Here is a 55,968-nt window from a genome sequence, read left to right on the forward strand (position 1 = left end):
ATCAACCGGCTCAAACGCCACCGTGCCGTGGCCACCCGGTACGACAAGCTGGCCGTGCGCTACGAAGCCACCGTCTATGTCGCCGCGATCAACGAATGGCTCTGATCGACTTCGATACAGGCCCTAGAGGCGGCGGTTGGCCAGGACGGGGATGGCGGCTCGGGTGGTTTCCACTGACTCCGCGTCGATCTCGACCACGACCAAGCCTGGTTCCGCTGTCAGCTGTGCCGTGATCTCGCCGCGGGGGTTCGCGGCGGTGCTGTAGCCGATGCCGAGTGGTGCTGTGCCGGTGATCGGGCCCGGGTCGGCCTGGGCCGCGGTGAGCAGCCAGGAGGTCGAGTCCAGTGCACGGGCCCGCACCAGCAGCTCCCACTGCTCGCGTTTTCCCGGTCCCGCTCCCCACGACGCGCCCAGGAGCACCGCTGTCGCGCCCTTGTCCGCCAAGGCACGGAACAGCTCGGGGAAGCGGATGTCGTAGCAGGTGGCCACGCCGAACGTCACGTCGTCCACGGTGAAGGTCACGACCGCCGAGCCCGGGGCGACCGTGCGGGACTCGGCGAAGCCGAAGGCGTCGAACAGGTGGATCTTGTCGTAGCCGAGGTGGTGGTCGCGGCCGGTGATCAGCGTGGTGTTGGCCACGCGGCCGTCCGGGGCCGGAGTGAACATGCCGGCCGAGACGACCACGTCGGCCGACCGGGCGATCTCGGCGACCGCGGTTGCCCAGGGGCCGTCCAGGGGCTCGGCCAGCGGGGCCAGCGGGACCGCGAAGTTGGCCATCGTGGCCTCGGGGAAGACGACGACGGTGGCGCCCCGTGCGGCTGCCTCGGCCACGCCGGTCCGGATGAGGGACAGGTTCGCCGCGGGGTCCGGGGTGGAATTGATCTGGCACAGCGCAACGCGCACGGTCGCTCCCTCGATGTCGACTAGTGTCGATCCTCGTGCCGATACTGCCGCGCCGTCTCGCGATGTCCTCCGCCGCGGTGTTCACCATTGTGCTCGCGCTCGCCAGCTGCACCGCCGACGCCACCCCGCCCGCCTCGGGCGACCCGGCGGGGACGTCGCTGGTCATCGGGGTCGCCGACGAACCCGCCTCGCTCGACCCGGTGCTGGGGTACGCGCCGCTGGGGGCCGCGCAGATCTTCGACGGGCTCGTCGAGCACCAGGCCGCGGGGACGTTGCGCCCGGTGCTGGCCACCGCGCTCCCGCAGCCCTCGTCCGACGGTCGGTCGTGGACGGTCGACCTGCGCGACGACGTCTCCTTCACCGACGGCAGCGCCCTCGACGCCGCCGCGGTCGTGGCCACCTACCGCCGGGTGCTGGAGCCGGGAGCGCCGTTGCGCGACCGGTTCTGGATGCTCGGCGCGGTGACCGCCGTCGACCAGGACACCGTGCGGTTCGACCTCAAGCAGGCGTGCGCCTATTTCCCCGACCTGCTCGTCCTCGGCATCCGCGCCGGAACCCCGGACGCCCCGGTCGGCACCGGGCCGTACAAGGTCGCCGACTGGCAGCGCGGCAAGCGGCTCGTGCTCACCGCGAACAAGGCCTATTTCGGCACCCGCCCCGCCATCACCACGGTGACCGTCGAGTTTCTCCCCGACGACGAGGTGCGCGCCCAGCGGATGCGCGACGGCAAGCTCGACGGCGTGGGGCTGCCCGCCAGGCTGGCGGCCCCGTTCGCCGCGATCGACGGCCTCACCGTGGTCGAGCACAGCAGCGCCGACCTGCGCGCGGTCACCTTCAGCGACCGGGGACCCACCGCCGACCCCGCCGTGCGGCTCGCGCTGAACCTCGCCGTCGACCGCCAGGCCGTGATCGGTTCGGCACTCGCGGGTGAGGGCACCCCGGTGTCGCTGCCGATGCCGCCCGCCCTGGCCGAGTTCACCGAGCCCGGCGCGCGGATCGACTACGACCTCGTCCGAGCCCAGTTCCTCCTGGACGCCGCGGGCTGGGTCCTCGGTTCGGACGGTGTGCGGGCCAAGGGGCCGACGCGGGCGTCGTTCACCATCGGCTACCCGGTGGCCGACGTCGTCTCGCGGGACTTGGTGGCCGCCTTCGCCGCGGCCGCGAAGCGGATCGGGATAGCGGTCACCGCACGCCCGACTGCCCTGACCGAGCCCCTGGTCGACCCCCGGCTGATCGCCTTCGGCGACCCGTTCGACCCCGACCCGGCGCTCTACCCGGTGCTGCACCCGGCAGGCGGCGACCTGGCCAAGGCGCTCGACGCCGAGCGCGCCACCACCGACCCGGCCCAGCGCGCGGTCGCGTTCCGCGCCCTGCAGCGGGCCTACCAGGCGGCGCCCACGATGGCGGTGCTGGTCGCGCCCCGGCACAGCTACGTCATGCGGCAGAACTGGAACGGCTACCAGCCCGTGGTCGACGCCACGGGGACCGACCACACCTGGGGAGCATGGTGGAACCTGTCGAGCTGGACACCCCGTTGACCGCGGCCATCGACCTCGACCGGGTGCGCGCGGACACCCCAGGCTGCCTGGACCGGGTCTTCCTGGACAGCGCGGGCTCGTCGCTGCCGCCGCGCCCGGTGCTCGACGAGGTGGTGGGGCACCTGCGTCGGGAGGCTGAGATCGGTGGCTACCTGGCTGCCGCCGAGCGTGCTGAGGACCTCGAGGACGGCTACCGCGTTTTAGCCGAATTGCTCGGCTGCGCGCCAAGCGAAATTGCCTTCACCGATAGCGCTACCCGCTCCTGGTTGGCGGCGCTCGACGCTGTCCCACTCGGTCCGGGAGACCGCGTGCTCACTACCGAAGCCGAGTACGGCGGCAACGCTATCCCGCTGCTGCGCCTGGCCGCCCAGGTCGGCGCCTCCGTCGAGCCGGTGCCGTCAGGCCCGGACGGGCTCTTGGACGTGGTCGCGCTGCGCGAGCGGCTCGACGAGCGGGTCAAGCTCGTCTCGCTCGTGCACGTGCCGACCAACGGCGGCCTGGTCAACCCGGTCGCCGAGGCCGCCAAGGCGGCGCACGAGGTGGGCGCGCTGGTGCTGCTCGACGCGTGCCAGTCGATCGGCCAGCTCCCGGTCTCGCTCACCGACCTGGGCGTGGACATCATCACCGGCACCGGCCGCAAGTGGCTGCGTGGTCCGCGCGGCACCGGCGTGCTGGCCGTCCGCCGCGACGTCCTGGGCCGCCTGCGGCCTCGACTGGTCGACCTGCGCGGCGGTGTCTGGACCGGCCCCGCCGAGTTCGAGCTGCGCCCCGACGCGCGGGTGTTCGAGCTGTGGGAGAGCAGCGTCGCCGACCGGCTGGGCCTCATCGGCGCCGCCCGCTACGCCCTGGCGCTGGGACTGCCCGCGATCGAGGCGGCGGTGGCCGACCGCGCCGGGCGGCTGCGCGCCGGGCTTGCCGAAGTGCCCGGCGTCGAGGTGCGCGACCTGGGCGACCGCCCGTGCGGGCTGGTGAGCTTCACCGTCGAGGACACCGAGGCCGAGGCGGTCAAGGCCGCGCTGGCGGACAAGGACATCTCCGTCACCGTCAGCCGCAGACCCTCAACCCGCTACGACATGACCCGGCGCGGGCTGGTCGAGCTGGTCCGGGCGTCGCCGCACTACTTCGTCACCCCCGAGCAGATCGACACGGCGGTGGCCGCGGTGGCGGCCCTGTGACCTGTGGTACCGGCTGAGCCCACGCACATGCGCAGCGCATATTCTTGGCGGGTCCACTCGTTCCTGGAAAGGACCCCATGCTGACGCGCACCGATCTGCGTTCCGCCGTCCCATCGCCCGCTGAGCTGCGCGCCGCGCTGCCGCGGGCCGAGGTCGACGTGGACGCGGTGCTGCATCGGGTGCGCCCGATCGTCGAGGACGTGCGCGCCCGAGGCGTCGAGGCGGTCCTGGACTACACGGAGCAGTTCGACCAGGTCCGGCCCGCGTCCGTGCGGGTGCCCGCCGCCGAGCTGTCGCGCGCGCTCGACGAGCTCGACCCGGCTGTGCGGGCCGCGCTGGAGGAGTCGATCCGGCGGGCCCGGGTCGTGCACGCCGAGCAGCGGCGCACCGACGTGACCACCCAGGTCGTGCCCGGCGGCACGGTCACCGAGCGCTGGGTGCCGGTCGCCCGGGTCGGGCTCTACGCGCCGGGCGGCCTCGCGGTCTACCCGTCGAGCGTGGTCATGAACGTGGTGCCCGCCCAGGCCGCGGGCGTCGAGTCGCTGGTGGTGTGCTCGCCGCCGCAGGCCGAGTTCGGCGGCAGGCCGCACCCGGCGATCCTGGCCGCCGCCGCGCTGCTGAACGTCGACGAGGTCTGGGCCGTGGGCGGCGCGCAGGCCGTCGCGCTGCTGGCCTTCGGCGGCACCGACACCGACGGCGCGGCGCTCGACCCGGTGGACATGGTCACCGGGCCGGGCAACATCTACCTCACCGCGGCCAAGCGGCTGCTGCGCGGGCTGATCGGCATCGACTCCGAGGCGGGCCCGACCGAGATCGCGATCCTGGCCGACGCGGGCGCCGACCCGGTGCACGTGGCCGCCGACCTGATCAGCCAGGCCGAGCACGACCCGCTGGCGGCCAGCGTGCTGGTCACCGACTCGGTCGAGTTGGCCGACGCGGTCGACGCCGAGCTGGCGCTGCAGGTGAAGGCGACCAAGCACAGCGAGCGGGTCGCGACGGCGTTGGGCGGCAGGCAGTCCGGCACCGTCCTGGTGTCCACTGTGGACGATGGGCTCAAGGTCGTGGACGCCTACGCCGCCGAGCACCTGGAGATCCAGACCGCGAACGCCCGCGAGGTCGCCGCCCGGGTCCGCAACGCGGGCGCGGTGTTCGTCGGCGCGTACTCGCCGGTGTCGCTGGGCGACTACTGCGCGGGCTCCAACCACGTGCTGCCCACCGGCGGCTGCGCGCGGCACTCCTCGGGGCTGTCGGTGCAGACGTTCCTGCGCGGGATCCACGTCGTGGACTACAGCGAGGACGCGTTGCGCGAGGTCGCCGGGCACGTCGTCGCGCTGGCCGACGCCGAGGACCTGCCCGCGCACGGCCAGGCCGTCACCGCGCGCTTCCGGGGCGAGTCGTGAGCCCCCTCGGCGCGGGAGTGTCCCTTTCGGACCTCCCGCTGCGCGCGGACCTGCGTGGTCGTTCCCCTTACGGCGCGCCACAGCTGGACGTGCCCTACCAGCTCAACACCAACGAGAACCCGTACCCGCCGCCGCCGGAGCTGGTCGCCGACATCACCGCGGCCGTCGCCGAGATCGCCGCGACGCTGCACCGCTACCCGGACCGGGACGCGGTGGCGCTGCGCACCGACCTGGCCGCGTACCTGTCCGCGGCGACCGGCACCGCGCTGACGACCGAGAACCTGTGGGCCGCCAACGGTTCCAACGAGATCCTGCAGCAGGTCCTGCAGGCGTTCGGCGGTCCGGGGCGCAGCGCGCTGGGCTTCGAGCCGTCGTACTCGATGCACCCGATCATCGCCGCGGGCACCCGCACCGAGTGGGCGCCGACACCCCGGCGCGCGGACTTCTCCCTCGACGTCGACGCGGCCGTGCCGCTGATCGCCGAGCGGGCACCCGACGTGGTCTTCGTGACCAGCCCGAACAACCCGACGGGCCAGTCGATCCCGCTCGACGACCTGCGCGCGCTGGTCGCCGCCGCGCCGGGGATCGTGGTCGTGGACGAGGCGTACGCGGAGTTCTCCCCGCAGGAGAGCGCCGTGCACCTGATCGAGGAGTTCCCGACCCGGGTGGTGGTCAGCCGCACGATGAGCAAGGCGTTCGCCTTCGCGGGCGGGCGGCTCGGCTACCTCGCCGCCGCGCCCGCCGTGGTCGACGCGCTGTTGTTGGTGCGCCTGCCGTACCACCTGTCCGCGCTGACCCAGGCCGTCGCGCGGGCCGCCCTCCGGCACGCCGAGCGGACGCTGGCCTCGGTGCACGCGCTCTCGGCCGAGCGCGACCGCGTGGCGCGGGCGCTCGACGGGCTGGGCGCCGCCGTCGTGCCCAGCGACGCCAACTTCATCCTCTTCGGACACTTCGCCGACCCGAAGGCCGCCTGGCAGTCCTATTTGGACGCCGGGGTGCTGGTCCGCGATGTCGGCATCCCCGGGCACCTGCGGGTCACCGTCGGCACCCCGACCGAGAACGACGCGTTCTTGGCCGCCAGTAAGGAGATCGTGCAGTGAGCAACCGCGTCGGACGCGTGGAGCGGGCCACCAGGGAGTCCTCCGTGCTCGTCGAGATCGACCTCGACGGCTCGGGCAAGGTCGAGATCGCCACCGGGGTGCCGTTCTACGACCACATGCTCACCGCCTTCGGCGTGCACGGGTCGTTCGACCTCGTCGTGCGCGCCACCGGTGACATCGAGATCGACGCCCACCACACGGTCGAGGACGTGGCGATCGTGCTCGGCCAGGCGCTGCGCGCGGCGCTGGGGGAGAAGAAGGGCATCCGCCGCTTCGGCGACGCCTGGATCCCGATGGACGAGACCCTGGCGCACGCGGCGGTCGACGTCTCCGGGCGGCCGTACTGCGTGCACACCGGTGAGCCCGAGGTGATGGTCGGCTTCACCGTCGGCGGCAACTACCCGACAGTGCTCAACCGGCACGTCTTCGAGTCGATCGCCTTCCACGCCCAGATCGCGCTGCACCTGCGGGTGATCCACGGCCGCGACCCGCACCACATCACCGAGGCCGAGTACAAGGCCTTCGCCCGCGCCCTGCGCGCCGCCGCCGAGCCCGACCCCCGCGTCGGCGGCGTCCCGTCCACGAAGGGTGTGCTGTAGTGGGCAAGGACGTCGCGGTCATCGGTCTGATCGCGCTGGCGGGCATCCTCATCGGCGGCGTGTACACGACCTGGAAGACCGCGAAGGTGATGGCGGGCATCCTGCTCGTCCTGGCGCTGCTCGCCGCGGGCGGTGCGATCGCCTGGTACGTGTCCGGGTGAGCCGGGTCGCGGTCTGGGTGCGTGAGCCGCTGCCGGAGGTCCAGGACCGGCTGCGCCTGCTCGGTGCCCGGCCGCGGCTGCTGGTGCCCACGCCCAACGGGACGTTCGTGCTCGGTCCGGCGCCGCCGACGGGCGCACGGTCGACGACACCCGGGCGGTGCTCGGTGGCGTCGGTCTGGAGTGGACACCCGGGGGCGTTCGCCTGTCCGGCACGGATTACCTGGGTGTCGACGGGCCCGCGGACGAGCTGTTCGAGCGGGCCGGGTCGCCCGCCGAGGCCGAGGCGCTGCGGCGGATCGCCGCGGGGATGGCCGACGCGCACGTCCCGGTGTTCCCGAGGCCCCGCTGGGAGTCGCTGGTGGGCGAGGCCCGACGGGGGCGGCGGAGGAACCCGCCCGGTGGGTTCGGCTTGATCGTGCTCGCGCCACTGCTGACACTGTTGGTCGGCGCGGTGGCGATCCTGCTCGTCCCCGGCGTGCTGCGCCAGCCGCTGTCCTGGGTCGCGCTGGTGGCGTTCCTGGGGTGCGGGTGGGGTCTCGTCGAGGGGGTTCAGGTGATCCGCAGGCGGTCGCTCGAATCGCCGGTGCACGACCTGATGGGCGTGCTGGAGCACTGAACCGCCGCGCTGGTGCCGGAGTTCAGCTGATGCCGCCCTCGGTGCTCGCCTTCAACCGCGGCGCGCCGGGGCCGAAGCTGGACATCCGGTCGTCGTCGTTGACCAGGCCGCAGGACTTGAGTGACAGGCAGCCGCAGCCGATGCAGGACGTGAGGTTGTCTCGCAACCGTTGCAGCGAGTCGATTCGAGCCTCGAGCTCGCCACGCCAGGCCTTGGAAAGCCGCGCCCAGTCGACCTTGGTGGGGGTGCGCCGCTCGGGCAGGGTCTCCAGCGCGTCGTGGATCTCCTCCAGGGTGAGGCCGACGCGCTGGGCCGTGCGGATGAACGCGAGTCTGCGCAGCACCGCGCGGGGGTAGCGGCGCTGGTTGCCCGCCGTGCGCTCCGAGGCGATCAGGCCGCGCTCCTCGTAGAAGCGCAGCGCCGTGTGCGGGACCCCGCTGCGGTCGGCGACCTCGCCGATGGTCAGCGTCTCGGGCAGTTTGGACACCCCGCCGAGCCTACCGGGGACCTCAAGGTAGATCGAGGTACCGAGCGGGTACGTGCGCGCAGAGCCAAACGCCGTTGGCGCTGACGTGGAACACGTGGCCGTCGGCGACCATCTCGGCCGCGGCCACGGTCAGCACCACCGGCTTGCCGTGGCGGGCGCCGACGTTGACCGCGGTCTCCACGGTGGCGGAGAGGTGCACGTGCTGCCGCCGCATCGGCAGCAGGCCCTCGGCGCGGATCGCGGGCAGCACCGCGGCGACGGTGCCGTGGTAGAGCACCCGCGGTGGCACCGCCGGTGGTAGGCCCAGGTCGACCGGCACGCTGTGGCCCTGGCTGGCCCGGATCCGGGTGCCGGTCGCGTCGAAGGCGAACCGGGTCTTGTTGTTCTCCGCGACCACCCGGTCGAGGGCCGGGCGGGTGATGCGCAGGGCGGCGAGCAGGTCGTCGACGGCCACCCAGCCCGCCGGGTCGAGCGTCAGGCCCGCGCTGCCGGGATCGTGCCGAAGGACCTTGGAGAGCCTCTTGGAGAGGCGAATGATGTTCTTGTCTTCCATTTCACCGCTATCCCACCACACCACCGCGCCACCGCGCACCGGGTTTCCTTGACCTCCACCGAACTCCAGGTTGCACGCTGGCGGCATGACTGACACCGCGTACGCCGACCTGGCGCCGCTGCTGCGCCGGATGTCCGGTGATGAGAAGCACGACTGGTCCGCCCTGTCCACCCTCGACGTGCTGTGGGTGCTCTACGACCGGGTGCTGCGGGTCCCGCCCGACCGGCTCGACGACCCCGACCGCGACCGGTTCCTGCTGTCCAAGGGCCACGGCCCGATGGCCTTCTACGCCGTGCTCGCCGCCAAGGGGTTCCTTGATCCCTCCACTTTGGACACCTGGGCCGAGTTCGGGTCGCCGCTGGGCCGGCACCCGGACCGGGTGCTGGTGCCCGGCGCGGAGATCGGTTCCGGGTCGCTGGGGCACGGCCTGGCCATCGGCGTCGGGCAGGCGTTCGGCGTCCGCTCGCGCGGGGCCGGGGTGGTCGTGCTGGTGGGCGACGGCGAGCTCGACGAGGGCAGCAACCATGAGGCGATCGCGGTGGCGGGCCGGTTCGGCCTGGACAACCTCACCGCGGTGGTCGTGGACAACCACAACGCCGACCACGGTTGGCCGGGCGGCATCGAGACCCGCTTCACCGTGGAGAACTGGGCGAGCGCGGTGGTCCCCGGGCGCGACCACGACGCGCTGCACGCGGCGTTCACGTCGTCGCATCCCGGCAGACCGCTCGTGGTGGTCGCCGACATCGACGCGGAGCTGGAGGGGGACCGATGACCACCGTCAGCACGCCGACGATGCGGGAGGCATTCGTGCACACCATGGTCGAGGCGATCGAGGCCGACGAGCGGGTGGCGCTGGTGCTGGCGACCATCTCCTCGTCGCTGTTCGCCGCCCAGCACGCCGCCTACCCCGATCGGGTGATCAACGTCGGTATCCGCGAGCAGGCGATGATCGGCGTGGCGAGCGGGCTGGCGCTGACCGGGCACCGGGTGGTCGCGCACTCCTACGCGCCGTTCCTCGTCGAGCGGCCCTACGAGCAGGTGAAGCTCGACCTCGGCCACCAGGACGTGGGCGCCGTGCTGGTGAGCGTCGGCGCGTCCCACGACGACCCGCGGATGGGCCGCACCCACCAGGCACCCGCGGACGTGGCGCTGTTCGACACGCTGCCCGGCTGGTCGGTGCACGTGCCGGGACACCCCGGCGAGGTCGGGCCGCTGCTGCGGGCGGCGCTCGCCGGGACGGGGCGGGAGTACGTGCGGCTCACGACACGGTCGAACGCCGCCCCGATGCCGGTGACCGCGGGGTTCGCCCCGGTGCGGCACGGGAGCCTCGGGGTGGTGGTCGCCGTGGGCCCCGTGCTGGACGCGGTGCTGGCGGCGACGGAGGGACTTGACGTGACGGTGCTCTACGCCGCCACGGTCCGGCCGTTCGACCGGGTGGGTCTGCGGGCCGCGGTGGGGTCGTCGGCGCCGAGCGTGGTGCTGGTCGAGCCCTACCTGCGGGGGACGTCGGCGGGTGAAGTCGCCGAAACGCTCGTGGACGTGCCGCACCGCCAGTTGTCGATCGGGGTGCGGCGGGACGCCGAGATCCGCGCGTACGGCAGCACGGCCCAGCACGACGAGGTGCACGGCCTCGACGCGGCTGGGATCGGGCGGGCTGTTCGGACGTTCCTGCTCAGCTGACGAGCAGGTCCGAGCGTGCGGGCCGGTGGTGGCCGCGTGACGGTTCGGTGAGCGCGAGCGCTTCCCGGGCCGTGCGCGGGCCGTCGTACGGGTCGGCGGGCGGGATGACCAACGCCGCCGCGACACCGATCCAGATCAGCGCCAGCGGCGCGGGCCACAGCACCCACTCGCTGATCGCCAGGTACCCGTTCACCGCGGCCGCCGCGACCAGGACTGCCGCCAAGAGCCAGCGCACCGGTCTCCGGTCCAGGGTTCGAGTAGTCAAGGTTCGCCCTCCGTCAAGGTCCCCCGACCCAGCACTCGCGCGGTAAGTACCCGATCGAGTGACAGCCCAATCCCTCGACAGTGTCACGTTTAGGTCACGGCGGCCGCCGACTACGCTTGGCCCGTGACACGAGTCGTCGTCTTGGACTACGGATCCGGGAACCTGCGCTCGGCTGAGCGCGCGCTGCGGCGGGTGGGCGCCGAGGTCGAGGTGACCGGGGACTTCGCCACCGCGGTGGAGTGCGACGCCCTCGTCGTGCCCGGCGTCGGTGCCTACGCCGCCTGCATGGCGGGCCTGCGCGAGGTGCGCGGCGACCGGATCATCGGGCGGCGCCTGGCCGGTGGCCGCCCGGTGCTGGGGATCTGCGTGGGCATGCAGATCCTGTTCGACCGGGGCATCGAGCACGGTGTCGAGTCCGAGGGCTGCGCGCAGTGGCCCGGCGTGGTCGACCGGCTTGAGGCCGACGTGGTGCCGCACATGGGCTGGAACACCGTGCGCGCGCCGGAGGAGTCGGTGCTGTTCGCGGGCATGGCGCCGGACACCCGGTTCTACTTCGTGCACTCCTACGCCGCCCGAAAGTGGGAGCTGCACCCCGAGCCGCCGATGATCCCGCCGCTGGTGACCTGGGCGACGCACGGTGACGACTTCGTGGCCGCCGCCGAGAACGGTCCGCTCTCGGCCACCCAGTTCCACCCGGAGAAGTCCGGTGACGCCGGGGCGCAGCTGCTCGAGAACTGGCTCAAGGACGTCACCCGATGACCGACCCCGAGATCCAGGGGGTGGCGGGCACACCCGCCAAGCGCAAGCCCACGCCCCGCAAGACGGGATCCCGGACGACGAGCGCTCGAAAACCAACGACCCGGCGCAAGAAAGCCACGTCGACCACGCTCGGCGCCGCCGTCGGCGCGGCCATCGCGGGCGTGCTGTCCGGGCTGCTCGGCTCGGTGCCGTGGTGGCTGTGGGTCGTGCTGCTGGCGGTCGGCCTCGGCGTCGGATACCTGGTGCACCGCCGCGCGGAGGCCAAACCCTAGGCTGTGCGGGTGAGCTTCTACCTGCTTCCCGCCGTCGACGTCGCCTACGGCCAAGCCGTCCGCCTGACCCAGGGGGAGGCGGGCACCGAGACGACCTACGGCTCGCCGCTCGAGGCCGCGCTGGCCTGGCAGACCGACGGCGCCGAGTGGGTGCACCTGGTCGACCTCGACGCCGCGTTCGGCCGGGGCGACAACCGCGAGCTGGTGGCCGAGGTCGTCGGCAGGCTCGACGTCGCGGTCGAGCTCTCCGGCGGCATCCGCGACGACGAGTCGCTGGCCGCCGCGCTGGCCACCGGCTGCACCCGGGTCAACCTGGGCACCGCCGCCCTGGAGAACCCCGAGTGGTGCGCCACGGCGATCGCCCGGTACGGCGACCAGGTCGCGGTCGGCCTGGACGTGCGGATCACCGACGGCGACCACCGGGTGGCCACCCGGGGCTGGACCAAGGACGGCGGCGACCTCTGGGAGGTGCTCGCCCGGCTCGATCGGGACGGTTGCTCCCGCTACGTGGTCACTGACGTGAGCAAGGACGGCACCCTGCAGGGCCCGAACACCGACCTGCTGCGCGCGGTGTGCGAGCGCACCGAGGCGCCGGTGGTCGCGTCCGGTGGGGTGTCCAGTGTGGACGACCTGCGCGCGCTCGCGGCCCTCGCGCCGCTGGGCGTCGAGGGCGCGATCGTCGGCAAGGCGCTCTACGCCGGGAACTTCACGCTGCCGGAGGCCCTTGCCGCGGTGTGATCGCGATGCCGATCGTGCCGTCGGCGCCCCGGCGCAGCTTGCTCCCGGCGATGGTGAGCCAGCCGAGCACCCCGTACTTGCGCTGGATGATCTTGCGCGCGCGCTCGGAGCCCGCCGCGTCCAGCAACCGCGCGCTACCCGGCACCGACGGCCCGGACGGCCGCCCGCGCAGGTCGCACGGCGCGAGCTCCACCCGGTCGCTGTTGCGGATCCGCTTGACCTTCCCGGAGCCGCGGACGGTCCACACCAGCAGTTCCGCGCCGTCGGTGGCCGCCCACACCGGGGTGGGCACGGCGGTGCCGTCGCGCTTGAAGGTCGTGACCAACACGTACTTGCCCTGGCCCAGGCGGGTGACCTCGTCCATGCCCGCAGGCTACCGCGCGGTCGGGGGTTGAACCTCACGTAGCGGGAGGTCTTACGGTTGATCACGTGACTGACGGGGGAGCGCGATGGAGTGTCGGGGCGCTGGCGAAGGCGTCCGGGCTGACGGTCCGGGCACTGCACCACTACGACGAGCTCGGCCTGCTGCGGCCCAGCGCCCGGACCGAGTCCGGGCACCGGCGCTACACCGAGGCCGACCTGCGCCGGCTCTACCAGATCCGGTTGCTGCGCGAGCTGGGCATCCCGCTCGACGACATCGCCGAGCTGCTCACCGACCCGACGGCGGTCCGCGATGTGCTGGCGCGCAGGCTGGAGCAGATCGAGGACGAGCAGTGGCGGCTCTCGCTGCTGGGCAGCCAGGTCCGCAACCTGATGGAACAGGTGGACGGGTCGTGGCGGCCGGACTCCGGTGAGCTGCTGGCCCAGATCGGCCGCGCGAGCGTCTTCCACGACGGTCTGAGCCGGGAGCAGCGCACGGCCTTGGCGGAGCAGTCGGACCGGATCGGCCCGGATGCCCGCCGCTGGCTGGACGCCGAGTGGCCCCTGGTGCTGACCAGGCTGGCCGAACACTGCCGGGCGGGCACACCGCCGGAGGATCCCGAGGTGCAGGCGACCGCGCGCAGGCTGGTCGACGTCGTCGCCATGTTCACCGGCGGCGACCAAGAGCTGGTCACCTCGGTGGCGGGCTTCTTCCGCGAACACGGCCACGGCATGTTGCGGGACGCGCGGGTGGGCCAGCCGGACCTCGGACTCGGCGACGAACTGTGGGACTACGTGAGCCAGGTGTACGGGAACCTGGCCGGAAACTGAGATGGGGGAACACATGTTGCGCAAAGCTCTTGCCATGGCCGCCGCGCTGACGATCGCGGGCGGTGGCATCGCCTCGGCTGATCCGCTGGTACCCACGCTGCCGGAACTCTCCGGGCCGCACGCGGTCGGAGTGGTCGACCTGCACCTGGTCGACAGGTCCAGGCCTGATCCGTGGAACCCGGCGTTGCCCGTCAGGGACGTGGTGGTGTCGGTGTTCTACCCGGCCGCGAAGGTGCGGGGTTACCCGCTCGCGCCGGAGATGTCGGAGCGGGCGGCTACCAGGTTCGCGTCTTTGGACATCGGTATCCTGCACCCGCAGTTCCCGCACGAGGCGCAGCAAGGGGTGTCCTGGAAGGACATCCGGACGCACGCGCACGTGGGCGCGCCCGGTTTGCCCGGACGACGGCCGGTTCTGTTGTACAGCCCGGGTTTGGTCGACCCGAGGACGATCGGGGCGTCGCTGGCCGAGGACCTGGCCAGCCGGGGGTACGTGGTGGTGACCATCGACCACCCGGGCGAGACCAGCGAGGTCGACATCCCTGGTGGGGAGGTGCGCGACTTCGGCCTGAACGGCATCCCGAGCCTCGATCCCGCGCTGTACCGCCGGGTGATGGCCACCCGGCTGGCGGACACCAGGTTCGTGCTGGACTCGTTGCGGGACTTGCCGTTGCCGCGCGGGGTGGCACTGGATCCGCGGCGGATCGGGATGTACGGCCAGGGGTCGGGCGGGTCGACAGCGGCGGAGGCGATGTTCGAGGACCGGCGGATCGACGCGGCGGTGAACCTGGAGGGGTTCCTGGACTACCACCCGGAAACCGTTGGGGGAGAAGGGGAGTTGCTGCCCGTGGCGGCGTGCGGGGTGGATCGGCCGTTGTTGCTGTGGGGGAGCTCGGGGTTCCAGAACGCGCGCTACGACCGGGCTTGGTCGGCGGTGCAGGCGCGGTCGAGGTCGGTGCGGCGGCAGGTGATGGCTGACGCCGGGCACTGGGTGTTCACCGACTTCGGGTCGGTGGTACCGCAGGTGCAGGCGGCCGGGTTGATCTCGGCGGAGGGGCGGGTGTCGCTGGTGGGGGCGGTGTCGCCTGGGCGGTCGGTGCGGGAGGTGCGGGACGGGGTGGCTGGGTTCTTCGATCGGCACTTGCGGTCTTGATGTGCTGGCGCCGGCGGCATGGGGGGTGTGCCGTCGGCGCTTGCTTGCGTGGTGCTTGGTGTTCTGGGGCGGTCCGTTGCAGCCCGGTGCTCACTAGCGTTGTTGTGCTCGATCGGGTGGAGTGGCTTTGTTTGGGGCCCCTAAGAAAAGAGGCGCCGGGGTGAAGCGGGTGGGGAAGGGATCACCCACGCCTGGGTCAGGCTAGCGCCTCTTTTCTCCCCAAACAAAGCCACTCCACCCAATCGAGCAGGTGTGCTGTGCGCGAGCGGTTCCAGCTGGGTGGAGGAGGAGGGCGGAAGAAGGGCGGGAGGACGGTTGCTTGTCGGCCTCCTGCTTGCCTTCTGCCTCCTGCCATTGGAGCCTGAGAGGGGCAGCGCCTAGGTGCTGCCCCTCTCCTTTGTGGACTAGCCTTCGATGGTCTTCAGGACCTCGGCGAGGCGGTCCATGGAGTCGCGGATGCCGTGTTCCATGCCGTTGGCGATGTGCTGGTCCCTGGCCTCGACGGACAGGCCGACTGAGACGCTGTGGACGGTGGTCCTGCCGTTGTGCTCGGTGAAGTCGATCTTCTCCAGGGCGACGTCGCCGGGCATGCCCTCGAACTCGAAGGTCTGGATGATCCCGTCGGCGAGTGACGGCGTGCCGTGGAAGACGCCTCGGAACGTGTACTCGCCGCCTTCGGGGTCGGTGTGGATGTAGCGGTAGCCGCCCGCGTGGTGCAGGGTCCAGTTGTCGACCTTCATGGTCAGCCTGCGGGGGCCGAGCCACTGCGCGACCAGGTCCGGGTCGGTGTAGGCGCGGAAGACCAGGGCGGCGGGGGCGTCGAACTCGCGGGTGATCTCGACGCTGTGCGAGCCGGGCCGGGCGGTGATGACGGTGTCGCTCATGGGTTCTCCTCGGTGTCCTTGTTCTCGGTGTCGTTGTCTTCGGTGTTGTCTTGTTCGGTCTGCTGCAGCTGGCTGAGCAGGTCGTCGAGCCGGTTGTGGCTCTCGGTCCAGTACTCGCGGTAGCTCGCCAGCCATTCGGTCGCGTCGAGCAAGGGTTGTGCCTCCAGGTGGCTGAGGCGGGCGGTCGCCTGGCGGCTGCGCGAGATGAGCCCGGCCTGCTCGAGCACCTTGAGGTGCCGCGAGACCGCCGGTTGCGACATCGCGAACGGTGCCGCGAGCTCGGCCACGTTGGCGTCGCCGGTGCGCAACCGCAGCAGGATCGCCCGCCGGGTCGGGTCGGCGAGGGCCCCGAACACGGCGCTCAGCTGGTCTGTCATCCATAACCGTTTCGTTCTAGAAGGGATGTGTTAAGGATGCATCGGGGTGGCGGATCCGTCAAGGGGGGCTTCGGATCGAGTTCCGATGAAGTTCACGCGATCAGTGGGTGTGACACTTACCTTGCCGGTGTATCACTGACAGGCGTGACTCCCACCACCCCGTTCGACCGCCGCGTCTTCCTCAAGTCCTCCGCCGTCGCCGGTGGCGCGCTGCTGGTCCCCGCCGCGCTCGCGGGCACCGCCAACGCCGCCGCCGTGCCGCAGTTCGCCCACGGTGTCGCCTCCGGTGACCCGCTGCCCGACGGTGTCCTGCTCTGGACCCGCGTCACCCCCACCCCCGAATCCGCCCCCGGCTCCGGTGTCGGCCCCGCCGTCGAGGTTCGCTGGGAGGTGGCCACCGACTCCGCGTTCGCCTCGGTCGTGCGGTCCGGCGCCGTCCAGACCGGGCCCGACCGCGACCACACCGTCAAGGTCGCCGTCGCGGGGCTGAGCCCGGCGACCACCTACTTCTACCGCTTCACCCTCGACGGTGTGCGCTCCTCGACCGGCCGCACCCGCACCGCGCCCTCGGTGAACGCCGACGTCAGCAAGCTGCGCCTGGGCCTGGTCTCCTGCTCCAACTGGCAGGCGGGCTACTTCTCGGCCTACCGGCACCTCGCCGCGCGCACCGACCTCGACGGCGTGCTGCACGTGGGTGACTACCTCTACGAGTACCAGGTGGGCGGTTTCGGTGCGCGGGGCGTCACCATCCGCCCGCACCAGCCCGCCACCGAGGTGCTCACCCTTGCCGACTACCGGCGCAGGCACGCCCAGTACAAGACCGACCCCGACCTGACCGCGCTGCACGCCGCACAGCCCTGGTTCATCACCTGGGACGATCATGAGTACGCCAACGACACCTGGTCCGGCGGTGCCGACAACCACCAGCCGAACGAGGGCGACTGGAACGCGCGCAAGGCCGCCGCCCGGCAGGCGTACTTCGAGTGGATGCCGGTCCGCCAGGGGCCCGGTGGGGAGATCTACCGCCGGTTCCGCTGGGGTAGGCTGGCTGAACTGTCCCTTTTGGACCTGCGCAGCTACCGCTCCAAGCAGACCACCCCGTCCAGCGGCGACCCGGCCGACCCGAGCCGGACGATCACCGGCGACGCGCAGATGGACTGGCTCAAGGGCGGCCTGGCGGGCACCGACGCGAAGTGGAAGCTGGTCGGCAACTCGGTGATGATCACGCCGATCTCGCTGGGCAACGTCGAGTCGCGCTTCCTGGAGTCGCTGGGCTCCCTGCTCGGCCTGCCGATCGGCAGCGTCGCCGCCAACGCCGACGCCTGGGACGGCTACACCGCCGACCGCCAGGAACTGCTCGGCCACCTCAAGGACAACCGGGTCAAGAACACGGTCTTCCTGACCGGCGACATCCACTCCTCCTGGGGCGCCGACATCCCGCTGGACCGTTCGAGCTACTGGTGGAACGGCAACTCGGTGGCCACCGAGTTCGTCACCACCTCGGTCACCAGCGACAACATCGACGACCTGCTCAAGGTCGACCCGCGCACGCTGTCCGTGGCCGCCGAGACCGCGCTGTACGCGGGGAACTGGCACCTCAAGTACATCGAGCTGGACTCGCACGGCTACTCGGTGGTCGACGTCAACCCCCAGCGCGTCCAGACCGACTGGTACTACGTGGCCGACCGCCTCAGCCCGACCTCCGGGGTCAAGTACGCCAAGTCCCTGGCCACCGCCGACGGCACGCAGAAGGTCAAGTCCGCGACCGGCCCGGTCGCCTGAGCCCTTCCGCGGGTGGGCGGCCTCAGCCCACCCGCGGAAGCCCGGCCCAGACCTGCTCGGCGAGCCCGGTGGCCCGGTCGCACACCTGCGCCATCACACCACCCTTGACAGCCAGGGTGAGCCTCACGTTCTCCCGCGCCCCACCGGCCCCGAACGGGATGTGGGTCGTGTTCAAGACGCAGTGCACCTCACTGCCACCCGGCAACTCCAGCCGCCCGGTAGGCCGACCAGCGACCGGCCGCTGCGGCGCACCGAACGGGGCAGACGAGCCGACGCCAAAGCTGATCCGCAGGGTCGTGGTGGCGTCCGTCCACTCGCACATGTGCTCGGCGGGCCAGTTCCGGTACTTCGGGAACGAGTCCGCGACCGTCCGGGGGAGCGCGCCGCAAGCGTTCGCGGTCGCCACCGAGTTGGCCGGGAACACGCGATGCCGCACGGCGGACGGCCCCTTGGCCAACCGCTCGAGCACCTTCGCGAACCCCCTGTCCAACGCCTCACACAGGCCGGCAGGCTTGGGCCCCTCGGTCGGCTGGCGAGCTTGGGCGGTCAGGGCCATCTTGTCGTCGACCAACACCAGCCTGCCGCAGGGAACCAACGGCGCACTGTAGCGAGCGTGCCGAAAACCCTTCTCGCTCTTGATACTCGAGTGATCCTCGATCTGCGCCAACCACTCGACCAGCCCGACCGAGAAGACCGACGGACCACCCCCACCGGGGTTCACGGTGAACGCGCACTCGTCCAGCGAACCCGGATCCATCGCCCGATCAGCGCCGAAGTCGACGGGCTCGACCAGGGAACAGGGGTCCAGCGTGGTCAGATCACCGAGCGCGGCAGCCACGTCGACGCTGGACGGAACGTAGTCCGGGACGGGCTTGGCAGCGGACGGGGGTGGGGAGACGACCTCGGTGCAGCCGGCGGCGAACACGGCCAAACACAGCAGTAACAGAAGCTTGAGCCGCATGTCCTTCGATCCCCCCGAGAGATGTGCCCTCACCACTGGCGGGCCGGATCCTACAAGAGGCTAACCCCAACCCATCGCGACTTGGCAGAGGTCCTTAGGTCCCAAGCCCCACGCAGCCAAGCCGACACGATCTCTAATTCTCTCTAGATCTGAAGCCCTACGCTTCGCAACACCCGTTACGGATGTGCTCGATTCAGTGGACTCGCTTCGTGTGGGGGGAGAGCACCGCTAAACTTGCCGTGTGGTGGGGATGCCCTTCACCCGCCCTTTTTTCACCACCGCGGTGCTCTAGGGGCCCCGCACGAAGTGAGTTCACTGAATCGAGCCCGCTCTTACTCGGGTCCACACGGCGTGCGACCCTCATCGACCGGGCGTAGCTCATACAGGTTGCCCGACTAAGACGCAGGCTCGATCTGGCGAACTCCCTTTGCGCGGGGCCCCTAGAGCACCGCTGTGGGGAAAAAGCGTGGGGTGAAGGGCATCCCCACCACCAGGTCAAGGTTAGCGGCACTCCTCCCCCACACAAAGGGAGTCCGCCAGATCGAGCATGTCCGTAACGGGTGTTGCGTTCCGTAGGGCTTGAGAATTAGGGAATGAAGGGCAAAGGGATGGAGATTTAAGGGTGAAGAGCTAAGGGATGGAGATTTAGGGGTGAAGAGCTAAGGGATGGAGATTTGGGTTGAAGAGCCGAGTCAAGGGATGGAAAACCTGCAACCGAAGAGGGAGGATGTCACAGTGTCAGCCTGTGTACAGGATCAAGCTGTAAGCGCTCAGTACGGGCTTGAGTGGGGCGAAGTATCCTGTGCCGCCGGAGGTGCAATTCCCTGAACCGCCCACGATGATGCCCTGCGCTTGTCCGCCGGACATGACTGGTGCGCCGGTGTCGCCCGGTTCGACGCAGAGGTTCGTCCGGGTGAGTCCGGTTAGTGTGCCGCCGGGGAAGTTCACCGTTTGGTTCTTGGCCTGGATGGTCCCGCAGCGCCAGCCGGTGGTTGGTCCGTAGCGGCACACCGGAGCGCCGATCGGGGCCTCGGTCGCGCCCTTGACCGTTGTCGTGGTTCCGGGTCCGTTGCGCACCAACGGTGTCGAGGTGGAGCCTGCCGGTGCGGGTACCACGCCCAGCGGTCCGCTGGTGCCCGAGCAGGTGCCGGTGGTGATGATCGAGCGGGCGCCTGCCGCGTTGTGGGCGTTGAAGCCGATCACGCATTGCTTGGTGCCCAACAGGATCCGGTCGCCGCCGACGAGGATCTGGCCTGCTGCTGCCGTTGGTGCGGTGAGGACGATCAGGACTAGGGCGGTCAACGTGGCGAGAACCCGCATGGTGCCTGCCTTCCCGAGTGGCCGATGGGTCGACGGTAGGCGCCGTACCGGGGTGCGGGAAGCCGCTGATCGGACGAGGGTGTTCCCGTTCTAGGGGGTGCGGCGGCGCAGTGTGCTCGCGCCGAGTACCAGGGCGAGCAGTGCGCAGGCGGCCACGATCACCAGGTTGCGGACCAGCGTGCCGTCCACCTCGGCCGAGCGGGTCACCTGGGTGAGTGCGTCGACCGCGTAGGACAGCGGCATCACGTCGGACAGCCAGTTCAACAGCCACCCCATGTTCTCGCGCGGCTGGAGCAGTCCGCAGAGCAGGAACTGCGGTAGGACGAACAGCGGCATGAACTGGATCGCCTGGAACTCGCTGGTGGCGAAGGCGCTCACCAGCAGGCCCAGGGCCATGCCGAGCAGCGCGTCCAGCACCGCGATCAACAGCAGTGTCCACACCGAACCGGTCACCTCGAGTCCCAGCCACAGCACCGAGACCGTGGTGGCGATGCCGACCTGGGCCACGGCCAGCGCGCCGAAGGCCACCGCGTAGCCCAGGATCAGGTCGAACCGGCCCATCGGCATGGTCATCAGCCGTTCCAGGGTCGCGGTGGTGCGCTCGCGCAGCGTGGTGACCGAGGCGACCAGGAACATGATCACGAACGGGAAGACCCCGAGCAAGGCGGGGGCGGTGTGGCTGAAGAGCTGCTCGCTGTTGAACACGAAGCGCAGCAGGGTCATCAGGAGGGTGGGGACCAGCAGCAGCATCACGACCGTGCGCGGGTCGTGCTTGAGCTGGGTCAGGATGCGCCGCGCGGTCGCGGCGGTGATGGCCGCGCTCACGCCGCCGCCTCCGTGGTCCGGACCAGGTGCAGGAAGGCCTGCTCCAGGTCGTCCTGCCCGGTCGCGGCGCGCAGGCCGTCCGGGGTGTCGTCGGCGAGGACGAGGCCCTCGCGCATCAGCAGCAGCCGGTCGCAGCGGGCCGCCTCGTCCATCACGTGGCTGGAGACCAGCAGTGTGGTGCCCGCGGCGGCGAGCCGGTGGAACAGCCGCCACAGGTCGTCGCGCAGCACCGGGTCGAGGCCGACCGTCGGCTCGTCGAGGACCAGCAGGTCGGGGGAGCCGAGCAGGGCCACGGCCAGGTTCGCCCGACCGCGCTGTCCGCCGGAGAGGCTCCCGACGAGCTGGTCGGCGCGCGCGGTCAGGTCGACGTCGGCGAGCACCCGGGCCACGTCGGTGGCGGGCGCGCCGAGCACGGCGGCGAAGTAGCGCAGGCACTCGGCGACGGTCAGGTCGGCGTAGACCGCCGGGTTCTGGGTGGCGTAGCCGATCCGGCTGCGCAACGACGGGTGGCCCGCGGGCTCGCCCAGCACTTCGACGGTGCCGCCCGCGACGACCTGCACCCCCACGACGGCGCGCATCAGGGTGGTCTTCCCGCAGCCACTGGGCCCGAGCAGGCCGGTGACCGAGCCGCGCGGGATGTCGAAACCGACGCCGCGCAGCACCTCCCGACCACCGCGGACCACGGTCAGGCCCGCGGCCCGGAGGGCGCTGACCGGTGAATTAGTCATGCGTTTAATTCTGCGCGCGCTGAGTTTCCCCCGTCAAGCCCTTCTCCACCGGCGGTGAACGTCCTAGCGTGATCACCCTCACCGACCGGAGGTTCGATGCCCGCCGACTTAGCCCTGTCCGCGCTGCTCCAGGACTTGGCCGACGTTCGCCACCGGCTCCGCGGCGACTCCGCGCCCGCCACCTTCCTGGCCCGGCTGCGCGAGGGGGTCGAGGCCTGGGACACCGCCATCGCGGGCCTGGACGCCGGTGGTGACGCCGCCGACGCGCTGGACCTGGTGGAGCGCGCCTTCGACATGGAGCCGGACTTCGCCGAGGACACCCGGTTGGCCACCGAGATGACCCAGTTGGGGGTCGCCACCCCGGCACACCGCTTCCTGGTCGGTCTCGCGCCGATCCGCCGCGACCTGGTCCGGGCCAACCAGCGCGTGGTGACCCAGCTGCGCCGCGCCGTCGCGCTGGAGCGCCGCACCAGCAGTCGCTGGCGCGGCACCGAGGGCCGGGCCGCCGCCCTGGTCGACCGGGACCTCCAGCTCGAGGAGGTCCGGGTGCTGGCCAAGACCACCCTGGACCCGATCGTCGAACTGGGCGAGCGCTTCGACACCTGGCGCCTGGCCCGCTGACCGCGCGCCGGTCGATCCGCCGACCCGACCGTCGACCAGTCCGCCGATCAGTCCACTGTGGAGCTCAACCCTCCAGGTAGTGCTGCAGGACCGGTGCCACCACGGCGATCAGCTCCTCGTCCGGTGCCGAGGCCAGCGGCTCGACCCGCACGACGTAGCGGACCATGGCCAGCCCGACCAGGTGCGCGGCCAGCGCGGTGGCGCGCAGCCGCGGGACCCCCAGCGCCTCGGTGACCCGGCCCAGCACGGCCCGCTCCAGGAACTGGCGCAGCAGGTCGGCGGCCTGCTCGTTGGTCGAGACCGAGCGGATCAGGGCCAGGAAGGCCTTCGACGGCTCCGGCGCGCCCCACAGCGCCAGGAACATCCGCAGCAGCCGCTCGCCGACCTGGGCCCGCGGCCCGGCCAGGATCGTGGCCACCAGCGCGCCCGGGTCGACCGGGAAGTCCAGCGCGGCCGCGAAGACCTGGTCCTTCGACCCGAAGAAGTGGTGCACCAGCGACGGGTTCACCCCGGCCTCGCCCGCGATGCCGCGGATCGTGGCCCCGTCGTAGCCGTGCGCGCCGAACTGGGCGCGCGCGGCGGCCAGGATGTGCGCCCTGGTCTCCGTGGGCCCCGGCCTGCGCCCGGTCTTGGCCATCGGCCCCCCTCGTGGTCGTGGGTCCAGTATCGCCGCCCCGTAGGCTCGGGGTCATGTCAGTAGCGGTTCGCGTGATCCCCTGCCTCGACGTCGACAACGGCCGGGTGGTGAAGGGGGTCAACTTCACCGACCTGGTCGACGCGGGCGACCCGGTCGCACTGGCCGCCGCCTACGACGCCGAGGGCGCCGACGAGCTGACCTTCCTGGACGTCACCGCGTCCTCTTCGGACCGCGAGACCACCTTCGACGTCGTCCGGCGGACCGCCGAACAGGTCTTCATCCCGCTGACCGTGGGCGGCGGCGTGCGCACGGTCGCCGACATCGACAAGCTGCTGCGCGCGGGCGCGGACAAGGTGGGCGTCAACACCGCCGCCATCGCCCGCCCGGAGTTCCTCCGCGAGGCGTCCCTGCGCTACGGCGCCCAGTGCGTCGTGCTCTCGGTCGACGCCAGGCGCGTCCCGGAGGGATCGGCCCCCACCCCGTCCGGCTTCGAGGTCACCACACACGGCGGCAGACGCGGCACCGGCATCGACGCGGTCGAGTGGGCCGCGCGCGGCCAAGAACTGGGCGTCGGCGAGATCCTGCTCAACTCGATGGACGCAGACGGCACCAAGGCGGGCTTCGACCTGGACCTGATCCGCATGGTCCGGGCCAGGGTGGACGTGCCGCTGATCGCCAGCGGGGGAGCGGGCGCCCTGGAACACTTCCCGCCCGCCATCGCCCAGGGCGCGGACGCGGTGCTCGCGGCCAGCGTCTTCCACTTCGGCCACCTGCGGATCGGCGAGGTCAAGGAGACACTGCGCGCGGCCGGGGCGGAAGTCCGGTGACCAAGCGACCGCTGGAGATCCGCGTCGCCGCCACGATCCTGGCGGCCGCGGCCGTGGCGTTCGTGGCACTGGGCCTGGTCGGGCTCGCCGCGGGCACCGGCTCACTCCGGTTCCCGATCCTGCTGGCGGTGATCGGCCTGCTCGCCGCCGCCAGCATCCTGTTCGGCCTACCCCGCGCGGGCGGCCTGGTGATCGGCTTCGCCTCCCTGGCCGCGATCGCCCAAGTCCTGATCGCCCTGGGCGACCTCCCCGCCTGGGTCCGCGTCGGCACGGGCGTCCTGGCCGCCGCGCACGCCTACGTGGTGGTCCTGCTCCTCACCCGCCCGGCCCGGGAATTCCTCGCGAAAGGCACTGCGTCGTGACCGAGCTCGACCCACAGATCGCCGGACTGCTCAAGCGCAACGCCGAAGGACTGGTGTGCGCGGTGGTGCAACAGCACGGAACCGGCGAGGTGCTGATGGTGGCCTGGATGAACGACGAGGCACTCCGCCTAACGCTGGAAACCCGCCAGGCCACTTACTTCTCCCGCAGCCGCAACGAGTTGTGGGTTAAGGGAGCCACCTCCGGCAACACACAGAAGGTAGTGTCAGCCCGCCTGGACTGCGACGGAGACACGGTGCTCCTAGTGGTAGACCAGGCAGGCGTCGCCTGCCACACCGGCGACCGAACGTGCTTCGACGCACGAGTCCTGATCTAGCCAAGACTCCCTTGCGTTTGTTCACCACCTACTAAACCGCAGCGGATAGGCCGTCCCCGCTGGTACCGCAGCGGATAGGCCGCCCTCGCTGGTACCTCAGCGGAGAGGCCGCCCCTGCTGGTACCGGCGGCCCCGCTACGGATGCTCGATCTAGTGGACTCGCTTCGTGTGGGGGGAGAGCACCGCTAAACTCGCCGGTGGTGGGGAATGCCCTTCACCCGCCCTTTTTTTCACCACCGCGGTGCTCTAGGGGCCCCACACGAAGCGAGTTCACTAGATCGAGCCCGCGCTTGTAACCCGGGCAACGAAGACGGCAACGCGAAAACGAGCCCACCAAAATCAAGCCCACGCTCGAACCCCAGGCAACAAAGCAATTCAGTCAATAGACCCAGTCAGATAGCGCTGGACCGTAGGCCCAACAGCCTTCACCAGCACCTCCACCCCAGCCGACGCCACCGGTTCGAACCGCGCCACATACCGAACCACTCCAAGCCCGATCATCTGCGTGGCGAGCAGGTTCGCGCGCAGCTCCGCCGAGTCGTCCGCCACCTCGGTCAGCTGACCGAAGACGCTGCGCTGGAAGAACTCCTTGAGCGCCGAGGCCACCCGCTCGCGCGACGCCACGCTGCGGATCAGGGCCGCGAAGATGCCGCCGTCCTGGACGTCCCACGAGGTCAGGAAGGTCCGCACGACCCGTTCGCCCAGGGTGTCGAGATCCCCCTTGGCCAGCTCGGCGATTCGTTCCTGCGGGTTGAACGGCAGCTCGAGGACCGCCTCGGTGAACAGGGACTCCTTGCCGCCGAACCAGTGGTTGACCATGGCCGGGTCCACTTCGGCGCGTCGGGCGATGGCCCGGACCGTGGCGTTGTCGTAGCCCTGTTCGCTGAAGACCTCGCGGGCGGCGGTGAGGAGGGCGGCGCGGGTGTCGGTGCCGCCGGGGCGCCTGCCCCGCCTGCGTTCGCCGTCCTGGTTGGTCGGAGTCGTCACCGGACCATCATGGACTACGCCGGGTGAATATCCAACACCTGTTGAATTAACCCGACGGCCAACCCCGCGTCGGCCGCACGGCAGAATGGCGCCATGGTCAGTGCGATCGGCATCCCGACTCGGCCCGCGTCGACGAGTGGCATGGGTGAGGTGAGCCCCACCCGTGAGCAGTTCCACGCGCTCGCCGCGGACCGGCGCGTCATCCCGGTGGTGCGCCGGGTGCTCGCCGACGCCGAGACCCCGGTCGGGGTCTACCGCAAGCTCGCGGGGGACCGGCCGGGCACCTTCCTGCTGGAGTCCGCCGAGAACGGGCGCTCCTGGTCGCGCTGGTCGTTCGTCGGCGTGCGCAGCCCGGCCGCGCTCACCGCCACCGGCGGCGAGGCGCACTGGACCGGCACCCCGCCCACCGGCCTGCCCGCGGGCGGCGACCCGCTCGACGCGCTGCGCGAGACCGTCCGGCTGCTGCACAGCGACCCGCTGCCCGGCCTGCCGCCGCTCACCGGCGGCATGGTGGGCTTCATCGGCTACGACGCCGTGCGCAGGCTCGAACGGCTCCCCGAGCTGGCCGAGGACGACCTCCAGCTGCCCGAGCTGGTGATGCTGCTGGCCACCGACCTGGCCGCGCTCGACCACCACGAGGGCACCATCACCCTGATCGCCAACGCGGTGAACTGGGACGACTCGCCCGAGCGGGTGGACGCCGCCTACGACGACGCCGTCGCCCGGCTCGACGCCATGGTCCTGGGCCTGCAGACGCCGGCCGCGCCCACCGCCGCCACCTACGAGCGCCCGCGCCCCGAGTACACCCGCAGGCGCACGCCCGCCGACTACCAGGGCGCCGTGCTCGCGGCCAAGGAGGCCATCCGGGCCGGGGAGGCGTTCCAGGTCGTGGTCTCGCAGCGGTTCGAGATGCGCACCGACGCCGACCCGCTCGACATCTACCGGGTGCTGCGCACGACCAACCCCAGCCCCTACATGTACCTGCTGCGGCTGGACGGGTTCAGCATCGTCGGCTCCAGCCCGGAGGCCCTGGTCACCGTGCGCGACGGCCGGGCGACCACGCACCCGATCGCGGGCACCCGCTGGCGCGGGGTGGACCCGGAGGAGGACCAGGTCCTGGAGAAGGACCTGCTCGCCGACGAGAAAGAGCGCGCCGAGCACGTCATGCTGGTCGACCTGGGCCGCAACGACCTGGGCCGGGTGTGCAAGCCGGGCACCGTGCAGGTGGTCGACTTCTTCCGGGTCGAGCGCTACAGCCACGTCATGCACATCGTCTCCACCGTCACCGGCGAGCTGGCCGAGGGCAAGACGGCCTTCGACGCGGTCGCGGCCTGCTTCCCGGCGGGCACCCTGTCCGGCGCGCCCAAACCGCGCGCGATGGAGCTCATCGAGGAGCTCGAACCGACTCGGCGCGGGCTCTACGGCGGCATCGTCGGCTACCTGGACTTCGCGGGCGACGCCGACACCGCCATCGCGATCCGCACCGCCCTGGTGCGCGACGGGGTGGCCTACGTGCAGGCGGGCGCGGGCGTGGTGGCCGACTCCGACCCGGCCGCCGAGGACACCGAGTGCGTCAACAAGGCGGGCGCGGTGCTCGCCGCGGTCGCCACCGCCGAGACGCTGCGCCCGGCCACCGGTACCCGTGCCTGAGTCCCGCCGTCCACTGTGGACGGTCGTCGTCCTGCTGCCGCTGGCCGCCGCGGCGCTCTGGGGCGCCGCGCGGTTGCCGTGGGGCTCGGCCGTTCGGAGCAGACCGGGTACCGACGTCACGACCAACGCCGACATCCCGGGGGCCGAACTCGCCCCCGCGCTGGTCCCGTTGGCCGTGCTGGCGCTGGCCGCGGTGGCAGGCTCGCTGGCGGTGAGTGGGTCATGGCGGCGGGTGCTCGGCGCCGTCGTGGTCGCGGCCGGGCTGGTCCCGGTCTGGACCGGGTTCCTCGCGCACGCCGACACCGACGCGTTCGCCGGGCGCGCGCTGGCCGTCGTCGGGGGGGTGCTGATGGTCGCCGCGGGCGCGCTGCTCGCGGTGCGCGGTCACCGGATGCCCCGGCTCGGCGGGCGCTACCGCAGCCCAGGCGCGGCAAAGGAGTCCGCGCGCACCGAGGCGGACCTGTGGCAGGCGCTGAGCGAGGGAGAGGACCCCACGGCGGCGGACCGCTGAAGCGTGACCCGGTGCCGGGGCGGGGGAAGGGCCGGAGTTAGCATCAATTCGGCGGGAAGGGGCAATGCTGTGAGGGACTACACGAGCGTGACGTCAGGCCGGGGTGGCAAGTGAGCACACTGGACTCGATCATCGACGGTGTCCGGGAAGACCTCGCCGTCCGCGAGGCGGCGGTTCCCTTCGACACCATCAAGGAACTCGCGACCAGGGCCGCGCCGCCGCGCGACGCGATGACCGCGCTACGCGGTTCCGACGTCGGCGTGATCGCCGAGGTCAAGCGGCGCAGCCCGTCCAAGGGGGATCTGGCCTCGATCGCCGACCCGGCCGCGCTGGCCAAGGACTACGAGGCCGCGGGCGCCCGGGTGATCAGCGTGCTCACCGAGCAGCGCCGCTTCGGCGGCTCGCTGGCCGACTTCGACGCGGTGCGCGCCCAGGTCGACATCCCGTTGCTGCGCAAGGACTTCGTCGTCAGCCCGTACCAGGTGCACGAGGCCCGCGCGCACGGCGCCGACCTGGTGCTGCTGATCGTGGCCGCGCTGGAGCAGAACGCGCTGGCGTCCCTGCTGGACCGGGTCGAGTCGCTCGGCATGACCGCGCTGGTCGAGGTGCACACCGCCGAGGAGGCCGACCGGGCGCTGGAGGCGGGCGCGCGGGTCATCGGTGTCAACGCCCGCAACCTGCACACCCTGGAGGTCGACCGGGACGTCTTCGGCAGGCTGGCCCCCGGGCTGCCGCCGGAGACGGTGAAGATCGCCGAGTCCGGCGTGCGCGGCCCCAGCGACCTGATGACCTACGCGGGCGCCGGTGCCGACGCGGTGCTGGTCGGCGAGGGCCTGGTGGCCACCGACGACCCCAAGGCCGCGCTGGTCAAGCTGGTCACCGCCGGTTCGCACCCGGCCTGCCCGCGGCCCGGCCGGTGAGCGGGCAGGCGCCCCAGGCGCACGACCCGCACGCCCCCGGACCGCACGACCCGGACGCGCGCGGCCACTTCGGCCCCTACGGCGGCCGGTTCATGCCCGAGGCGCTGATCGGCGCGCTGGACGAGCTCTCCGCCGAGTACGACAAGGCCCGGCTGGACCCGGAGTTCACCGGCGAGTTCACCCGGCTGCTGCGCGAGTACGCGGGCAGGCCCTCGCTGCTCACCGAGGCGCCCCGGTTCGCCGAGCACGCGGGCGGCGCCCGGGTGTTCCTCAAGCGCGAGGACCTCAACCACACCGGCTCGCACAAGATCAACAACGTGCTGGGCCAGGCGCTGCTCACCAAGCGGATGGGCAAGCGGCGGGTCATCGCCGAGACCGGCGCGGGCCAGCACGGCGTGGCCACCGCCACCGCGTGCGCGCTGATGGGCCTGGACTGCGTGGTCTACATGGGCGAGGTCGACACCGAGCGCCAGGCGCTCAACGTCGCCCGGATGAAGCTGCTGGGCGCCGAGGTCATCCCGGTCAAGTCCGGCTCGCGCACGCTCAAGGACGCCATCAACGAGGCGCTGCGCGACTGGGTGACCAATGTGGACACCACGCACTACCTGCTCGGCACCGCCGCCGGTGGGCACCCGTTCCCGGTGATGGTGCGCAACTTCCACAAGGTGATCGGCGCCGAGGCGCGGGCCCAGTACCTCGAGCAGACCGGGCGGCTGCCCGACGTCGTCACCGCCTGCGTGGGCGGCGGCTCGAACGCGATCGGCATCTTCCACGGCTTCATCGACGACGCCGACGTCCGGCTGGTCGGCATCGAGCCCGGGGGCAAGGGCATCGAGTCCGGCGAGCACGGCGCCACCCTCGGCGAGGGCAGCCCCGGCATGCTGCACGGCGCCCTGTCGTACCTGCTGCAGGACGAGGACGGCCAGACCACCGAGGCGTACTCCATCTCCGCGGGCCTGGACTACCCGGGCGTGGGCCCGGAGCACGCCTGGCTCAAGGACACCGCGCGCGCCGAGTACCGCTCGGCCACCGACGACGAGGCCATGCACGCCTTCCGGCTGCTCTCCCGCACCGAGGGCATCATCCCGGCCATCGAGTCCGCGCACGCCCTGGCCGGGGCGCTCAAGCTCGGCCAGGAGCTCGGCCCCGAGGGCCACATCCTGGTGAACCTGTCCGGTCGCGGCGACAAGGACATGGACACCGCGGCCAAGTACTTCGGCTTCTACGAGGAGTCCTGATGGGCAGGCTGGACCCGGTCTTCGCGCGCACCCGCGAGGAGGGCCGCGGCGCGCTGATCGGTTACCTGCCCGCGGGCTTCCCCACCGTGGACGGCTCGGTCGAGCTGCTGCGCGGCATGGTCGAGGCGGGCTGCGACTTGGTCGAGGTCGGCGTGCCGTACTCCGACCCGGTGATGGACGGCCCGACCATCCAGGCCGCCGCCGACCGGGCGCTCAGGTCCGGCTTCCGGCTGCGCGACCTGTTCACCGTGGTCGAGGCGGTGTCCTCGGCGGGTGGCCAGGCCGTGGTGATGACCTACTGGAACCCGGTGCACCGCTACGGCGTGGACGCCTTCGCCCGCGACCTGGCCGCCGCGGGCGGCCTGGGCCTCATCACCCCGGACCTCATCCCGGACGAGGCGGACGACTGGCTGACCGCCTCCGAGGCGCACGACCTGGACCGGATCTTCCTGGTCGCCCCGTCGTCCTCGGAGGAGCGCATCGCGCTGACCACCGCGGCGTCCTCGGGGTTCGTGTACGCCACGGCGGTCATGGGCGTCACCGGCGCCCGCGACGCGGTCGGCGGGCTGGCCCCCGGGCTGGTCGAGCGCACCCGCGCGCACACGACGCTGCCGATCGGCGTGGGGCTGGGCGTGCGGTCGGGCGAGCAGGCCGCCGAGGTGGTCTCCTTCGCCGACGCGGTGATCGTCGGGTCGGCGTTCGTGGCCCGCGCCGAGGCGGGCGTGGAGTCGGTCCGCGAGCTGACGGCGGAGCTGGCCGCGGGCGTCCGGAAGGCCCCGTCCCCGATCGGGTGATCTCGCGCCAGGACCCGCGCTGAGCGGCGACTTCTGTCGGTGCGCCCCCGGACGCTGTCCCCGTGCGCATTCAGACGGTGACCACCGCGGAGTTCTTCACCTTGCCCGAGGACAACGGGCAGCGGGTCGAACTGGTCGACGGGGCCTTGGTCGTGAGCCCGTGCGCGGGCGGGCGGCACCAGCGCCTGGTCACCCGGCTGGTGATCGATCTCGACCAGGCCGTGCCTGGGGAGTTCGAGGTGCTGGTCGGCGTCAACGTCAAGCTGAACGCCCAGCGCGTGGTCATCCCCGACGCGGTGGTGACCAACGCACCGGGGCACGACGCCCTGTACTACGACGCCGCGGACATGGCGGTGGTGGTCGAGGTGATGTCACCGTCGTCGCGGTCGTTCGACAAGGCGCACAAGATGGCGTTGTTCGCCGAGGCGCGGATCCCGTTCTACCTCTTGGTCGACCCGGCGGTCCGGCCCGCGGCGGCGACCCTGTACCGCCTCGTCGGCTCGGACTACGCGCCGGTCGCGATCAGCTCCGACGGGTGGCTGCGGTCCACCGAACCATTCCCGATTGATCTCAAACTGGACTAGGTCCCGACCTCTTCACTGTCGCGACACCCCCCACCGTTACGGTGGGGGCCGTGACGAGCGCCCCCACCCACTTCCTGGCGAGCATCCCCAGCCCCGACCGGGGCGTGTGGGAGATCGATCTCGGAGTCCTCACCATCCCGCTGCGGGCCTACGCGCTGTGCATCATCGCCGGGATCATCGTGGCGATCTGGTGGGGGGAGAAGCGGTTCACCGCCCGCGGCGGCCAGCCCGGTGTGGTGATCGACGTCGCGGTGTTCGCGGTGCCGTTCGGCCTGGTCGGCGGCAGGCTCTACCACGTCGCCACCGACTACTACCGGTACTTCGGCCCGGGGAAGAACCCGCTCAACGCGCTGCGGATCTGGGACGGCGGGCTCGGTATCTGGGGGGCCATCGCACTCGGGGCGGTGGGGGCGTGGATCGGCTGCAGGCGCAAGGGTGTGCCGCTGCCCGTCTTCGCCGACGCGATCGCGCCCGGCATCGTCACCGCGCAGGCCATCGGCCGCATCGGCAACTACTTCAACCAGGAGCTCTACGGCGGTCCCACGGACCTGCCCTGGGGCCTGGAGATCTACCGCCGGGTCAACGAGTTCGGCCAGGACGACCCGCTGGGCGGCGTCGCCGTCGACCACACCCTGGTCGACGGCAGCCCGGTGCACCCGACGTTCCTCTACGAGCTCATCTGGAACCTGCTCATCGCCCTGGTCGTCGTGCTGGCCGACCGCAGGTTCCGGCTCGGGCACGGTCGCGCGTTCGCCATCTACGTGGCCGGCTACACCGTCGGCCGCGGCCTGATCGAGCTGATGCGCACCGACCCGGCCACCATGGTGGCCGGCCTGCGGATCAACGTCTGGACCTCGATCCTGCTCTTCGCCGGGGCCGTCGTGTACTTCGTCCTGGCGGCCAAGCGCGGCCCCCGCGAGGACCTCTCCGTCCTGGCGACCGACCTCGGCCAGTCCGACGACCAGACCGACGACGATCCGGACAAGGCTGACAAGCCGGACAAGGCTGATGGCGAGTCCGACGACGGTGCCGAGAAGCCGGACGAGGCCGAAGCCGACAATGCCAACGTGGTCGAGGACGGCGACGCGGCTGCCAAGAAGACCGCCGACACCACCGCTGACACCGACACCACCGCCGATGCCGCCGCCGACACCGACACCGACGCCCCGGCCGAGGCCGATCGCGTGCGGGAGCACGACGAAGCGGCCGTCGTACCGGCGGGTGCCGCGGAGAAGCAGGCGAAGAAGGACACGGCCGACCGCGCCGACGACTAGGCGCCCGGGCACCGTCCCGGGCGAACTCCGCCCCGTGGCGTGCCGTCCGGGGCGTGCGGCACCGGCGGGTACGTGCCTGCTCGGTTATGCTTGCCGGACAAGAGGATGATTCTCTCTGGGCACGGCGGAGCAGACCGCCGTGATCCCCGCGGCGTCGCGCCCCATGGGGTGTATCCGGGCTCGGCGACGGTGTCTCGCTCGTTTCCGGACTGTTAAGCTCGGGTCACCACGCGGGCCGCTGCCGTCCCGCGCCCAGCTCCGGCGACCCACCGGCTGAGCGCGCGATCGCAGAAGGAGGCCCTTCCCCATGTTGTTCTCCGCTCTCCCGCGCCCGCAGGGCCTCTACGACCCGGCCGCCGAGCGGGACGCCTGCGGGGTGGCGATGGTGGCCGACATCAAGGGCAGGCGCTCGCACGGCATCGTCCTGGACGCGCTCACCGCGCTGGCCAACCTGGAGCACCGCGGGGCCGCCGGGGCCGAGCCCACCAGCGGCGACGGCGCGGGCATCCTGGTCCAGCTCCCCGACGACCTGCTGCGCGCCGAGGTCGGCTTCACCCTCCCCGAGCCGGACGCGCACGGTGCGCACGGCTACGCCACCGGCCTGGCCTTCCTGCCCGCCGAGGCCGCCGAGCGCGAGCACGCCGTCGCCCTGGTCGAGCGGATCGCGGCCGAGGAGGGTCTGCGGGTGCTGGGGTGGCGCGCGGTGCCGGTCGAGGTGGACGGTGCCGACATCGGTCCGACCGCGCGCTCGGTCATGCCCCACTTCGCCATGCCGTTCGTGGCCGGGCACCCGGACGCCGACGGCGACTGTCCCACCGGCATCGACCTCGACCGGCTCGCCTTCTGCCTGCGCAAGCGTGTGGAGCACGAGAGCGCCGCGGCGGGCTGCGGCACCTACTTCCCGTCGTTGTCGGCGCGCACGATGGTCTACAAGGGAATGCTGACCACCGCGCAGCTGCCCGCGTTCTTCCCGGACCTGCGCGACCCGCGGCTGCGCAGCGCCATCGCGCTGGTGCACTCGCGCTTCTCCACCAACACGTTCCCGTCCTGGCCGCTGGCGCACCCGTTCCGGTTCGTCGCGCACAACGGCGAGATCAACACCGTGCGCGGCAACCGGAACCGGATGCGCGCCCGGGAGGCGCTGCTCGGCTCGGCGCTGCTGCCCGGCGACCTGGCCCGGCTCTCCCCGGTCGTCGACCCGGACGGCTCGGACTCGGCCTCGTTCGACGAGGTGCTCGAGCTGCTGCACCTGGGCGGGCGGTCGCTGCCGCACGCGGTGCTGATGATGATCCCGGAGGCGTGGGAGAACCACACCGGGATGGACCCGGCCCAGCGCGCGTTCTACCAGTTCCACGCGAGCCTGATGGAGCCGTGGGACGGGCCCGCCTGCGTCACCTTCACCGACGGCGCCCTGGTCGGCGCGGTGCTCGACCGCAACGGCCTGCGGCCCGCGCGCTGGTGGCGGCTGGCCGACGACCGCGTGGTGCTGGCCAGCGAGACCGGCGTGCTCGACGTGCCGCCGGATCAGGTGGTGGCCAAGGGCAGGCTGCAACCGGGCCGGATGTTCCTGGTGGACACCGCGGCGGGTCGGATCGTCGACGACCACGAGGTCAAGGCCGCCCTGGCGAGCGCGCTGCCGTACGAGGAGTGGCTGCACGCCGGGCTGCTCAAGATCGCCGACCTGCCCGACCGCGAGCACGTGGTGCAGACCCACGAGTCGGTGCGCCGCCGCCAGCTCACCTTCGGCTACACCGAGGAGGAGCTCAAGGTCCTGCTCACCCCGATGGCCGTCACCGGGGCCGAGCCGATCGGGTCGATGGGCACCGACACCCCGCCCGCCGCGCTCTCCCAGCGGCCGCGGCTGCTCTACGACTACTTCAAGCAGAACTTCGCCCAGGTGACCAACCCGCCGCTGGACGCCATCCGCGAGGAGATCGTCACCTCGGTGCAGCGGATCATGGGCCCGGAGCAGAACCTGCTGGAGCCCGGTCCGGCCTCCTGCAGGCACATCCAGCTGCCCTACCCGGTGGTGGACAACGACGAGCTGGCCAAGCTGATCCACGTCAACGACGACGGCGACCTGCCCGGCTACGCCTGCACTGTCCTCTCCGGACTGTATGAAGTGGACGGTGGCGGCCCGGCGCTGGCCGCCGCGGTGGCCGCGGTGCGCGAGCAGGCCTCGGCCGCGATCGCGGCGGGCGCGCGCACGCTGGTGCTCTCCGACCGCGACTCCGACCACCGGCTGGCGCCGATCCCGTCGCTGCTGCTGGTCTCGGCGGTGCACCACCACCTGGTCCGCACCCGGGAGCGGCTGCGGGTCGCGCTGGTGGTGGAGAGCGGCGACGCCCGCGAGGTGCACCACATCGCGCTGCTGCTGGGCTACGGCGCGGCCGCGGTGAACCCGTACCTGGCGTTCGAGACCATCGAGGACCTGATCGCCCGCGGCGCGGTCACCGGCGTCGAGCCGCGCGCGGCGGTGCGCAACTACGTCCAGGCGCTGGTCAAGGGCGTCCTGAAGATCATGTCCAAGATGGGCATCTCGACCGTCGGCGCCTACACCGCCGCGCAGGTCTTCGAGTCGCTCGGCCTGGCCGAGGACCTGCTGGCCGAGTACTTCACCGGCACCACCTCCAAGCTCGGCGGCGTCGGTCTCGACGTGCTCGCCCGCGAGGCGCGGGCCCGCCACCGCCGCGCGCACCCGGACAATCCGACAGACCGCTCGCACCGCGGCCTGGAGGTCGGCGGCGAGTACGCCTACCGGCGCGAGGGCGAGCTGCACCTGTTCACCCCGGAGACGGTGTTCCTGCTCCAGCACGCGACCCGCACCGGCCGCGCCGAGGTCTACCGCGAGTACACCGCCGAGGTGGAGCGGCTCAACCGCGCGGGCGGTGCGCTGCGCGGCCTCTTCGCCTTCGAGGAGGGTGAGCGCCCGCCGGTGCCGATCGACGAGGTCGAGCCGGTCGAGGCGATCCTGACCCGGTTCAACACCGGCGCGATGTCCTACGGCTCGATCTCCGCCGAGGCGCACGAGACGCTGGCGATCGCGATGAACCGGATCGGCGGCCGGTCCAACACCGGTGAGGGCGGTGAGGACCCGGAGCGGCTCTACGACCCGGCCCGCCGGTCGGCGATCAAGCAGGTGGCGTCCGGTCGGTTCGGGGTGACCAGCGAGTACCTGGTCAACGCCGACGACATCCAGATCAAGATGGCCCAGGGCGCCAAGCCCGGCGAGGGCGGCCAGCTGCCGCCGAACAAGGTGTACCCGTGGATCGCGCGCACCCGCCACTCCACGCCCGGGGTCGGGTTGATCTCCCCGCCGCCGCACCACGACATCTACTCCATCGAGGACCTCGCGCAGCTGATCCACGACCTGAAGAACGCCAACGAGAACGCCCGCGTGCACGTCAAGCTGGTGTCCGAGGTCGGGGTCGGCACGGTGGCGGCCGGGGTGTCCAAGGCGCACGCCGACGTGGTGCTGATCTCCGGGCACGACGGCGGCACCGGCGCCTCGCCGCTGAACTCGCTCAAGCACGCGGGCACGCCCTGGGAGATCGGCCTGGCCGAGACCCAGCAGACCCTCATGCTCAACGGCCTGCGCGACCGGATCACCGTCCAGGTCGACGGCGCGCTCAAGACCGGCCGCGACGTCGTGGTGGCCGCGCTGCTGGGCGCCGAGGAGTACGGCTTCGCGACCGCACCGCTCATCGTGGCGGGTTGCGTGATGATGCGCGTCTGCCACCTGGACACCTGCCCGGTCGGCGTGGCGACGCAGAACCCGGTGCTGCGCGAGCGCTACACGGGTCAGGCCGAGCACATCGTGAACTACTTCCGGTTCGTGGCCGGGGAAGTGCGCGAACACCTGGCCGCGCTGGGCTTCCGCACGCTCGACGACGCCATCGGCCACGCCGAGCTGCTGCGCACCGACGACGCCGTCGAGCACTGGAAGGCCCAGGGCCTCGACCTCACGCCGGTCTTCGCCGTCCCGCGGACCCGGTACGGCACCGCCCGCCGCCGGGTGCGCGGGCAGGACCACGGGCTGGCGCACGCGTTAGACCGCACGCTGGTCCAGCTGTCGTCGGCCGCGCTGGAGGACGCGCACCCGGTGCGGCTGGAACTGCCGGTGCGCAACGTCAACCGCACCGTCGGCACCCTGCTGGGCTCGGAGGTCACCCGCCGCTTCGGCGGCGACGGGCTGCCGCCCGGCACCATCCACATTGGACTCACCGGCTCGGCGGGCCAGTCGCTGGGCGCCTTCCTGCCGCGCGGGATCACCCTCGACCTGGCGGGCGACGCCAACGACTACGTCGGCAAGGGCCTCTCCGGCGGTCGGATCGTCGTGCGCCCGCACCCGGACGCGGTGTTCGCCGCCGAGGAGCAGGTCATCGCGGGCAACGTCATCGCCTACGGCGCCACCGCGGGCGAGGTCTTCCTGCGCGGGCGGGTGGGGGAGCGGTTCGGCGTGCGCAACTCGGGCGCGGTGATCGTCGCCGAGGGCGTCGGCGACCACGCCTTCGAGTACATGACCGGCGGCCACGCGGTCGTGCTCGGGCCCACCGGCCGCAACCTCGCCGCGGGCATGTCCGGCGGGGTGGCGTTCGTGCTCGACCTCGACCCCGCGCTGGTCAACACCGCGATGGTCGAGCTGCAGGAGCCGGGTCCGGACGACCTGCGGCTGCTCCGCGACACCGTCGCGCGCCACCACGAGCTGACCGGTTCGGCGGTGGCGGCCTCCCTGCTAGGCGACTGGACCCGCCGCGCCGCCGGGTTCACCAAGGTCATGCCGCGCGACTACCAGCGGGTGCTGGCCGCCATGCGGCTGGCCACGGCCGAGGGCCGCGACGTCGACCAGGCGATCATGGAGGCCTCCCGTGGCTGACCCGAGCGGCTTCCTGCGGCACGCCCGCGACGACGCGCCCAAGCGACCCGCCGACGAGCGGGCGGGCGACTGGCGCGAGGTCTACCGCGACCTGCCCGCGGCCGACCGGGACACGCGGGTGCGCGAGCAGGCGACCCGCTGCATGGACTGCGGCGTCCCGTTCTGCCACTCCGGCTCGGCGGGCTGCCCGCTGGGCAACCTGATCCCGGAGTGGAACGACCTGGTCCGCCGCGGCGACTGGGCGGTGGCGAGCGAGCGCCTGCACGCCACCAACAACTTCCCCGAGTTCACCGGTCGGCTCTGCCCGGCGCCGTGCGAGGCCGCCTGCGTGCTCGCGATCTCACCGGGGTCCGGCGGCGCGGTCGCGATCAAGCGGGTGGAGAACGCGATCGCCGACGTGTCCTGGGAGCGCGGCCACGTCCAGCCGGTCACCGCCGGGGTGTCCACCGGCCGCGCGGTCGCGGTGGTCGGGTCCGGGCCCGCCGGGCTGGCCGCCGCCCAGCAGCTGACCAGGGCGGGCCACGAGGTCACCGTGTTCGAGCGCGACGACCGCCTCGGCGGCCTGCTGCGCTACGGGATCCCCGAGTTCAAGCTGGAGAAGAAGGTCCTCGACCGGCGGCTGGCCCAGCTGCGCGCCGAGGGGACCCGGTTCGTCACCGGCTGCGAGGTGGGCGGCACCGGGCCCGGCGCGCTGTCCGTCGAGCGGCTGCGCGCGGAGTTCGACGCCGTCGTGCTCGCCGTCGGCGCGCTGCGCGGGCGCGACACCGCCGACGTGCCCGGCCGCGAGCTGCGCGGCGTGCACCTGGCGATGGACCACCTGGTGCCGGCCAACCGGCAGTGCGAGGGCGACGGGCCGAGCCCGGTCGACGCGCGCGGCAAGCACGTGGTCGTCATCGGCGGCGGTGACACCGGGGCCGACTGCTACGGCACCGCCACCCGGCAGGGCGCGGCCAGCGTGACCCAGCTCGACCAGTACCCGCGCCCGCCGCGCGAGCGCGACGACGAGCGCTCGCCCTGGCCGGTCTGGCCGTGGGTCCTGCGCACCTACCCCGCCCACGAGGAGGCGGGGGAGCGCAAGTTCGCCGTCGCCGTGGAGCGGTTCGTCGGTGACGCCGAGGGGAACCTGACCTCCGTGCAGCTGCGGGCGGTGCGGGTGCGCAAGGACCCGGCGACCGGGCTGCGCGAGGTGGTGCCGGTCGACGAGGACGTGCAGGTGCTGCCCGCGGACATGGTCCTGCTCGCGATCGGGTTCGAGGGGGTCGAACGGATGCCGCTGCTCGACGGCCTCGGCGTGCCGCTCACCAAGCGCGGAACGCTGTCCTGCGGCCATGACTGGCAAACGTCAGCCCCCGGCGTGTTCGTCTGCGGTGACGCCCACCGCGGCGCCTCGCTCGTCGTCTGGGCTGTCGCGGAAGGACGGTCGGTGGCGCACGCCGTCGACGCCTTCCTCACCGGCGCATCGGATCTGCCCGCGCCGGTCCGCCCGAACGCGCTCCCGCTCGCCGTCGGCTGACCCGGTCCACACCGGAGGCTTCCACGGTTAACTCTGGTCAAAAGTCCGGACTTTATGGCCGGTTGGGATGTAGGCGCGCCCGCCCGCCGCGGCCAAGATCGAGCGCACGGGCCCGGACCGCCGCGGGCTCGGCCCGACTCTCCCCTGGTGGGGGAGCGCTCCGGCGGGGCCTGGTCGGCACCGGGCCCCGCCGGGTCGACACCCGTTGCGCGCGAGGGCATGCGAGACTCCGTGGCGATGAGCGCGCAGCCTGACCTCCCCAACGACAGCGACCGGTTCCGGGCGATGGCCCTGGTCAACTACGGCCACTTCACCTCGATGCGGGTGGCCGGCGGCCGGGTGCGCGGGCTGGCCAGACACCTGGAGCGGCTCGACCGCGACGCCCGGGTCGTCTTCGGCCGCGGCCTCGACGAGGACCGGGTCCGCGCCGCGATCCGCGCCGCCGTGGCCGGGGTCGACCGACCGGTGGCCGCGCGGGTCACCGCGCACGCGCCCGGGTTCGACCCGCGCAGCCCTGAGTCCGATGTCGAGCCCGAGGTCGTGGTCACCCTCGGCGAGCTCCCCGCGGCCCGGCCGGAGCCGCTGCGCGTGCGCACCGCCGGCTACCAGCGCGACCTGCCGCAGGTGAAGCACGTCGGCACGTTCGGCCTGTTCTACCAGCGCAGGCTCGCCCGCGCGGCCGGGTTCGACGACGTCCTGTTCGTCACCCCGGACGGCCAGGTGAGCGAGGGCTCCACCTGGAACGTGTGCTTCCTCGACGGCGACACCGTGGTCTGGCCCAGTGCCCCGGCGCTGCCCGGCATCTCGATGGGCCTGGTGCAGAGCGGGCTGCTCCGGCTCGGTGCCGAGGTGCGGGTGCGGCCGGTGCTGGTCGAGGAGCTGCCCGGGTTCCGCGCCGCCTTCGCCACCAACGCGCTGAGCCCGGTGCGCCCGATCAGCCACGTCGACGACACCGCCTACCAGCCCGACGACACCGCGGCGGCCCGGTTGCTGCGCTGCCACGACCTGACCGCGGGGGAGCGGGTGTGACCGGGTTCGACGGTTTCGGCGAGTACGCGGTCGACTTCTACGACGGCCTGGCCGCGGACAACTCCAAGGCGTACTGGGACGCGAACAAGGCGACCTACGACGCCGACGTGCACGCCCCCATGCAGGCGCTGCTCACCGAGCTGGAGAAGGAGTTCGGCGGCGAGTTCGGCAACCCCAAGGTGTTCCGCCCGTACCGGGACGTGCGCTTCGCCAAGGACAAGACCCCGTACAAGACGCACTGCGGCGGGGTGATCGAGTCCGGTCGCGGCGCGGGCGCCTACTACGTCGAGGTCGGCCCCGACGGCCTGCGGGTGGGCGGCGGCTGCTTCCACATGGAGTCCGACCAGCTCGCCCGGTTCCGCACGGCGGTCGCCGAGGAGATCCACGGCGACGTCCTGCGCGGCGTCTTGGCCAAGCTGGAGCGCGGGGGCTGGGAGATCCGCGGCGACCGGCTGCGCACCGCCCCGCGCGGCTACGCCAAGGACCACCCGCGCATCGACCTCCTGCAGTACCGCTCGGTCTTCGCGGTGCGCGTCTGGGAACCCGACGACACGCTGCACGAACGCGGCTGTTTCACCCGGGTCCGCACCGCGTGGCGGCAGCTGCGCGAGTTCAACGAATGGGCTCGTGACCACGTGGGCACGTCCGATCGCGGCCGGTAGCGGCAACGTTGCCGCAGGCAGAACACTCTGAATCGAAACGCGCTTTTTCCCGGGGTTTTCGTGATCGGTACAGCCGGCGGGGCTAAGCTGCTCAGGTGTGAGCCGACGAGCGAAGATCGTGTGCACTATGGGCCCGGCGACCTCCTCCCCGGAGCGGGTGCGTGACCTGGTCGCGGCGGGCATGGACGTGGCGAGGATGAACTTCAGCCACGGCAGCCACGGTGACCACAAGCAGGTCTACGACCTGGTGCGCACCGCGGGTGACGAGGCCGGTCGGGCCGTCGGCATCCTGGCCGACCTGCAGGGTCCCAAGATCCGCCTGGGCACCTTCGCGGGCGGCCCGGTCGAGTGGCGCACCGGCGACGTCGTGCGCATCACCGTCGAGGACGTCGCGGGCACCCACGACCGCGTCTCGACCACGTACAAGGGCTTGGCCGAGGACGCCAGGAAGGGCGACCGGCTGCTGGTCGACGACGGCAAGGTCGGTCTAACCGTGGTCGACATCGACGGCCAGGACGTGGTCTGCGAGGTCACCGAGGGCGGCCCGGTCAGCAACAACAAGGGCCTCTCGCTGCCCGGCATGGACGTCTCGGTCCCGGCGCTCTCCGAGAAGGACATCGAGGACCTGGAGTTCGCCCTGCACCTGGGCGTGGACTTCATCGCGCTCTCGTTCGTGCGCTCGCCCGCCGACATCGACCTGGTGCACCAGGTGATGGACCGGGTCGGCCGGGGCAGGCTGCCGGTGATCGCCAAGCTGGAGAAGCCCGAGGCGGTGGACAACCTCGAGGCCATCGTGCTGGCCTTCGACGGGGTGATGGTCGCCCGCGGCGACCTGGGCGTGGAGCTGCCGCTGGAGCAGGTGCCGCTGGTGCAGAAGCGGGCGATCCAGATCGCCCGGGAGAACGCCAAGCCGGTCATCGTGGCCACCCAGATGCTCGACTCGATGATCAACAACTCCCGCCCGACCCGGGCCGAGGCCTCGGACGTGGCCAACGCCGTCCTCGACGGCGCCGACGCCCTGATGCTCTCCGGCGAGACCAGCGTCGGCCGCTACGCCATCGAGTCGGTCCAGACCATGAGCCGCATCGTGGAGGCGGTGGAGGCCGAGGTCCCCACGGTCCCCCCGCTCACCCACGTCCCCCGCACCAAGCGCGGCGTGCTGTCCTACGCGGCCCGCGACATCGGCGAGCGCCTCAACGCCAAGGCCCTCGTCGCCTTCACCCAGTCCGGCGACACGGTCAAGCGCCTGGCCCGCCTGCACACCCACCTGCCGCTGCTGGCCTTCACCCCGGAACCGGGCGTGCGCAGCCAGCTGTCGCTGACCTGGGGCACCGAGACGTTCCTGGTCCCGGAGGTCGACTCGACCGACCGGATGGTCCGCCAGGTGGACATCTCGATGCTCTCGATCGGCCGCTACCAGCCGGGCGACCTCGTGGTGATCGTGGCGGGCTCCCCGCCGGGGACCATCGGCAGCACCAACCTCATCCGCGTCCACCGCCTGGGCGAAGAGGACCACGCCTAGGCCCGCTGGTCGACGACCCGCTGCCAGTGGTCCAGGTTCTCCTGGGTGCCGCGGGTGTGCGGGTGCTCGGGGCCCAGTACTCGGAGTCGATCGGCGAGCAGGTCGCCGAACGCGGCGCGGGCCCCGGCGGGGTCCCCCGCCTCACCCTGCCAATCGGCCAGGTTGTTGCGCGTGGTGAGGGTCTCAGGGTGGTCGGGTCCGAAGTCCCGGAGGTAGTCGGTGAGGAGTTCGGCCAGCATCGCCCGGGCTCCCTCGGCGTCGCCGTTGTTGCCCAAGCACCTGGCCACGTTGCTCCGCACGCTCAGGATGTCCGGGTGGTCGGGTCCGAGCACCCGGACGTAGTCGGCCAGCAGGTCGACCGCCGCTGACAGCGCGGCGGCGGTGTCCGCGCTCTCGCCCTGCCAGAGCGCGAGGGAGTGCCGGGTGTTGAGCGTGTCGACGGCGTCCGGGCCGAGCACCCGCGTCTGGTCGGCGAGCAACTCGGCCAGCGCCGCCACGGCCCCTGCCGGATCCCCTGAGATCGCTCGCCAGTTGCCGAGGTCGGCGCGCGTGCCGAGGGTGTCGGGGTGGTCGGGCCCCAGGACCCTGATCTCGTCGGCGAGCAGCTCCGCCATCGCGGTCAACGCCCCGGCCACGTCCCCCGCCTCGGCCTGCCAGTTGGCGGCGCCGTGCCGGGCGGCCAGCACGTCGACGTGGTCGCCGCCGAGGAGCATCCGCGCGGTCGCGGCCAGGTCGGCGAAGTAGGCCCTGGCGTCGGCGGGGCGCCCCACCTGGCCCAGGTTGTGGCCTGCCCGGAACAGCACCGGGTGGCACTGCGGGGCGTACAGGTGGGCAGCGCCGACATCGAGCAGCGCGGCGGTGTTGGTGTAGATCGACGCGAGCGCGGCAGGTCCGCTCCTCGCCGGCGGCCACGCGTGCAGCAGTGCGTCGGCGGTGACCTTGACCAGTCCCGGCCACTGTGCGTCCTCGATGTCGTGCCGGGTGGCGAGCTGGACCAACGCGTGCACGCGAACCGCGACGTGTGCCGCGGACGGTGAGGTGTCGAGGGTCATCAGGTTGGTGCGGTGCAAGCAGCTCAGCGCGTCCCGGGCGTCGTCGGCCGTGATCGGTCGTTCGGCCGCGGCGGACAGGTGCGTCAGCACGGCTGGGGCGGTGAGCACCGCGAGCGGGATGCCGTTCGGGTCCAGGAGTGCCGCGACCCGCAGGATCGGGCCTGCCAGGCCGGTCGGTGCCAGGGCATTGGCGTGGTCGACCGACATCGACCATGTGGTGGCGATCGTGTCGTGGCGCTCGTCCGGCAGCACGTCCGGGAACAGCTGCGAGAGGTGTCGTTCACGCCACCGCCGCAGGTATTCGGTGCAGGTGATCTCGCGGTCGGCGATGTAGACCGCCGCCTGGCCCAACGCCAGGGGGAGGTGGCCAAGGACGTCGGCCAGTTCCGCGATGCCGGGCCGCAGGTGGGGCTGCTCGGCAAGCATCTCCGCCAGGTAGGCCGCTGACTCCGCCGGCGAGAACAGGCCCACGTGCACCAGCTTGCGGTTGCCGCCGCGCAGGACGGCGTCGCGGCGGCGGGTGGTCACCACGGTCTGGCCGGTTTCCGAAGGCCACAGGCCCGCCAGGTCGGCGGGGGACTGGAGGTCGTCGAGGACGATCAGCCAGTTCGGGTTGGTGTTGAGCCATTCCAAGAGGTGGCGAGGAGTGGCGGTGCCGGTCAGCAACTCCGCCAGGCGGGCGTACTCGGTCTGTACCTGGTCTCGCGACGAAGCCGTGATCCATGCCACGAGGGCTGCTTCGCTGTGGCGGGCGTGGTCTGCGGCCAGCTGCGTCTTGCCGACGCCGCCCATGCCGGACAGGACCACCGACTCCGTTGCGAGTTCCGGTACGTCCCGTGTCTGGAAACCGCTGGTGCGGCCCGGAATCAGGCCGAACCGGTACGGCAGCCGCGCTCGGCCCCCGGTGTCACCCAGGTTGACGTCGCCGTGCACCGCGCCCACCTGGACGATGTGGCCGGAGTTGTCCCCTCGTGCCACGTTGCGCGTCATGTGCACCATGTTCTCCCACTGCGGGCTCGTGGTGGCCCGCGACGCCGGAACCCCTGCACTAGCCTCGTGCGCATGACCGAAGCCGCTCGCCTGGCCGCCAATGACGAGGTGCCCGTCGACGCGCCGTTGGCGGTTGACGGGGTGCCGCGGGGGCAGCCCGTGCTCGACCGGCTCGTGGCGCTGCTGGACCTGGAGCGCATCGAGGAGAACATCTACCGCGGGGTGAGTCCCAAGAACTCCACCGTCCGGGTGTTCGGCGGGCAGGTGGCCGGCCAGGCACTGGTGGCCGCCGGGCGGACCGTGCCTGCCGAACGCGGTGTGCATTCGCTGCACGCGTACTTCATCCGTGGTGGTGATCCGAGTGTCCCGATCGTGTATGAGGTTGATCGGATCCGTGATGGGCGGTCGTTCACGACCCGGCGGGTGGTGGCGGTCCAGCACGGGAAGGCGATCTTCGCGCTGAGCGCGTCGTTCCAGGTCGCCGAGCGCGGGATCGAGCACGCCGACCGGATGCCCGAGGTGCCCGACCCCGAGACCCTGCCCACCCACGGCGACCGGATGACCCCCGAGCTGCGCGCCAAGTTCGGCGCCTGGGCCGACCGGCCGCGCCCGATCGACGTGCGCTACGTCAGCGAACCCCCCTGGCTCTCCCGGGAGACCGGGCCGCGCGACTCGCGCAACCAGGTGTGGATGCGGGCCGACGGGAAGCTCGCAGACGACCCGCTGCTGCACGTCTGCGTCCTGGCTTACGCCTCGGACATGACGCTGCTCGACGGCGCGCTCGCCCGGCACGGCGTGTACTGGGGCACCGACAAGGTCATCGGGGCCAGCCTGGACCACGCGATGTGGTTCCACCGGCCGTTCCGGGCCGACGAGTGGGTGCTCTACGACTGCGAGTCGCCCAGCGCCTCCGGTGGCCGCGGCCTGGCGACCGGTCGGTTTTTCACCCGCGACGGCGCGCTCGTGGCCACCGTCGTGCAGGAGGGCCTGCTCCGCGTCATCGACTGAGCAGTCGACTGGATCGTTGCCCGCGGAGTCGACTGACCGTCCCTTGTGGACGGAAAGGGTGGCGGGACCGGAACGTCGGGGGGTAGCGCTCCGGTCCCGCCGCGCCGGGCGCGGGGGAAGGGGTGGTTCCGGTCCGCGTCCCGGGTCTCAGCCCGCCAGGTGCTCGCGGTAGGAGGTGTCCTCCGTCACCAGCAGGCACAGGTGCGCCGTCAGGTACGCCCGGCACGGCGCGGGCGCCTTGGTGAACAGCCGGGTGCGGCACGAGGGGCAGCGGCCGCCCGCGTCGGGCCGGTGGTCGTTGAGCAGGGCCTGCAGCGCGGCCACCACCCTGGGCAGCTCGGCGCGGGCCAACCGGGTGGCGGTGTCGTCGGGGTCGAGCCGGGCCCGGCTGCTGATGTCGGCCAGGTAGCCCTGCAACGAGGCCTCCATGTGCCCGAAGATCGACCCGCTCACCCGTGCCCTCCCGTCGTGCTCACGCTCAAGTGGACCGGCCAAACGACCGATGACCGTCTAGTGTGCCCATCCGCACCTCGGTACGGTGGTTTCCGAGTCCCTCGCGTCCGATTCGCAGCCGCACGCTGCCTAATGTGCAGCCTGCTTCCCGGGAACCGCATTTTGCAAGTTGCACCACACGATCGGGTGACATTGCTCCCCGATCCGGTTAAGTACCCACCGACCCGGCCCGGAACCCGGCGACGGGCGCCTTGTGCTGGGGAAGATCAGCACCGAGACTTGCCACGGCGCGCGCAGGGCGCACCCAACGCTGCGGCCGGTCCCGGGGACGCGGTCGGAAACGAGGTGAAACACGTGGCGCGAGGGCACAGTCCCACGGTTCGTCGCCGCAGGCTCGCCGCCGAACTGCGGCGATTCCGCGAAGCGGCGGAACTGACCATCGACGAGGTCGGCGAGAAACTGGAATGCTCCGCCTCGAAGATCAGCCGCATCGAGACCGGGCACGTCGGGGTGACCCCGCGCGACGTGCGCGACATGCTCGAGCTCTACGGCATCGAGGAGGACAGGCGCGAGGCGCTGGTGCAGCTGGCCCGCGAAGCGCGCCAGAAGGGCTGGTGGCACTCCTACAACGAGGTGTTCACCGGTTCCTTCGTCGGCCTCGAGGCCGAGGCCTCATCACTGCACACCCACCAGGCGCTGCTGGTGCCTGGGCTGCTGCAGACCGAGGGGTACACCAAAGCCGTCATCCGGGCGATCCGCCCGGATGCCGATGAGGCCGAGGTCGACCTGCGGGTGCAGGGCAGGCTGGCACGCCAGCGGCTGCTCACCGACCCGCATCCGCCCGAGTACTGGGCGGTGATCGACGAGGCCGTGCTCCACCGCGTCACCGGCGGACCCGAGGTCATGCACGCGCAGCTGACCCGGCTCGTCGCGGCGGCGACCATGCCGAATGTGACCCTGCAGGTCGTGCCGTTCGGCGCGGGGGCGCATCCCGGGATGGAGGGCCCGTTCCTGATCCTGGGTTTCCCGGAACAGGCGGATCCCGATGTCGTCTACGTCGAGAACACCACCTCGGGCGTCTATTTGGAACAGCCGACCGATGTGCGCCGGTACACGTTGATGTTCGACCATTTGCGGGCGGCGGCGTTGCGACCTGACGACACCGTCGACCTGGTCCAGCGGGCGGCAGACAGGCTGACCCGCTATTGAAGGAATACACGAGAGGAGTGGGGCGTGACCGTTTCTGACCTGGCAGGCGCTGAATGGCGCAAGAGCAGCCGCAGTGGTGCAGGCAACGACTGCGTGGAGCTCGTGGTCGGCAGAAGCGGCGCAGCGGTGCGTGACTCCAAGAATGCGGAGTTCGGGCACCTGGCGTTCGCGGACATCGAATGGGCGGCCTTCGTCGGCGCCGTGAAGGACGACTCGCTCGGAGCCGGATAGCCGGGCTCCGACGGGCGTCCGCGACCGGGATGATCGACAGCACCCCGGTCCCGGGCCCGGTTCGATGGCGGGGCCACGGCGTGGCCGTGGCCCCGTACCCCGCTCACCCCTTACCCGGTCGACGGGCACGACCCCTTACCCACCTGCTCGCCACCACCCCCTTACCCGCCCGCGCCGGCACCGCCGACCCCCGTGGGTAAGGGTCCGCGGGCCAGGACTGCGTGATCACCGGATCCCGCCGCCCGCGGCCTCAGCGGCAACCTCCTCGGTACCGGCAAGACCGACCGAGGGAGTGAGCAGTGATGGAGTGGACCACCGAGGCCCTGCAGGCCGAGGTCAACTACCGCCGCAACGGCACGCTGGACCGCACCAGCAGGTTGCACCTGCGCGAGGTGCGGCGGGTGCCCTGGTGGCGGCGGCTGCGCGAGCAGCGCCCCGACCCGCGCCAGGGTGACCGCCACGCGGCCTGAGGTGTGCGAGCATGCCTCTCATGCCGCGTCTGGGTTCGGGAATCCCACTGGTCGCGCGCGGTCGCGAACTCCGCAGGCTGCGCGCGGCGGTCGACGCCGCGGGCACCGGGCGGGCGGCCGCCGTGCTGCTCGCCGGTGACGCGGGCGTCGGCAAGACCAGGATGACCGAGGAAGTCGGTGCCTACGCCCGCGAGCAGGGGGCGCTGGTGCTCACCGGCCGCTGCCTGGACGCGGGCGAGACCGGCCTGCCGTACCTGCCGGTCGCCGAGGCGCTGGCGCAGGTGCGCGAACTGGGGGTGGAGCCTGCCCAGGTCCGACCGGCCCTGGGCAGGCTGTTCCCGGATGTCGCGCTGCCCACCGGTCCCGACCCGGGCAGGCTCGCCTCGGGGATGGCGATCCCGGTCGTCGGCCCGCGCTCGGAGCAGGACATCGGGCAGCTGCAGCTGTTCGACGCGGTGCACGGCCTGCTGACCGACCTCGCCGAGCAGCGCCCGGTCGTGCTGGTGCTCGAGGACCTGCACTGGGCGGACGGATCCACCCGCAGTCTGCTGTCGTTTCTGTTTTCCCGCTTGCGTTCCCAGCGCCTGGTGGTGCTGGGCACCTATCGCAGCGACGACCTGCACCGGCGCCACCCGCTGCGCCCGCTGCTCGCCGAATTGGTGCGGCTGCCCCAGGTCGAGCGGATCGAACTCGCCCCCTTCGGCACGGCCGACGCGCGCGCGTTCGTCACCGCGCTCGCCGAGGACCTGATCACCGAACCGGTGCTGCGCGAAGTGGCGGGCCGATCAGAGGGCAACGCGTTCTTCGCCGAGGAATTGCTGGCCGCCTATTCCGAGTGCGGCGCGGGAATTCCGGCGACGCTGGTCGACGTCCTCTTGGCGCGCGTGGAACGGCTCAGCCCCGCGACGCAGAACGTCGTGCGGGTGGCCTCGGTCGCGGGGCGGCGGGTGCCGCACGCGCGGTTGCGGGCGGTGGCCGACCTCTCCGACACCGACTTGGAGGCCGCGCTCCGCGACGCGGTGGCCCACCACGTGCTGGTGCCCGACGACGGTGACCTCTACACCTTCCGGCACGCCCTGCTGCGCGAGGCCGTCTACGGCGACCTGCTGCCCGGTGAGCGGGTCCGCCTGCACGCGGCGTACGCGCGGGAACTGGCCGCCGACACCGGCACCCGCGGCATCGCCGCCGCGCTCGCCCACCACAGCATGGAGAGCCACGCGCTGCCTGCGGCGTTGACCGCCTCGGTTGACGCGGCGTGGGAAGCCGAGCGGCTGGGCGCGCCCGCGGAGTCGTTGGAGCACCTGGAACGCGCGCTGAAACTCTGGGACGCGGTGCCCGAGGCCGAGCGACCCGGCGACCTCGACGAGTTGACGTTGCTGCGCCGCGCATCCTGGGTCGCGGGCATGTCCGGCGACCCGGAGCGGGCGATCGCGTTCGCCCGATCGGCGGTCAAGCTGGCAGACGAGACGGTGAGCCCGGAGCGCGCGGCCAAGCTGCGCCGCAGGCTCGCGCAGGCCCTCTACGCGGTGGACGGCCGGGAAGAGGAGTCGCGGCAGAACATCGAGCAGGCGTGGGAACTGGTGGCCGAGCGCCCGGCGAGCGCCGACCAGGCCTGGGTGCTGGCGGCCTACGCGACGATCTTGCGCGGCCACGACCGGATGGCGGAGTCGCGCGAACACGCCGAGCGCGCGGTCACCATCGCCCGCTCGGTCGGCGCCAGCGGCCCGGAGGCCGACGCGCTGATCACGCTGGCGATCCTGGCCGAGTCGGACAACCAGGGCGCGGAGTCGCGGGAGTGGCTGGTCGAGGCCCGCGACCGGGCCCGCGACGTCGAGGCGATCACCGTCGAGCTGCGGGCGACCTACTCGCTGTGCGTCAGCTTCTACGAGGCGGGCCTGCTGGCCGAGGCCGCCGCGGTGGCCGCCGAGGGCGTGGCGCGGGCCGGGGCGACCGGGCTCACCTGGAGCACCTACGGCCTGGAGCTGCGCGTGGTGCAGGTGGTGATCCTCTACGCCAAGGGCGACTGGGACGGCAGCGAGGCGGCCGCGGAACCGCCGGGGCACAAGGTGTCCAGCACGGTGTCCGCGCGCTTGGCGGTGGTCGGCGCGCACGTGGCGGTGGGTCGCGGGCGCTTCGCCGAGGCCGACCGGCTGGTCACCGAGCTGCGCTCCGACTGGCACCGGGACCTGCAGATCCCGTTGGTGGCCGGCGGTGTCGGCGCCGAGCTCGCGGCCTGGCGCGGCCGTCCGGAGCGGGCCGTGGAGTGCGTGCGGGAGGCGCTGGACTGGGTGGCGCAGGCGGGGGAGCAGTGGGTGATGGCCGGGATCCGGATGGCCGCGCTCGGCATCGCCGCGCACGCCGACCTCGCCGTCGCCGCCCGGCGGACGGCCCACGGGCCGGAGGACGCCGTCGAGGAGGGCGGCAAGCTGGTCGCCCTGGCCCGCAAGACCGCCGAGTTCGGCAGCCCGCGCACCGGCGAGCTGGGGCCGGAGGGCCGCGCGTGGTTGGCCCGCGCCGAGGCCGAGTACACCCGGCTGACCGGCGACAGCGACGCGGCGAGGTGGCGCACGGCGGTGGCCGCGTTCGACTACGGCGCGCTCTACGAGCAGGCGGTCTGCCGCAGGCGCCTGGCCGAGGCCCTGCTGGCCGACGACGACCGGGAGGCCGCCGCGGTCGAGCTCCGCGCGGCCGAGCGGGTCGCCACCCGGCTGGACGCCAAGCCCCTGCTCGACGCGCTGCGCAAGGCGGCCCGGCGCGGCCGGATCCCGCTGGACGAGGCGACCGTGATCCGGGACGAGGTCGACCCGTTCACCCCGCGCGAGCGCGCGGTGCTGGGGCTGGTGGCCCTGGGGCGGACCAACCGCCAGGTCGGCGAGGAGCTGTTCATCAGCGAGAAGACGGTGAGCGTGCACCTGAGCCGGATCATGGCCAAGCTCGGCGCCAGCCGCCGGGCCGAGGCGGTCGCGGTGGCCTACGACCGGGGCCTGCTCACCGAGGGTTCGGCCGGACCGGTCGACCGGCGCTGAGCCGAGCACGGTGCCCGCGCACCTGATGTCCTTGCCCCACAACCGAACCGCGGTCACGACCGACGAAGTTCGCGCTGTCGGGGAGCGGATCGCCTTGCGCGGGAACGTTCTCAGCGCAGGAGTGTCACAGCGCGGGGATGGTCTCCGAGCGGTGGCTGCCGACGGCGAGCGCGACGCGGAGCATGTCGTCCTCGCGGCGCACCGACACCGGTAGCCCGCACGCGGCCGCGGCGCGCGCGAAGCCGACCTCCGAGGGCAGGCACCAGGCGATCATGTGCGCGTGGCCCGCCGCCCGGGCCAGGGCGCCCAGCCGGGTGATCAGCGCGGTGCCCAGGCCGCGGCGCTGCCAGGAGTCCTCGACCAGCACCGAGATCTCCGCCTCGGCCGGGTCGTTGGTGCGGATCAGCTGGGCCATCGCCACGACCTCGGTGCCGCACAGGGCGAGCAGCGTGGTGCCGCGCGGGGGTTGCAGCAGCCGGTGCAGCCAGCGGCGCGGCAGGGTGCGCAGCCCGGCGTGGTAGCGGGTGAACAGCGTCTGGGCCGAGCACCGGGCGTGCAGGTCGGCCACCGCGTCGGCATCGGCCGGGGTACCGGGGCGCAGCACGATCCCGGCGCCGTCGGTGGTGATCACCGCGGCGGGGGCGGCCGCGGCCTGCCCGCCCGCCGTGAGCACCTCGCCGAACGCGGCGACCCTGGCGAGCTCCACCTCGGTGAACGGCGCCCACCCCCGGCGGGCCACGAAGGACGTCCCGTCGGCGAGCGAGAGCACCGCGCGGTGGCCGCTGGTGTCGGGGGTGACCTGTTCGGTCGCGGGCACGACCGCGTCCGCGCCGATCAGCGTGCGCACCGCCTCGGCCACACCGGCGGGGTCGCGCAGCGCGTTCCCGACCGCGCGCAGGCCCGCGGTCGTGTGGTCGACGAGGTGCCGCAGGTCCGCCCGGGTGATCCCGACGCAGCGGCCGCCCTCGGCGCGGATCTCGTCGATGAGGTCGGCGGGCGCGGTGCCCGGGCCGGTGCTCACCACGATCTCGTCGACCACGCCGCCGGGGACCGGCAGCACGGACAGGGCGAGCACGTTGCAGTCGCGCGCGGCCAGCCGGGTGGTCACCCGGGCGAGCGTGCCCGGGCGGTCGTCGAGCTGGACCCGAAGGCGCCAGGTCGTGGGCGCGGTGGCGGGGAGGGGGGTCGTGTCCATGCCGACCAGCCTGCGCGCGCACTGTTGCCGATGGGGGGCGCCGGTGTTTCGGTGGTGTGAGCGCTGCCGTCCCAGGGTGGAGTCGCCGCCCGATGTGCTGCCCCATCGGTCACGTGGGGTGCCGCCGCGGTGGCCTAGCGTTGGCGGGACCACCTTCCCCCTGCGTGAGGCGGCGACATGGTCGGCGATGGGTCCCAGTCGTTCCGGTACCGGTTGGCCGACGTGCCCGTCGCCGGGGCGACGGTGGACATCGGGCACGTCGCCGTGACCGTCGCGCTGCGGCTCGACGGCGAGCTCGTGGTCCGCGCGACCGCGGCGGCCGCCGACGGCCGCGTCCGGGCCCTGGCCGCCGTGCGCGAGGTGGCCGCCGGGGTGATGGTGGGCGGTATCGGCTCGGCTGAGGCGCGGATCGCGGCGGGCGCGGACCACCGGTTCGCCCAGCGCGGCCGGGTCTTCCACGCACCCGACACCGTGGCGTTCACCGGCGACTGCGAGATCGGCTTCACCCGCGGCGACGTGCGGGTGACCGGTCGCGCCCGCTACCGGCTCGACGTCTCGGCGCTGCCGCACCGCGAACCCGAGCGGGCTCCGTGGGACGGTTCGCCGGACGCGCGCGCCTGGTTCACCCGGCACGACCACGAGCTCTCCGCGATCGGCGTGCTGGTGCTCGTCGCCGTGCCGTTCACCCCGGGCGCCCTGCTGCACGCCTGACCCGCGGCGCCACCGGCACCGCGGGTCGGGTCCGTGCTGGGCTCTTCGTACCGGGCTCAGTAGTGCAGCAGGTCCGCGCCGTAGCCCTCGGCCATCTCGTACTGCTGGGTGAAGCTCGCGAAGTCCAGCCAGGACTCGTCGCCGCTGCCCGCCGGCCACGGGTCGTAGACGTGCACCTCCGCGCCCGCCGAGCCGTTGCGGATCCCGGCGACCACGATGATGTGGTAGGCGTTGCCCGGCACCGGCGTCCACAGTGGACCGTTGGCGGAGAGCACGTCGGCCCAGCCCTGCTCGGTCCAGCAGGCGCAGTAGACGCTGCCCATGCCCACCTGCTTGCCGATCGGCTCGGCCTCGTCCCAGGTCTTGCCGTCGTGGTTGGCGCCGGTCTCCTCGCACAGCCGCTCGACGGTGTAGTCCCCGCCGCGGGCGTTGAGCACCATCACCATCGACGCCGCCCAGCAGGTGGTCTCGTCCGGCTGGCTGAGCAGGGTGACCGGGAAGTCCACCTCGTGCAGCTGCTGCCCCTGCTCGCCGCCGCTCGAACCGCCACCGGAACCGCCACTGGAACCGCCGCTGTCGGACCCGCCGCCGGAGCGGCCGAGCAGGGCGTCCCAGAACGCGGCGTCGACGTTCTGACCCGAGGACAGGCCGTTCTGGTCGGCGAAGTGGCTCACCGCGCCCGCCGTGGTGTCGTCGAACTCGCCGCTCTCCGGGACGACGCTCTGCTGGTAGTGGTGGTTGAGCATCTGCTGCAGGTAGGTCACCCACTCCGAGCTCTCGCCGGGGGCCAGGTCGGGCTCGTCTGCCATCTCGGTTCTCCTCACATGCCGGGTACCTAGCCGCCGATGTCCACTGTGGACACGGCGATGATCGATCCGGTCGGTGCCGGGGCCGGGTCGTTGCAGGTCTGCACGGTGTCCCCGGCCCGTGCGGCGGGCTTGTTGTTGATCAGGACGGTGCCGCTGCCCTTGATCACCGTGCCCTGGTTGGTCGGCGGCACCTGGAACGTCGCGGGCGGCGGGGCGAGGTGCGGGGGCGCGTTGGTCGCGGTGGACCCGAGGACCGCGGCCGGCGCGCCCGCGATCAGCACGTCCGCGCTGCACCCGCCGGTGATCGTTCCGGTGAACGGTATCGGCGTCGGGGTGGGGACCGGGCCGCCGGGGGAGGGGACGAGGAGGATGTGGATGTCGGTGCCTACGACCTTGTCGCCCATCTTCGCCCCCGGGCTCACGAGCGCACCCAGCGCTTGGCCGCGGCCGGGGCCAGCGGACCGGTGGGCACGTCCTGGCCCGAGCGCAGCGCCATCTTCTCCGCCGGGGGCGCGAGTTCGGTGTCCGGCTCGGGCACGTACACCGCGCTCACGGTGATCACGAACGCCGCCCGCGCGGGCATCCCCAGGTTGCTCCACAGGTCGCCCGGGTCCTCATCGGACACCGTCAGCAGGACCTGCTCGCCGGTCCCGGCCAGCGCGCCGCCGAGGCAGGTGGCGGGGATGGTGTCGGCGAAGACCATGGTGCGCAGGGCCCGGTCGAGCAGCATGTGCTCCTCGCTGACCTTCGCCGCCCGTGCCGTGACCAAATAGGACAGTGCACAGCGGCGCGTCGGGGACCGCCGGGACAGCAAGGCGCCGCGGCCGTCGCGCACCTCGTCCCACCCGGACTCGCGCCCGCGCGGGTCGCCGCGCAGCCCGAACAGGAACAGGTCGATGGCCTTGGACGGCCGCTCGGCCTGCCAGGTCGGCTTCGGCGGGTCCAGGCGCACGGCGGTGCCCTCGGGCAGGGCGCGGCCGAGCAGCGCGCACAGCGCGTCGTCCACCTCGGTGATCACGCGTCCAGTCTCGGTCGCCCCGGGGCCCGCGCACACCGGTCCGCCGCCCGTCCTATCGGCGCGCCCACCCCGCCCGAAGGGGCGGTCCCGGCCGCCCCCGGCCCCGCCCCCGGGCGACTGCGCGCCCGGAGCGCCCGGGCGCAAGCTCGGAGGCCGGAAGTCGGTAACCGCACGGTGAGGGAGACCCGCAGATGGCCAGCAGCTACCTCGCGCCCGGTGTCTACATGGAGGAGGTGACCTCGGGATCGCGGCCGATCGAGGCCGTGGGCACCGCGGTCGCCGCCTTCGTCGGGTTCGCCGAGCGCGGGCCGGTGCACGAGCCGGTGCTCGTGACCAACTGGACCCAGTTCAAGGCGAACTTCGGCGACTTCGTGCCCGGCTACTACCTCGCGCACGCGGTCTACGGCTACTTCCAGAACGGCGGCGGCGTCGCCTACGTGGTGCGCGTCGGCGGCGCGGACGCCGAGACCAACGGCCACACCGAGCGGCGCGCGCTGCCCGCCGCCGAGCTGCCCGCCGCCGAGGGGCGCCCGGGGCTGACGGTGTCGGCCAGGGAAGCCGAGGCGGGGGAGCTGACCGTCGAGGTGGCGCCCGCGAGCGAGGCGGCCGACGACGCGTTCAAGCTCGTGGTCAAGCGCGCCGGTGAGCCGGTGGAGACCTTCGACAACCTCACCACCCGGCGCGGGGCCAACAACGTCGCGACCGTGGTGCGCCAGCAGTCCAAGCTCATCCAGGTCGAGGAGGTCAAGGGCAAGGCCCTGACCGCCCCGGCGCACGGCGAGACCGCGCTGTCCGCGCCGGGCGCCGACCGGCCATCCACAGTGGACGCCAAGGACTACGTCGGCGACTCGGCCGACCGGACCGGCTTCGGCGGCCTGGAGGCCATCGACGAGGTCACCATGCTCTGCGTGCCCGACCTGATGGCCGCCTACCAGCGCGGCGCGCTGACCATGGAGGACGTCAAGGCGGTGCAGCTGGCGATGATCGCGCACTGCGAGCTGATGTCGGACCGGGTCGCCATCCTCGACGCCCCGCCCGGGCTCAAGGCCCAGGAGGTCAAGGACTGGCGGCAGGACTTCGCGGGCTACGACTCCAAGTACGCCGCGCTGTACTGGCCGTGGATCAAGGTGGCCGACCCGGTGGCGGGCAAGCAGGTGTTCGTGCCGCCGAGCGGGCACATGGCGGGCATCTGGGCCCGCAACGACTCCTCGCGCGGCGTGCACAAGGCGCCCGCCAACGAGGTGGTGCGCGGCGCGGTCACCCTGGAGCTCAACATCACCAAGGGTGAGCACGACCTGCTCAACCCGATCGCGGTCAACTGCATCCGCTCCTTCCGCGGCCAGGGCATCCGGGTGTGGGGCGCGCGCACGCTCTCCAGCGACCCGGAGTGGCGCTACCTCAACGTGCGCAGGCTGTTCAACTACGTGGAGAAGTCCATCCTGCAGGGCACGAACTGGGTCGTGTTCGAGCCCAACGACCCCAAGCTGTGGGACTCGGTCAAGCGCACGGTGACCATGTTCCTGCGCCGGGTCTGGCGCGACGGCGCGCTGTTCGGCCGCCAGCCCAACGAGGCCTTCTTCGTCAAGTGCGACGAGGAGAACAACCCCCCGGAGAACCGCGACGCGGGCATCCTCACCGTGGAGATCGGCATCGCGCCGGTCAAGCCCGCGGAGTTCGTGGTGTTCCGCATCTCGCAGTTCGCCGAGGGCGCCGGGCTAGAGGAATAGCGGTCCCGCAAGACTGTCCTGAAAGGACTACGACATGGCCGCAGGCCTGAACTCCAACCAGCCCAACGACGCCCTCACCGCGGCGCGGTTCTCCATCACCATCGACGGCTACGAGATCGCCTCGTTCTCCGAGCTGCAGGGCATCACCACCGAGGTGGAGCCGGTCGAGCTGATGGAGTCGACCGACAAGGAGGTGGTGCTCAAGAAGCTGCCCGGCAAGACCAAGCCCGCCACGCTGGTCCTCAAGCGCGGCAAGAACTCCA

General features: G+C 72.2%; 58 protein-coding genes (1 of these 58 only partly in view). 39 read left to right on the forward strand and 19 right to left on the reverse strand.

Annotation, left to right across the window (positions count from 1 at the left end; translation table 11 throughout):
- Positions 1–123: 123 nt before the first annotated feature.
- On the reverse strand, positions 124–903 hold the full coding sequence (locus QSK30_RS14830) for a carbon-nitrogen hydrolase family protein (protein ID WP_285503240.1): 780 nt from the start codon (positions 901–903) through the stop codon (positions 124–126).
- Positions 904–938: 35 nt separating this feature from the next.
- On the opposite strand from QSK30_RS14830, the gene QSK30_RS14835 reads away from it, so the two are divergent.
- The 7 genes from QSK30_RS14835 to QSK30_RS14865 all read left to right on the forward strand — a co-directional run bounded on the left by QSK30_RS14835 (position 939) and on the right by QSK30_RS14865 (position 7,492).
- A complete protein-coding gene (locus QSK30_RS14835; protein ID WP_285503241.1) occupies positions 939–2,441 on the forward strand; it encodes an ABC transporter substrate-binding protein in 1,503 nt (500 codons plus the stop codon).
- Positions 2,408–3,616, forward strand: a complete 1,209-nt coding sequence (locus QSK30_RS14840; RefSeq protein ID WP_285503243.1) for an aminotransferase class V-fold PLP-dependent enzyme — start codon at positions 2,408–2,410, stop codon at positions 3,614–3,616. Before QSK30_RS14835 ends, QSK30_RS14840 begins: the two co-directional genes overlap by 34 nt.
- 77 nt (positions 3,617–3,693) lie before the next feature.
- Positions 3,694–5,016 (forward strand): histidinol dehydrogenase, encoded by a 1,323-nt coding sequence (gene hisD, locus QSK30_RS14845; RefSeq protein WP_285503244.1) that lies wholly within the window; start codon positions 3,694–3,696, stop codon positions 5,014–5,016.
- Entirely contained in the window at positions 5,013–6,116 is a 1,104-nt protein-coding gene (locus QSK30_RS14850) for a histidinol-phosphate transaminase (protein WP_285503245.1), read from the forward strand. Before hisD ends, QSK30_RS14850 begins: the two co-directional genes overlap by 4 nt.
- A complete protein-coding gene (gene hisB / locus QSK30_RS14855; RefSeq protein WP_285503246.1) occupies positions 6,113–6,715 on the forward strand; it encodes an imidazoleglycerol-phosphate dehydratase HisB in 603 nt (200 codons plus the stop codon). Before QSK30_RS14850 ends, hisB begins: the two co-directional genes overlap by 4 nt.
- The gene (locus tag QSK30_RS14860; RefSeq protein ID WP_285503247.1) at positions 6,715–6,876 is read left to right on the forward strand and encodes a CG2302 family histidine operon protein; all 162 of its coding nucleotides are present in this window, start codon (positions 6,715–6,717) and stop codon (positions 6,874–6,876) included. The genes hisB and QSK30_RS14860 overlap by 1 nt, the downstream gene beginning before the upstream one ends.
- A gap of 157 nt (positions 6,877–7,033) precedes the next feature.
- Positions 7,034–7,492: a hypothetical protein gene (locus tag QSK30_RS14865; protein ID WP_285503249.1), complete on the forward strand. Its 459-nt coding sequence runs from the start codon at positions 7,034–7,036 to the stop codon at positions 7,490–7,492.
- 22 nt (positions 7,493–7,514) lie between these two features.
- On the opposite strand, the gene soxR is transcribed toward QSK30_RS14865, so the two are convergent.
- A complete protein-coding gene (soxR, locus tag QSK30_RS14870) occupies positions 7,515–7,979 on the reverse strand; it encodes a redox-sensitive transcriptional activator SoxR (RefSeq protein ID WP_285503250.1) in 465 nt (154 codons plus the stop codon).
- Between the two features lie 22 nt (positions 7,980–8,001).
- Entirely contained in the window at positions 8,002–8,532 is a 531-nt protein-coding gene (locus QSK30_RS14875; protein ID WP_285503252.1) for an RNA 2'-phosphotransferase, read from the reverse strand.
- Between the two features lie 85 nt (positions 8,533–8,617).
- Between QSK30_RS14875 and QSK30_RS14880 the strand changes: the two genes are divergently transcribed.
- Together QSK30_RS14880 and QSK30_RS14885 are read left to right on the forward strand one after the other, a co-directional pair.
- Positions 8,618–9,304 (forward strand): thiamine pyrophosphate-binding protein, encoded by a 687-nt coding sequence (locus QSK30_RS14880; protein ID WP_285503254.1) that lies wholly within the window; start codon positions 8,618–8,620, stop codon positions 9,302–9,304.
- Complete coding sequence (locus QSK30_RS14885) at positions 9,301–10,212, forward strand: transketolase family protein (RefSeq protein ID WP_285503255.1); 912 nt, start codon at positions 9,301–9,303, stop codon at positions 10,210–10,212. The genes QSK30_RS14880 and QSK30_RS14885 overlap by 4 nt, the downstream gene beginning before the upstream one ends.
- Here QSK30_RS14885 and QSK30_RS14890 read toward each other — a convergent pair.
- Positions 10,205–10,477 carry a hypothetical protein gene (locus QSK30_RS14890; protein ID WP_285503256.1) on the reverse strand — a complete coding sequence of 91 codons (273 nt, stop codon included), beginning with the start codon at positions 10,475–10,477 and terminating at the stop codon, positions 10,205–10,207. The genes QSK30_RS14885 and QSK30_RS14890 overlap by 8 nt on opposite strands.
- A gap of 123 nt (positions 10,478–10,600) precedes the next feature.
- Here QSK30_RS14890 and hisH point away from each other — a divergent pair, with 123 nt between their 5' ends.
- The 3 genes from hisH to priA are packed head-to-tail and all read left to right on the forward strand — an operon-like array spanning position 10,601 to position 12,246.
- Positions 10,601–11,236 carry an imidazole glycerol phosphate synthase subunit HisH gene (hisH, locus tag QSK30_RS14895; protein WP_285503258.1) on the forward strand — a complete coding sequence of 212 codons (636 nt, stop codon included), beginning with the start codon at positions 10,601–10,603 and terminating at the stop codon, positions 11,234–11,236.
- The gene (locus QSK30_RS14900) at positions 11,233–11,508 is read left to right on the forward strand and encodes a hypothetical protein (protein ID WP_285503260.1); all 276 of its coding nucleotides are present in this window, start codon (positions 11,233–11,235) and stop codon (positions 11,506–11,508) included. The genes hisH and QSK30_RS14900 overlap by 4 nt, the downstream gene beginning before the upstream one ends.
- A 9-nt stretch (positions 11,509–11,517) precedes the next feature.
- A complete protein-coding gene (gene priA / locus QSK30_RS14905) occupies positions 11,518–12,246 on the forward strand; it encodes a bifunctional 1-(5-phosphoribosyl)-5-((5-phosphoribosylamino)methylideneamino)imidazole-4-carboxamide isomerase/phosphoribosylanthranilate isomerase PriA (protein ID WP_285503263.1) in 729 nt (242 codons plus the stop codon).
- Here the strand turns inward: priA and QSK30_RS14910 are convergent.
- Positions 12,215–12,610: a PPOX class F420-dependent oxidoreductase gene (locus QSK30_RS14910; RefSeq protein WP_285503265.1), complete on the reverse strand. Its 396-nt coding sequence runs from the start codon at positions 12,608–12,610 to the stop codon at positions 12,215–12,217. The two genes, priA and QSK30_RS14910, sit on opposite strands and share 32 nt — an antisense overlap.
- Positions 12,611–12,675: 65 nt before the next feature.
- Between QSK30_RS14910 and QSK30_RS14915 the strand changes: the two genes are divergently transcribed.
- Complete coding sequence (locus QSK30_RS14915) at positions 12,676–13,437, forward strand: MerR family transcriptional regulator (protein WP_285503267.1); 762 nt, start codon at positions 12,676–12,678, stop codon at positions 13,435–13,437.
- Between the two features lie 13 nt (positions 13,438–13,450).
- Positions 13,451–14,587 (forward strand): alpha/beta hydrolase, encoded by a 1,137-nt coding sequence (locus QSK30_RS14920; RefSeq protein WP_285503269.1) that lies wholly within the window; start codon positions 13,451–13,453, stop codon positions 14,585–14,587.
- A gap of 404 nt (positions 14,588–14,991) precedes the next feature.
- Here QSK30_RS14920 and QSK30_RS14925 read toward each other — a convergent pair whose 3' ends face one another.
- Together QSK30_RS14925 and QSK30_RS14930 are read right to left on the reverse strand one after the other, a co-directional pair.
- A complete protein-coding gene (locus tag QSK30_RS14925) occupies positions 14,992–15,471 on the reverse strand; it encodes an SRPBCC family protein (protein ID WP_285503270.1) in 480 nt (159 codons plus the stop codon).
- Complete coding sequence (locus QSK30_RS14930) at positions 15,468–15,848, reverse strand: ArsR/SmtB family transcription factor (RefSeq protein WP_285503271.1); 381 nt, start codon at positions 15,846–15,848, stop codon at positions 15,468–15,470. The genes QSK30_RS14925 and QSK30_RS14930 overlap by 4 nt, the downstream gene beginning before the upstream one ends.
- Before the next feature lie 144 nt (positions 15,849–15,992).
- On the opposite strand from QSK30_RS14930, the gene QSK30_RS14935 reads away from it, so the two are divergent.
- The gene (locus QSK30_RS14935; protein WP_285503273.1) at positions 15,993–17,630 is read left to right on the forward strand and encodes an alkaline phosphatase D family protein; all 1,638 of its coding nucleotides are present in this window, start codon (positions 15,993–15,995) and stop codon (positions 17,628–17,630) included.
- Positions 17,631–17,652: 22 nt separating this feature from the next.
- Here QSK30_RS14935 and QSK30_RS14940 read toward each other — a convergent pair whose 3' ends face one another.
- The 4 genes from QSK30_RS14940 to QSK30_RS14955 form a co-directional block, all read right to left on the reverse strand.
- On the reverse strand, positions 17,653–18,591 hold the full coding sequence (locus QSK30_RS14940; RefSeq protein ID WP_285503274.1) for a hypothetical protein: 939 nt from the start codon (positions 18,589–18,591) through the stop codon (positions 17,653–17,655).
- 738 nt (positions 18,592–19,329) lie between these two features.
- Entirely contained in the window at positions 19,330–19,911 is a 582-nt protein-coding gene (locus QSK30_RS14945) for a S1 family peptidase (protein WP_285503276.1), read from the reverse strand.
- Between the two features lie 90 nt (positions 19,912–20,001).
- Complete coding sequence (locus QSK30_RS14950; protein WP_285503278.1) at positions 20,002–20,736, reverse strand: ABC transporter permease; 735 nt, start codon at positions 20,734–20,736, stop codon at positions 20,002–20,004.
- The gene (locus tag QSK30_RS14955; protein WP_285503280.1) at positions 20,733–21,464 is read right to left on the reverse strand and encodes an ABC transporter ATP-binding protein; all 732 of its coding nucleotides are present in this window, start codon (positions 21,462–21,464) and stop codon (positions 20,733–20,735) included. Before QSK30_RS14955 ends, QSK30_RS14950 begins: the two co-directional genes overlap by 4 nt.
- Positions 21,465–21,560: 96 nt before the next feature.
- Here QSK30_RS14955 and QSK30_RS14960 point away from each other — a divergent pair, with 96 nt between their 5' ends.
- A complete protein-coding gene (locus tag QSK30_RS14960) occupies positions 21,561–22,085 on the forward strand; it encodes a hypothetical protein (RefSeq protein WP_285503281.1) in 525 nt (174 codons plus the stop codon).
- Between the two features lie 64 nt (positions 22,086–22,149).
- Here the strand turns inward: QSK30_RS14960 and QSK30_RS14965 are convergent, their stop codons facing one another.
- Positions 22,150–22,722 carry a TetR/AcrR family transcriptional regulator gene (locus QSK30_RS14965; RefSeq protein ID WP_285503282.1) on the reverse strand — a complete coding sequence of 191 codons (573 nt, stop codon included), beginning with the start codon at positions 22,720–22,722 and terminating at the stop codon, positions 22,150–22,152.
- 53 nt (positions 22,723–22,775) lie between these two features.
- Between QSK30_RS14965 and hisF the strand changes: the two genes are divergently transcribed.
- The 3 genes from hisF to hisI are packed head-to-tail and all read left to right on the forward strand — an operon-like array spanning position 22,776 to position 24,246.
- The gene (gene hisF, locus QSK30_RS14970) at positions 22,776–23,549 is read left to right on the forward strand and encodes an imidazole glycerol phosphate synthase subunit HisF (RefSeq protein ID WP_285503284.1); all 774 of its coding nucleotides are present in this window, start codon (positions 22,776–22,778) and stop codon (positions 23,547–23,549) included.
- Positions 23,546–23,911, forward strand: coding sequence for a hypothetical protein (locus tag QSK30_RS14975; RefSeq protein WP_285503286.1), 366 nt, complete (start codon positions 23,546–23,548; stop codon positions 23,909–23,911). The genes hisF and QSK30_RS14975 overlap by 4 nt, the downstream gene beginning before the upstream one ends.
- Positions 23,908–24,246, forward strand: a complete 339-nt coding sequence (gene hisI, locus QSK30_RS14980) for a phosphoribosyl-AMP cyclohydrolase (RefSeq protein ID WP_285503288.1) — start codon at positions 23,908–23,910, stop codon at positions 24,244–24,246. The genes QSK30_RS14975 and hisI overlap by 4 nt, the downstream gene beginning before the upstream one ends.
- Positions 24,247–24,621: 375 nt before the next feature.
- Here the strand turns inward: hisI and QSK30_RS14985 are convergent, their stop codons facing one another.
- Positions 24,622–25,233 (reverse strand): TetR/AcrR family transcriptional regulator, encoded by a 612-nt coding sequence (locus tag QSK30_RS14985; RefSeq protein WP_285503290.1) that lies wholly within the window; start codon positions 25,231–25,233, stop codon positions 24,622–24,624.
- A 93-nt stretch (positions 25,234–25,326) separates the two neighbouring features.
- On the opposite strand from QSK30_RS14985, the gene QSK30_RS14990 reads away from it, so the two are divergent.
- The 12 genes from QSK30_RS14990 to pyk all read left to right on the forward strand — a co-directional run bounded on the left by QSK30_RS14990 (position 25,327) and on the right by pyk (position 41,806).
- The gene (locus QSK30_RS14990; RefSeq protein WP_285503291.1) at positions 25,327–26,883 is read left to right on the forward strand and encodes an anthranilate synthase component I; all 1,557 of its coding nucleotides are present in this window, start codon (positions 25,327–25,329) and stop codon (positions 26,881–26,883) included.
- Positions 26,876–27,394 (forward strand): Trp biosynthesis-associated membrane protein, encoded by a 519-nt coding sequence (locus QSK30_RS14995; RefSeq protein ID WP_285503292.1) that lies wholly within the window; start codon positions 26,876–26,878, stop codon positions 27,392–27,394. The genes QSK30_RS14990 and QSK30_RS14995 overlap by 8 nt, the downstream gene beginning before the upstream one ends.
- Positions 27,395–27,504: 110 nt before the next feature.
- Positions 27,505–28,314, forward strand: coding sequence for an indole-3-glycerol phosphate synthase TrpC (trpC, locus tag QSK30_RS15000; RefSeq protein ID WP_285503294.1), 810 nt, complete (start codon positions 27,505–27,507; stop codon positions 28,312–28,314).
- A complete protein-coding gene (gene trpB / locus QSK30_RS15005) occupies positions 28,293–29,552 on the forward strand; it encodes a tryptophan synthase subunit beta (RefSeq protein ID WP_502871840.1) in 1,260 nt (419 codons plus the stop codon). Before trpC ends, trpB begins: the two co-directional genes overlap by 22 nt.
- On the forward strand, positions 29,552–30,346 hold the full coding sequence (gene trpA / locus QSK30_RS15010; RefSeq protein ID WP_285503297.1) for a tryptophan synthase subunit alpha: 795 nt from the start codon (positions 29,552–29,554) through the stop codon (positions 30,344–30,346). The genes trpB and trpA overlap by 1 nt, the downstream gene beginning before the upstream one ends.
- Positions 30,347–30,408: 62 nt before the next feature.
- On the forward strand, positions 30,409–30,930 hold the full coding sequence (locus tag QSK30_RS15015) for a Uma2 family endonuclease (RefSeq protein WP_285503298.1): 522 nt from the start codon (positions 30,409–30,411) through the stop codon (positions 30,928–30,930).
- 50 nt (positions 30,931–30,980) lie between these two features.
- Positions 30,981–32,204, forward strand: coding sequence for a prolipoprotein diacylglyceryl transferase (gene lgt / locus QSK30_RS15020; protein ID WP_352231576.1), 1,224 nt, complete (start codon positions 30,981–30,983; stop codon positions 32,202–32,204).
- A gap of 307 nt (positions 32,205–32,511) precedes the next feature.
- On the forward strand, positions 32,512–37,080 hold the full coding sequence (gene gltB, locus QSK30_RS15025; RefSeq protein ID WP_285503301.1) for a glutamate synthase large subunit: 4,569 nt from the start codon (positions 32,512–32,514) through the stop codon (positions 37,078–37,080).
- Positions 37,073–38,593 carry a glutamate synthase subunit beta gene (locus QSK30_RS15030; RefSeq protein ID WP_285503303.1) on the forward strand — a complete coding sequence of 507 codons (1,521 nt, stop codon included), beginning with the start codon at positions 37,073–37,075 and terminating at the stop codon, positions 38,591–38,593. Before gltB ends, QSK30_RS15030 begins: the two co-directional genes overlap by 8 nt.
- A 237-nt stretch (positions 38,594–38,830) precedes the next feature.
- Positions 38,831–39,622 carry an aminotransferase class IV gene (locus QSK30_RS15035; protein WP_285503305.1) on the forward strand — a complete coding sequence of 264 codons (792 nt, stop codon included), beginning with the start codon at positions 38,831–38,833 and terminating at the stop codon, positions 39,620–39,622.
- Positions 39,619–40,284, forward strand: a complete 666-nt coding sequence (locus QSK30_RS15040) for a DUF2461 domain-containing protein (RefSeq protein WP_285503306.1) — start codon at positions 39,619–39,621, stop codon at positions 40,282–40,284. Before QSK30_RS15035 ends, QSK30_RS15040 begins: the two co-directional genes overlap by 4 nt.
- A 97-nt stretch (positions 40,285–40,381) precedes the next feature.
- A complete protein-coding gene (gene pyk / locus QSK30_RS15045; protein WP_285503308.1) occupies positions 40,382–41,806 on the forward strand; it encodes a pyruvate kinase in 1,425 nt (474 codons plus the stop codon).
- Here the strand turns inward: pyk and QSK30_RS15050 are convergent.
- Positions 41,803–43,848: a tetratricopeptide repeat protein gene (locus QSK30_RS15050; protein WP_285503310.1), complete on the reverse strand. Its 2,046-nt coding sequence runs from the start codon at positions 43,846–43,848 to the stop codon at positions 41,803–41,805. The two genes, pyk and QSK30_RS15050, sit on opposite strands and share 4 nt — an antisense overlap.
- Positions 43,849–43,920: 72 nt before the next feature.
- Here QSK30_RS15050 and tesB point away from each other — a divergent pair, with 72 nt between their 5' ends.
- Positions 43,921–44,856: an acyl-CoA thioesterase II gene (gene tesB, locus QSK30_RS15055; RefSeq protein WP_285503312.1), complete on the forward strand. Its 936-nt coding sequence runs from the start codon at positions 43,921–43,923 to the stop codon at positions 44,854–44,856.
- 147 nt (positions 44,857–45,003) lie between these two features.
- On the opposite strand, the gene QSK30_RS15060 is transcribed toward tesB, so the two are convergent.
- Positions 45,004–45,309 (reverse strand): hypothetical protein, encoded by a 306-nt coding sequence (locus tag QSK30_RS15060; protein ID WP_285503313.1) that lies wholly within the window; start codon positions 45,307–45,309, stop codon positions 45,004–45,006.
- A gap of 354 nt (positions 45,310–45,663) precedes the next feature.
- Here QSK30_RS15060 and QSK30_RS15065 point away from each other — a divergent pair, with 354 nt between their 5' ends.
- The 4 genes from QSK30_RS15065 (at position 45,664) to QSK30_RS15080 (ending at position 50,245) form a co-directional block, all read left to right on the forward strand.
- Positions 45,664–46,518, forward strand: coding sequence for a helix-turn-helix domain-containing protein (locus QSK30_RS15065; RefSeq protein WP_285503314.1), 855 nt, complete (start codon positions 45,664–45,666; stop codon positions 46,516–46,518).
- A gap of 24 nt (positions 46,519–46,542) precedes the next feature.
- On the forward strand, positions 46,543–46,749 hold the full coding sequence (locus QSK30_RS15070; protein ID WP_285503316.1) for a DUF397 domain-containing protein: 207 nt from the start codon (positions 46,543–46,545) through the stop codon (positions 46,747–46,749).
- A gap of 299 nt (positions 46,750–47,048) precedes the next feature.
- Positions 47,049–47,219 (forward strand): hypothetical protein, encoded by a 171-nt coding sequence (locus QSK30_RS15075; protein ID WP_285503318.1) that lies wholly within the window; start codon positions 47,049–47,051, stop codon positions 47,217–47,219.
- 11 nt (positions 47,220–47,230) lie between these two features.
- Entirely contained in the window at positions 47,231–50,245 is a 3,015-nt protein-coding gene (locus tag QSK30_RS15080) for a helix-turn-helix transcriptional regulator (RefSeq protein ID WP_285503320.1), read from the forward strand.
- Between the two features lie 124 nt (positions 50,246–50,369).
- Here QSK30_RS15080 and QSK30_RS15085 read toward each other — a convergent pair whose 3' ends face one another.
- Positions 50,370–51,440 (reverse strand): GNAT family N-acetyltransferase, encoded by a 1,071-nt coding sequence (locus QSK30_RS15085; RefSeq protein WP_285503321.1) that lies wholly within the window; start codon positions 51,438–51,440, stop codon positions 50,370–50,372.
- Positions 51,441–51,617: 177 nt separating this feature from the next.
- On the opposite strand from QSK30_RS15085, the gene QSK30_RS15090 reads away from it, so the two are divergent.
- Positions 51,618–52,151 (forward strand): hypothetical protein, encoded by a 534-nt coding sequence (locus QSK30_RS15090; protein ID WP_285503323.1) that lies wholly within the window; start codon positions 51,618–51,620, stop codon positions 52,149–52,151.
- Positions 52,152–52,207: 56 nt separating this feature from the next.
- Here the strand turns inward: QSK30_RS15090 and QSK30_RS15095 are convergent, their stop codons facing one another.
- From QSK30_RS15095 to QSK30_RS15105, 3 genes are read right to left on the reverse strand one after another with little or no spacing between them, the layout of a single operon-like run.
- Positions 52,208–52,960: a papain-like cysteine protease family protein gene (locus tag QSK30_RS15095; RefSeq protein WP_285503324.1), complete on the reverse strand. Its 753-nt coding sequence runs from the start codon at positions 52,958–52,960 to the stop codon at positions 52,208–52,210.
- Between the two features lie 26 nt (positions 52,961–52,986).
- Positions 52,987–53,382, reverse strand: a complete 396-nt coding sequence (locus tag QSK30_RS15100; RefSeq protein ID WP_285503325.1) for a PAAR domain-containing protein — start codon at positions 53,380–53,382, stop codon at positions 52,987–52,989.
- The gene (locus QSK30_RS15105; protein WP_285503327.1) at positions 53,379–53,978 is read right to left on the reverse strand and encodes a Pvc16 family protein; all 600 of its coding nucleotides are present in this window, start codon (positions 53,976–53,978) and stop codon (positions 53,379–53,381) included. The genes QSK30_RS15100 and QSK30_RS15105 overlap by 4 nt, the downstream gene beginning before the upstream one ends.
- 191 nt (positions 53,979–54,169) lie before the next feature.
- Between QSK30_RS15105 and QSK30_RS15110 the strand changes: the two genes are divergently transcribed.
- The gene (locus QSK30_RS15110; protein ID WP_285503329.1) at positions 54,170–55,705 is read left to right on the forward strand and encodes a phage tail sheath family protein; all 1,536 of its coding nucleotides are present in this window, start codon (positions 54,170–54,172) and stop codon (positions 55,703–55,705) included.
- Positions 55,706–55,739: 34 nt separating this feature from the next.
- Positions 55,740–55,968: the 5' end (the start) of a phage tail protein gene (locus QSK30_RS15115; protein WP_285503331.1), read on the forward strand. It continues 233 nt past the right edge of the window; only the first 229 of its 462 coding nucleotides appear in the window; the start codon lies at positions 55,740–55,742; the stop codon falls past the right edge of the window.

The organism is Actinokineospora sp. NBRC 105648, assembly GCF_030269645.1.
Lineage (GTDB): Bacteria > Actinomycetota > Actinomycetes > Mycobacteriales > Pseudonocardiaceae > Actinokineospora.

Excerpts from the sequence above, each read along its gene's own strand:
- gltB (WP_285503301.1), top strand. The coding sequence starts at position 32,512 with ATGTTGTTCTCCGCTCTCCCGCGCCCGCAGGGCCTCTACGACCCGGCC.
- QSK30_RS14880 (WP_285503254.1), top strand. The coding sequence starts at position 8,618 with ATGACTGACACCGCGTACGCCGACCTGGCGCCGCTGCTGCGCCGGATG.
- QSK30_RS14960 (WP_285503281.1), top strand. The coding sequence starts at position 21,561 with ATGCCCGCCGACTTAGCCCTGTCCGCGCTGCTCCAGGACTTGGCCGAC.
- QSK30_RS15080 (WP_285503320.1), top strand. The coding sequence starts at position 47,231 with ATGCCTCTCATGCCGCGTCTGGGTTCGGGAATCCCACTGGTCGCGCGC.
- QSK30_RS14940 (WP_285503274.1), bottom strand. The coding sequence starts at position 18,591 with ATGCGGCTCAAGCTTCTGTTACTGCTGTGTTTGGCCGTGTTCGCCGCC.
- QSK30_RS14875 (WP_285503252.1), bottom strand. The coding sequence starts at position 8,532 with ATGGAAGACAAGAACATCATTCGCCTCTCCAAGAGGCTCTCCAAGGTC.
- QSK30_RS14885 (WP_285503255.1), top strand. The coding sequence starts at position 9,301 with ATGACCACCGTCAGCACGCCGACGATGCGGGAGGCATTCGTGCACACC.
- QSK30_RS14900 (WP_285503260.1), top strand. The coding sequence starts at position 11,233 with ATGACCGACCCCGAGATCCAGGGGGTGGCGGGCACACCCGCCAAGCGC.
- QSK30_RS14955 (WP_285503280.1), bottom strand. The coding sequence starts at position 21,464 with ATGACTAATTCACCGGTCAGCGCCCTCCGGGCCGCGGGCCTGACCGTG.
- QSK30_RS14925 (WP_285503270.1), bottom strand. The coding sequence starts at position 15,471 with ATGAGCGACACCGTCATCACCGCCCGGCCCGGCTCGCACAGCGTCGAG.
- QSK30_RS15090 (WP_285503323.1), top strand. The coding sequence starts at position 51,618 with ATGGTCGGCGATGGGTCCCAGTCGTTCCGGTACCGGTTGGCCGACGTG.
- QSK30_RS14990 (WP_285503291.1), top strand. The coding sequence starts at position 25,327 with ATGGTCAGTGCGATCGGCATCCCGACTCGGCCCGCGTCGACGAGTGGC.
- trpA (WP_285503297.1), top strand. The coding sequence starts at position 29,552 with ATGGGCAGGCTGGACCCGGTCTTCGCGCGCACCCGCGAGGAGGGCCGC.
- QSK30_RS14930 (WP_285503271.1), bottom strand. The coding sequence starts at position 15,848 with ATGACAGACCAGCTGAGCGCCGTGTTCGGGGCCCTCGCCGACCCGACC.
- QSK30_RS14840 (WP_285503243.1), top strand. The coding sequence starts at position 2,408 with ATGGTGGAACCTGTCGAGCTGGACACCCCGTTGACCGCGGCCATCGAC.
- QSK30_RS14945 (WP_285503276.1), bottom strand. The coding sequence starts at position 19,911 with ATGCGGGTTCTCGCCACGTTGACCGCCCTAGTCCTGATCGTCCTCACC.
- QSK30_RS14920 (WP_285503269.1), top strand. The coding sequence starts at position 13,451 with ATGTTGCGCAAAGCTCTTGCCATGGCCGCCGCGCTGACGATCGCGGGC.
- QSK30_RS14965 (WP_285503282.1), bottom strand. The coding sequence starts at position 22,722 with ATGGCCAAGACCGGGCGCAGGCCGGGGCCCACGGAGACCAGGGCGCAC.
- QSK30_RS15110 (WP_285503329.1), top strand. The coding sequence starts at position 54,170 with ATGGCCAGCAGCTACCTCGCGCCCGGTGTCTACATGGAGGAGGTGACC.
- QSK30_RS15095 (WP_285503324.1), bottom strand. The coding sequence starts at position 52,960 with ATGGCAGACGAGCCCGACCTGGCCCCCGGCGAGAGCTCGGAGTGGGTG.
- QSK30_RS14910 (WP_285503265.1), bottom strand. The coding sequence starts at position 12,610 with ATGGACGAGGTCACCCGCCTGGGCCAGGGCAAGTACGTGTTGGTCACG.
- QSK30_RS15050 (WP_285503310.1), bottom strand. The coding sequence starts at position 43,848 with ATGACGCGCAACGTGGCACGAGGGGACAACTCCGGCCACATCGTCCAG.
- hisF (WP_285503284.1), top strand. The coding sequence starts at position 22,776 with ATGTCAGTAGCGGTTCGCGTGATCCCCTGCCTCGACGTCGACAACGGC.
- tesB (WP_285503312.1), top strand. The coding sequence starts at position 43,921 with ATGACCGAAGCCGCTCGCCTGGCCGCCAATGACGAGGTGCCCGTCGAC.
- QSK30_RS15035 (WP_285503305.1), top strand. The coding sequence starts at position 38,831 with ATGAGCGCGCAGCCTGACCTCCCCAACGACAGCGACCGGTTCCGGGCG.
- QSK30_RS15085 (WP_285503321.1), bottom strand. The coding sequence starts at position 51,440 with ATGGACACGACCCCCCTCCCCGCCACCGCGCCCACGACCTGGCGCCTT.
- hisD (WP_285503244.1), top strand. The coding sequence starts at position 3,694 with ATGCTGACGCGCACCGATCTGCGTTCCGCCGTCCCATCGCCCGCTGAG.